This window comes from Kitasatospora sp. NPDC001540, assembly GCF_042894345.1.
Taxonomy (GTDB): Bacteria; Actinomycetota; Actinomycetes; order Streptomycetales; family Streptomycetaceae; genus Kitasatospora; species Kitasatospora phosalacinea_C.
On sequence record NZ_JBIAVO010000020.1, the window covers coordinates 1 to 47,520 of the forward strand.

47 protein-coding genes and 4 tRNA genes are annotated in these 47,520 nt (G+C 73.3%); 25 read left to right on the forward strand and 26 right to left on the reverse strand.

What is annotated here, in order from left to right:
- Positions 1-289 precede the first annotated feature (289 nt).
- A complete protein-coding gene (locus tag ACFY00_RS22680) occupies positions 290-814 on the reverse strand; it encodes a hypothetical protein (protein ID WP_388033277.1) in 525 nt (174 codons plus the stop codon).
- A 28-nt stretch (positions 815-842) separates the two neighbouring features.
- A protein-coding gene (locus ACFY00_RS22685; protein ID WP_388033278.1) for an IS5 family transposase occupies positions 843-1,651 on the reverse strand; the annotation gives its coding sequence in 2 pieces (ribosomal slippage) (positions 843-1,331 and positions 1,334-1,651; 807 coding nt in all).
- 228 nt (positions 1,652-1,879) lie between these two features.
- On the opposite strand from ACFY00_RS22685, the gene ACFY00_RS22690 reads away from it, so the two are divergent.
- Together ACFY00_RS22690 and ACFY00_RS22695 are read left to right on the forward strand one after the other, a co-directional pair.
- The gene (locus ACFY00_RS22690; RefSeq protein ID WP_388033280.1) at positions 1,880-2,617 is read left to right on the forward strand and encodes a hypothetical protein; all 738 of its coding nucleotides are present in this window, start codon (positions 1,880-1,882) and stop codon (positions 2,615-2,617) included.
- 19 nt (positions 2,618-2,636) lie between these two features.
- On the forward strand, positions 2,637-4,232 hold the full coding sequence (locus ACFY00_RS22695; protein WP_388033281.1) for a hypothetical protein: 1,596 nt from the start codon (positions 2,637-2,639) through the stop codon (positions 4,230-4,232).
- Between the two features lie 493 nt (positions 4,233-4,725).
- Here the strand turns inward: ACFY00_RS22695 and ACFY00_RS22700 are convergent, their stop codons facing one another.
- The 3 genes from ACFY00_RS22700 to ACFY00_RS22710 all read right to left on the reverse strand — a co-directional run bounded on the left by ACFY00_RS22700 (position 4,726) and on the right by ACFY00_RS22710 (position 6,163).
- The gene (locus ACFY00_RS22700) at positions 4,726-5,322 is read right to left on the reverse strand and encodes an NUDIX hydrolase (protein WP_388033283.1); all 597 of its coding nucleotides are present in this window, start codon (positions 5,320-5,322) and stop codon (positions 4,726-4,728) included.
- A gap of 5 nt (positions 5,323-5,327) precedes the next feature.
- Complete coding sequence (locus ACFY00_RS22705) at positions 5,328-5,864, reverse strand: hypothetical protein (RefSeq protein ID WP_388033285.1); 537 nt, start codon at positions 5,862-5,864, stop codon at positions 5,328-5,330.
- A gap of 77 nt (positions 5,865-5,941) precedes the next feature.
- On the reverse strand, positions 5,942-6,163 hold the full coding sequence (locus ACFY00_RS22710) for a hypothetical protein (RefSeq protein WP_388033286.1): 222 nt from the start codon (positions 6,161-6,163) through the stop codon (positions 5,942-5,944).
- Positions 6,164-6,268: 105 nt separating this feature from the next.
- On the opposite strand from ACFY00_RS22710, the gene ACFY00_RS22715 reads away from it, so the two are divergent.
- Positions 6,269-7,633, forward strand: coding sequence for an FAD-binding oxidoreductase (locus ACFY00_RS22715; protein ID WP_388033461.1), 1,365 nt, complete (start codon positions 6,269-6,271; stop codon positions 7,631-7,633).
- A 486-nt stretch (positions 7,634-8,119) separates the two neighbouring features.
- Positions 8,120-8,452 (forward strand): hypothetical protein, encoded by a 333-nt coding sequence (locus ACFY00_RS22720; protein ID WP_388033287.1) that lies wholly within the window; start codon positions 8,120-8,122, stop codon positions 8,450-8,452.
- Between the two features lie 281 nt (positions 8,453-8,733).
- Here ACFY00_RS22720 and ACFY00_RS22725 read toward each other — a convergent pair whose 3' ends face one another.
- Positions 8,734-9,582 carry a DMT family transporter gene (locus ACFY00_RS22725; protein ID WP_388033289.1) on the reverse strand — a complete coding sequence of 283 codons (849 nt, stop codon included), beginning with the start codon at positions 9,580-9,582 and terminating at the stop codon, positions 8,734-8,736.
- 248 nt (positions 9,583-9,830) lie between these two features.
- Here ACFY00_RS22725 and ACFY00_RS22730 point away from each other — a divergent pair, with 248 nt between their 5' ends.
- From ACFY00_RS22730 to ACFY00_RS22740, 3 genes are all read left to right on the forward strand, one after another.
- The gene (locus ACFY00_RS22730) at positions 9,831-10,859 is read left to right on the forward strand and encodes a DUF1906 domain-containing protein (RefSeq protein ID WP_388033290.1); all 1,029 of its coding nucleotides are present in this window, start codon (positions 9,831-9,833) and stop codon (positions 10,857-10,859) included.
- Between the two features lie 232 nt (positions 10,860-11,091).
- The gene (locus ACFY00_RS22735; RefSeq protein WP_388033292.1) at positions 11,092-12,765 is read left to right on the forward strand and encodes a long-chain fatty acid--CoA ligase; all 1,674 of its coding nucleotides are present in this window, start codon (positions 11,092-11,094) and stop codon (positions 12,763-12,765) included.
- Positions 12,766-12,886: 121 nt separating this feature from the next.
- Positions 12,887-13,462 (forward strand): DUF4396 domain-containing protein, encoded by a 576-nt coding sequence (locus ACFY00_RS22740; protein ID WP_388033293.1) that lies wholly within the window; start codon positions 12,887-12,889, stop codon positions 13,460-13,462.
- A 26-nt stretch (positions 13,463-13,488) separates the two neighbouring features.
- Here the strand turns inward: ACFY00_RS22740 and ACFY00_RS22745 are convergent, their stop codons facing one another.
- On the reverse strand, positions 13,489-14,187 hold the full coding sequence (locus ACFY00_RS22745) for a PepSY domain-containing protein (RefSeq protein WP_388033294.1): 699 nt from the start codon (positions 14,185-14,187) through the stop codon (positions 13,489-13,491).
- 135 nt (positions 14,188-14,322) lie between these two features.
- Between ACFY00_RS22745 and ACFY00_RS22750 the strand changes: the two genes are divergently transcribed.
- Positions 14,323-15,000, forward strand: a complete 678-nt coding sequence (locus ACFY00_RS22750) for a response regulator transcription factor (protein ID WP_388033295.1) — start codon at positions 14,323-14,325, stop codon at positions 14,998-15,000.
- Positions 14,993-16,444: an ATP-binding protein gene (locus ACFY00_RS22755; protein ID WP_388033296.1), complete on the forward strand. Its 1,452-nt coding sequence runs from the start codon at positions 14,993-14,995 to the stop codon at positions 16,442-16,444. Before ACFY00_RS22750 ends, ACFY00_RS22755 begins: the two co-directional genes overlap by 8 nt.
- A gap of 7 nt (positions 16,445-16,451) precedes the next feature.
- Here the strand turns inward: ACFY00_RS22755 and ACFY00_RS22760 are convergent, their stop codons facing one another.
- The gene (locus tag ACFY00_RS22760; RefSeq protein ID WP_388033298.1) at positions 16,452-19,796 is read right to left on the reverse strand and encodes a PAS domain-containing protein; all 3,345 of its coding nucleotides are present in this window, start codon (positions 19,794-19,796) and stop codon (positions 16,452-16,454) included.
- 201 nt (positions 19,797-19,997) lie between these two features.
- Between ACFY00_RS22760 and ACFY00_RS22765 the strand changes: the two genes are divergently transcribed.
- From ACFY00_RS22765 to ACFY00_RS22775, 3 genes are all read left to right on the forward strand, one after another.
- A tRNA-Ser gene (locus ACFY00_RS22765) sits at positions 19,998-20,088 on the forward strand.
- Between the two features lie 166 nt (positions 20,089-20,254).
- Positions 20,255-20,330, forward strand: a tRNA-Arg gene (locus ACFY00_RS22770).
- A 34-nt stretch (positions 20,331-20,364) separates the two neighbouring features.
- Positions 20,365-20,440, forward strand: a tRNA-Arg gene (locus ACFY00_RS22775).
- Positions 20,441-20,548: 108 nt separating this feature from the next.
- On the opposite strand, the gene ACFY00_RS22780 is transcribed toward ACFY00_RS22775, so the two are convergent.
- A complete protein-coding gene (locus tag ACFY00_RS22780; protein WP_388033299.1) occupies positions 20,549-21,748 on the reverse strand; it encodes a globin domain-containing protein in 1,200 nt (399 codons plus the stop codon).
- A gap of 10 nt (positions 21,749-21,758) precedes the next feature.
- Complete coding sequence (locus tag ACFY00_RS22785) at positions 21,759-22,235, reverse strand: globin domain-containing protein (RefSeq protein ID WP_388033301.1); 477 nt, start codon at positions 22,233-22,235, stop codon at positions 21,759-21,761.
- 239 nt (positions 22,236-22,474) lie between these two features.
- Here ACFY00_RS22785 and ACFY00_RS22790 point away from each other — a divergent pair, with 239 nt between their 5' ends.
- The 3 genes from ACFY00_RS22790 to ACFY00_RS22800 all read left to right on the forward strand — a co-directional run bounded on the left by ACFY00_RS22790 (position 22,475) and on the right by ACFY00_RS22800 (position 28,313).
- Positions 22,475-25,738 (forward strand): Ig-like domain-containing protein, encoded by a 3,264-nt coding sequence (locus tag ACFY00_RS22790; RefSeq protein WP_388033302.1) that lies wholly within the window; start codon positions 22,475-22,477, stop codon positions 25,736-25,738.
- Positions 25,739-25,950: 212 nt separating this feature from the next.
- Entirely contained in the window at positions 25,951-27,354 is a 1,404-nt protein-coding gene (locus ACFY00_RS22795) for an SPFH domain-containing protein (protein WP_388033303.1), read from the forward strand.
- Positions 27,351-28,313, forward strand: a complete 963-nt coding sequence (locus ACFY00_RS22800; RefSeq protein ID WP_388033305.1) for a C40 family peptidase — start codon at positions 27,351-27,353, stop codon at positions 28,311-28,313. Before ACFY00_RS22795 ends, ACFY00_RS22800 begins: the two co-directional genes overlap by 4 nt.
- 71 nt (positions 28,314-28,384) lie before the next feature.
- Here the strand turns inward: ACFY00_RS22800 and ACFY00_RS22805 are convergent, their stop codons facing one another.
- A complete protein-coding gene (locus tag ACFY00_RS22805) occupies positions 28,385-29,341 on the reverse strand; it encodes an aldo/keto reductase (RefSeq protein ID WP_388033306.1) in 957 nt (318 codons plus the stop codon).
- Positions 29,342-29,491: 150 nt separating this feature from the next.
- On the opposite strand from ACFY00_RS22805, the gene ACFY00_RS22810 reads away from it, so the two are divergent.
- Complete coding sequence (locus tag ACFY00_RS22810; RefSeq protein WP_285734197.1) at positions 29,492-29,695, forward strand: hypothetical protein; 204 nt, start codon at positions 29,492-29,494, stop codon at positions 29,693-29,695.
- A 104-nt stretch (positions 29,696-29,799) separates the two neighbouring features.
- The gene (locus ACFY00_RS22815; protein ID WP_388033308.1) at positions 29,800-30,648 is read left to right on the forward strand and encodes a tyrosine-protein phosphatase; all 849 of its coding nucleotides are present in this window, start codon (positions 29,800-29,802) and stop codon (positions 30,646-30,648) included.
- Between the two features lie 29 nt (positions 30,649-30,677).
- On the opposite strand, the gene ACFY00_RS22820 is transcribed toward ACFY00_RS22815, so the two are convergent.
- From ACFY00_RS22820 to ACFY00_RS22855, 8 genes are all read right to left on the reverse strand, one after another.
- Positions 30,678-31,517, reverse strand: coding sequence for an RNA polymerase sigma factor SigF (locus tag ACFY00_RS22820; RefSeq protein WP_388033463.1), 840 nt, complete (start codon positions 31,515-31,517; stop codon positions 30,678-30,680).
- A 183-nt stretch (positions 31,518-31,700) separates the two neighbouring features.
- Positions 31,701-32,618, reverse strand: a complete 918-nt coding sequence (locus ACFY00_RS22825) for an RNA polymerase sigma factor SigF (protein WP_388033309.1) — start codon at positions 32,616-32,618, stop codon at positions 31,701-31,703.
- A gap of 203 nt (positions 32,619-32,821) precedes the next feature.
- Positions 32,822-33,115, reverse strand: a complete 294-nt coding sequence (locus tag ACFY00_RS22830) for a Dabb family protein (protein WP_285734206.1) — start codon at positions 33,113-33,115, stop codon at positions 32,822-32,824.
- A gap of 76 nt (positions 33,116-33,191) precedes the next feature.
- On the reverse strand, positions 33,192-33,356 hold the full coding sequence (locus tag ACFY00_RS22835) for a hypothetical protein (protein WP_388033311.1): 165 nt from the start codon (positions 33,354-33,356) through the stop codon (positions 33,192-33,194).
- A gap of 530 nt (positions 33,357-33,886) precedes the next feature.
- Positions 33,887-33,976: transfer RNA gene (locus ACFY00_RS22840), tRNA-Ser, on the reverse strand.
- Positions 33,977-34,040: 64 nt separating this feature from the next.
- A complete protein-coding gene (tadA, locus tag ACFY00_RS22845; RefSeq protein ID WP_388033312.1) occupies positions 34,041-34,580 on the reverse strand; it encodes a tRNA adenosine(34) deaminase TadA in 540 nt (179 codons plus the stop codon).
- Positions 34,581-34,609: 29 nt separating this feature from the next.
- Positions 34,610-35,173, reverse strand: a complete 564-nt coding sequence (locus tag ACFY00_RS22850; RefSeq protein WP_388033313.1) for a hypothetical protein — start codon at positions 35,171-35,173, stop codon at positions 34,610-34,612.
- A gap of 297 nt (positions 35,174-35,470) precedes the next feature.
- Entirely contained in the window at positions 35,471-35,707 is a 237-nt protein-coding gene (locus ACFY00_RS22855) for a hypothetical protein (protein WP_388033315.1), read from the reverse strand.
- 156 nt (positions 35,708-35,863) lie between these two features.
- Here ACFY00_RS22855 and upp point away from each other — a divergent pair, with 156 nt between their 5' ends.
- A complete protein-coding gene (gene upp, locus ACFY00_RS22860) occupies positions 35,864-36,499 on the forward strand; it encodes a uracil phosphoribosyltransferase (protein ID WP_285734213.1) in 636 nt (211 codons plus the stop codon).
- A 101-nt stretch (positions 36,500-36,600) separates the two neighbouring features.
- Here the strand turns inward: upp and ACFY00_RS22865 are convergent, their stop codons facing one another.
- The 3 genes from ACFY00_RS22865 to ACFY00_RS22875 form a co-directional block, all read right to left on the reverse strand.
- Positions 36,601-37,293, reverse strand: coding sequence for a LytR C-terminal domain-containing protein (locus ACFY00_RS22865; protein ID WP_388033316.1), 693 nt, complete (start codon positions 37,291-37,293; stop codon positions 36,601-36,603).
- Positions 37,294-37,497: 204 nt separating this feature from the next.
- Positions 37,498-37,794, reverse strand: a complete 297-nt coding sequence (locus ACFY00_RS22870; protein ID WP_030273186.1) for a type II toxin-antitoxin system VapB family antitoxin — start codon at positions 37,792-37,794, stop codon at positions 37,498-37,500.
- 169 nt (positions 37,795-37,963) lie between these two features.
- Complete coding sequence (locus tag ACFY00_RS22875) at positions 37,964-39,127, reverse strand: hypothetical protein (RefSeq protein WP_388033317.1); 1,164 nt, start codon at positions 39,125-39,127, stop codon at positions 37,964-37,966.
- Positions 39,128-39,221: 94 nt separating this feature from the next.
- On the opposite strand from ACFY00_RS22875, the gene ACFY00_RS22880 reads away from it, so the two are divergent.
- Together ACFY00_RS22880 and ACFY00_RS22885 are read left to right on the forward strand one after the other, a co-directional pair.
- A complete protein-coding gene (locus tag ACFY00_RS22880) occupies positions 39,222-40,070 on the forward strand; it encodes an alpha/beta hydrolase (RefSeq protein ID WP_388033318.1) in 849 nt (282 codons plus the stop codon).
- Between the two features lie 170 nt (positions 40,071-40,240).
- Positions 40,241-40,762, forward strand: coding sequence for a YbhB/YbcL family Raf kinase inhibitor-like protein (locus ACFY00_RS22885; protein WP_388033320.1), 522 nt, complete (start codon positions 40,241-40,243; stop codon positions 40,760-40,762).
- Positions 40,763-40,766: 4 nt separating this feature from the next.
- Here the strand turns inward: ACFY00_RS22885 and ACFY00_RS22890 are convergent, their stop codons facing one another.
- Entirely contained in the window at positions 40,767-41,261 is a 495-nt protein-coding gene (locus ACFY00_RS22890; protein WP_388033321.1) for an FBP domain-containing protein, read from the reverse strand.
- A gap of 113 nt (positions 41,262-41,374) precedes the next feature.
- Here ACFY00_RS22890 and ACFY00_RS22895 point away from each other — a divergent pair, with 113 nt between their 5' ends.
- Both ACFY00_RS22895 and ACFY00_RS22900 read left to right on the forward strand, forming a co-directional pair.
- Positions 41,375-41,884: a SixA phosphatase family protein gene (locus tag ACFY00_RS22895; protein ID WP_388033322.1), complete on the forward strand. Its 510-nt coding sequence runs from the start codon at positions 41,375-41,377 to the stop codon at positions 41,882-41,884.
- A 27-nt stretch (positions 41,885-41,911) separates the two neighbouring features.
- Positions 41,912-42,505 carry a hypothetical protein gene (locus tag ACFY00_RS22900; RefSeq protein ID WP_388033324.1) on the forward strand — a complete coding sequence of 198 codons (594 nt, stop codon included), beginning with the start codon at positions 41,912-41,914 and terminating at the stop codon, positions 42,503-42,505.
- 83 nt (positions 42,506-42,588) lie between these two features.
- Here the strand turns inward: ACFY00_RS22900 and ACFY00_RS22905 are convergent, their stop codons facing one another.
- A complete protein-coding gene (locus ACFY00_RS22905; protein ID WP_388033325.1) occupies positions 42,589-43,680 on the reverse strand; it encodes a hypothetical protein in 1,092 nt (363 codons plus the stop codon).
- 281 nt (positions 43,681-43,961) lie between these two features.
- Between ACFY00_RS22905 and ACFY00_RS22910 the strand changes: the two genes are divergently transcribed.
- Both ACFY00_RS22910 and ACFY00_RS22915 read left to right on the forward strand, forming a co-directional pair.
- On the forward strand, positions 43,962-44,759 hold the full coding sequence (locus ACFY00_RS22910; RefSeq protein WP_388033327.1) for a VOC family protein: 798 nt from the start codon (positions 43,962-43,964) through the stop codon (positions 44,757-44,759).
- Between the two features lie 3 nt (positions 44,760-44,762).
- Positions 44,763-45,296, forward strand: coding sequence for a DinB family protein (locus tag ACFY00_RS22915; RefSeq protein ID WP_388033329.1), 534 nt, complete (start codon positions 44,763-44,765; stop codon positions 45,294-45,296).
- Positions 45,297-45,319: 23 nt separating this feature from the next.
- Here ACFY00_RS22915 and ACFY00_RS22920 read toward each other — a convergent pair whose 3' ends face one another.
- The gene (locus ACFY00_RS22920; RefSeq protein WP_388033331.1) at positions 45,320-45,712 is read right to left on the reverse strand and encodes a MerR family transcriptional regulator; all 393 of its coding nucleotides are present in this window, start codon (positions 45,710-45,712) and stop codon (positions 45,320-45,322) included.
- A complete protein-coding gene (locus ACFY00_RS22925) occupies positions 45,709-46,695 on the reverse strand; it encodes a helix-turn-helix transcriptional regulator (RefSeq protein ID WP_388033333.1) in 987 nt (328 codons plus the stop codon). Before ACFY00_RS22925 ends, ACFY00_RS22920 begins: the two co-directional genes overlap by 4 nt.
- A 106-nt stretch (positions 46,696-46,801) precedes the next feature.
- Here ACFY00_RS22925 and ACFY00_RS22930 point away from each other — a divergent pair, with 106 nt between their 5' ends.
- Positions 46,802-47,398: a DinB family protein gene (locus ACFY00_RS22930; RefSeq protein WP_388033335.1), complete on the forward strand. Its 597-nt coding sequence runs from the start codon at positions 46,802-46,804 to the stop codon at positions 47,396-47,398.
- Positions 47,399-47,520: the final 122 nt, after the last annotated feature.

Here is a 47,520-nt window from a genome sequence, read left to right on the forward strand (position 1 = left end):
CCTGCCACCAGGGCCCCAAGTGCCACCGAATGCCAGCAGTCCAGTTGGCCCCAAAATCGGGATCAATCCACCAAATTACGGGTGAAACGCCCAATCAGAGCTCGTAACAAGATCTTGCGCGCCAGCAGGCTGCGGCGAGTGCGACGATTCGTTGCTGTTGAGGGCGTTCGGGTGGGGTTGGAGGTATGCAGACATTCACGTCAGATGGAAGTCACTACCCCGAGGGGCAGTCCAGGACGCCGCGGCGGCCCTGTGGCTGGTGCGGCGCCCACCCGAAGGCGACGTGCGGTTACGCCGTCCAGCCGACTTCACTCGGGTCGAAGGACACCGCCCAATGGAAGAGCTGCCGCAGGCCGGAGTAGAAGCAGAGGTCCCCGTGCGAGAGCCAGAAGATCCGGCCCCGCCCGTCACCGGGTGGGATCATGAAGACTCCCGACGTCCGGTCCTCCTCCATGGAGGTCGGGATGACCTCCGTTCCGTCGGGGATCCCGACGTCGAGCCGGAGGATGTCTTTCTGGGCCTGGAGGAACTCTTCGGACTCCTCCTGGGTTCGGCCGCTCAGCCAGTCACGACTTCCGTAGAGGGGTCTTCCCAGCGCGAAGTTCTCCATCCCGTCCGAGTGCCGCAGGAACTCGACGTAGTGCTCCTCCAACGGCTGGGAGAACCTCGCCCGCAGTCGCGTGATGTCCTCTTCCGTCGCCCCGGCCCGCAGGATCGGAGGGCCGAAGATCCCCTCGTCGTCTGGGCTCTCGACGAACTCCCTCCTCCTGGCCTCGAAGACATCGCCGATCCAGCCGGGGAGACCCATGAACATGCCCTTTCAGTGCGAACTCGCAACAGCGTCACGGTATCTGTCGGTTGAGGCGTCGCCAGCAGATGAGTCCACAGGCCAGTGAGACGGAGGCGTTGTGGAGGTCGAGGCGTCTCTCCCATCGGACGGCGAGGCGCTTGAACTGGTGGAGCTGGGCGAAGGTCTGCTCGACGACGTGTCGGAGCTTGCCGAGGCCGACGATGTCGGGCTCGCCGCGGCGGGAGATGACCGGCAGGATCCGGCGTCTGCGCAGTTCCCGGCGGTTGGGGTTGCTGTCGTAGCCCTTGTCGCCGAGCAGGGCGTCCGGGCGTCTGCGGGGGCGGCCGACACGGCCGGCGACCGATGGGATGCCGTCGACCAGATCGAGGGTTCGGATGACGTCGTTGACGTTGGCGGCGGTGGTGATCAGGTGGAACGGGATGCCGCCACCGTCGCTGATCAGGTGGTGCTTGCTGCCGGTCTTACGGCGGTCGACCGGCGACGGGCCGGTGGCCTCACCCCCTTTTTCGCGCGCACGTGGGAGGCGTCCACGCACGCGTGGGTCCAGTCGATCAGTCCGGCCGTGTTCAACTCGGCCAGGAGCATGCGGTGCAGGGCCTCGAACACCCCGGCCTGCTGCCAGCGGCCGAGCCGCCGCCAGCAGGTCTGCCCGGAGCCGAAGCCCAACTCGGGCGGCAACTGCTGCCAGGCGATCCCGGTGTACAGCACGAACAGGACATCCTGCAGGCACAACCGGTCGTCCACCGGACGCGGGCCCGGCGCCCGCTCCGGCCATAGCGGCAGCAGCGGTTCGATCCGGGCCCACAGCTCGTCGCCCACGATCCACGGCTTGTTGCTCACGCCATCACGAACGGGCGAATCGTCACATCGGTCACGCCCTGCCAGTGACGATCAGCAAGATCGTGTTACGAGTTCTTACGGTCCCCCGATCATGCTCGGCCCCAGACCAGGCAGGACACCGGCCAAAACCGCTCCACCGCCCACCAAAGAAGGCAAACCGCCTGCGGTAGTGAGAGCGCCCGGCGTAGCGTATGACTCATCAGCGCTACCACATCGCAGGAGCATCGCGTGACAGCTGCCGATTACAAGGCCGGAAGCATAGAAGAGCAATTGCGCGGCCTTCACGGCGAAGCCGAAAAGGCGATCGAGGAAACAATGAAGTCTAACCCTGCCGCCTTTGGGCGGCTGATGAGACTTGACCTCGATATTCAGGTTTTCGAGCAGATGATTTCTGGCAGGCCTGAAAGTGCCCAACTTGCGCAGGCCCGTAAAGAATTTGGATATGCGACCTACGCCGCGTCATGCGGTCTCTATCGCCTAGCCTTCGGTAGCATCCGACTGTTCCTTGAGCTTGGATTCGCATCGGTATTCTTTTCCGCAAATGAATACCTGCGAAGGAAATGGCTATCCGATCGTCATGACTTCTCTTGGTCAAAGGCCTTGGATGAGAATGAAGGAGTTCTATCCAAGTCTTTCGTTAGAGAATTTAGAGACGATGTGATCGACTTTGCCCCACACCATGCAACTAGTGCCGCCGAGTGCTACCGTCACTGCTCCCAGTTCATCCACGGTAAGGCTTCTGAAACGAGTAAGCTGCCAGAAGTGATTGGATACTCCAAAGATGTGCTGGAGAACTGGATTGCCACGGCTGAAAAATCAGCAAAAGCCGTCCTGTTTCTCCTTTACTGTCGTTACTCCACCGAACTCCTTGAGGACGATGACGGCGGGAAGCTCCACGATGCCATCGCACACTCATTCGGCCATATCGCATCCGTCCGTACCGCGCTCGGGCTTCCCGTTAGCTAAATAGAGGGGTTTCTAGATCATGGCAGGCGACCTTTTCTTTCGAACCGAGGACATTCGACAGGAAGAAGTCCTCTCCTACTTGGTCGAATCGCAAAGCGACCGGGACCTCATTCGGGCGCTTAAGGGGCGCTCGCCGGTGATTCTGAAGGGGAGCAGAGGGGTCGGGAAGTCCTTTCTGATGCGGGCCGCCGAATCTGAGCTGAAGGACTCATTCGCGGAGTCCAAGATCCTTCCAGTCTATGTGACATTTGCCAAGGCTGGACTAATTCGAGCCAATACGCCCGACCGATTCATGCTGTGGATGATGTCGAAAATCTGCAACAGCATCGTCCGAACAGCTACGACTTACGGCCTGACGCTACCTGCAGGGTCAGCTATTGCCGAAATCCAAGGCAAGAAGTCCGACGACGGGACTTCCCAGATGGAGCAGGTCGAAGCAACCCTGGAGGAGTCCTGGAAAAATAGCAGCTCTGCAGATCCTTCCATGGATATTCCTGACTCCGACATTCTCCGCGACGCAATTGAAGATCTTTGCAGGTATGTCGATCTGAAGCGCATCTGCCTCTTTGTCGATGAAGCCGCACATGTGTTCATCCCCGAGCAGCAGCGGCAGTTCTTCACTCTCATGCGTGACCTTAGGAGTCCATTTATTTCCGTAAAGGCGGCGGTTTATCCTGGCGCTACCTCTTATGGTGACTCCTTCCAGCCGATGCACGACGCCTCAGTGCATACCGTAGACCGCCTCATCACCGAGGTAGAGTATGCGTCAAATATGAGGCAAGTGGTGTACAAGCAGGATAACTCACTAAAGGCAACGATTGAGCGCAATGGCGAGGTGTTTGACGCTCTCGCCTATGCCGCCACTGGAAATCCCCGGACCCTCCTAAAGACTCTTGATCGACTGCCTCAATTCAACCGAAGGAACGTGCAGGAGGTCATCAAGGAGTACTACCGTGAAGACATTTGGGCGGAACACTCAGCTCTTCGCGAAAGGTACCCAGGGCATGGCACGCTAATCGACTGGGGTAGAATGTTCATGGAGGGTAGCGTAATCCCGGCCCTTTACGACCGCAATCGAGCTTCAAAGACGGATACAACCTCTTTCCTTTGGATTCATCGCGATGCCCCGCATGCAGTACGAGAGGCGCTTCGACTGCTCTCTTACAGCGGCATCCTGCAGGAGGGTGTCTCCGGAATAAAAGGGACTCGGAGTCAAATCGGAACGCGCTACCTGGTGAATCTCGGATGCCTAGGCTCTTTGGATGCGGAGCCGATTAATTTTATCCAAAAGGTTCGATCTTCCCTATCCATAAAGCGATGGGTTGAGTATGGATCGAACCACGTCGAGTTCCGCGCGCTCGCGAAATTCTCCCTCGCTGACATAGAGTCGGAAGGGAATGAGGCCTTGGAGGCCCAGCTGCAGCGGTCGATCGACAAGCTAGACCTAAGTGATTTCCAGCGCAGCAGCCTTCACAGCTTGGGCATTAACACGATTGGTGGAGTGCTGGCTGCCGATGAAAAAGACTTCATGAAGGCACATTACGTCGGCCCCAAGAGGTCCAGAAAGATGCGCAATTCTGCCGTAGCTGCCGTCCTTGAGTATCTGTCAGGATGATTCATTCGGCGTTGTTGTCTTCACCTAGCTAGGGTCAACAGCTCGAAGCCGGCAAGGGCTTTCTGATCACACGGCGAAGATGGCGCAGGCGGAACGGTATCAGAGCGCGTGTCTAACTGCGCTACAGCGGCCTCGCACGTCAGCGGACCACTATGGACGATTGGGGACTGTGTGCGCAGGTCAGCGAGAGCCTGACCCAAGGTCGGGTGGGTGCCAAGTTGCTTCGGGACGAAGAGGAGGCAGACGCCGGCTGGATAGTTGTGCCTTAGCGAACCAGATTCGGGGCGCTGGAATATGCGTGGAACCTGCGGCGACTTCCTCGCACCCCAGCGACGCTCTTGCGCTGTTCAGAAGGGTGCGGCGCAACCCTGTCCGGACGTTCTTGAAAACTGTTGTGGCCTCGCGCCACCGTGGGTTCAAATCCCACATCCTCCGCGCCGGAACGGCCCCCGACCAGCAGTGATGCGGTCGGGGGCCGTCGTCGTCCCCGGGATCAGTGCGGGAGGAGGCCGTGGGCGCGGGCGAGGGTGAGGGCGGCGAGGGTCATGGCGTCGTCGAGGTGGCCGGTGGTGATCCAGCGGGGGAGGTCGGGGAGGGGGAGCCAGTGGGACTCGATGACCTCCTCGGGGGTGAGCGGGGCGCCGGGGGCGGTGGTGACGCGGGCGTGGACGACGGCGACGGGGTCGGCGAGCAGGCCGGAGTCGGGGGTCATGGTGCCGAGGAAGGTGAACTCGGCTTCGGGGACGCCGAGTTCCTCGTGGAGTTCGGTGCGGGCGGTGACCAGCGGGTCGCGGTCGTGCGAGAAGCCGCGGGGCAGGCCCCACTGGAGGCGGCCGAGGGGGTAGCGGTAGGTGCGCACCAGCCCGACGGCCCCGTCGCGGACGGGTAGCACCACCACGCCGAGGCCCTCGCCGCGGTGGCGGATCCGCAGGTAGCGCCCGTCGGTGCCGTCCGGGAAGGCGACCTCGTCGTCGTAGACGTCGACGAAGCGGTTGCGGTAGGCGAGCACCTCGCGGGTGCGCCGGATGGCGTCCCTCGCCCCGGCACCCGCACCGCCGTCCCCACCGCCGTCGCCACCGCCGTCTGTCATGGCGGTCAGCCTCTCACGTCGACGACGCGCCCCAGCGCGCACGCGGTCCGCCGGGTGCGTCGGCGTCCGGCGACGGCCTGCTTGGTCCGGCCGTAGACCGGGCTGCCGACCGCGCTCGCGGCGGACGCCGAGTGGCTGAGCGGGCCGGGCAGGTGCCAGGCCTCGGTGGCGGGGGCGGGCCCGGCGGCGCCCGCGGCGGTGAGCACCATCTCGATCAGGGAGCCGCTGCGCGCGGAGACCCCGACCCGGCCGCCGATGGTGCCGGCCACGCGGTTCAGGTGGGCGTCGAGCGCCGCGCGGGCGGCCCGCTGGTCCTCGGCGGTGCGCAGGAACGCGTACGAGTCGAAGGCGTACGACTGCGGGACGACGACGGTGCGGCCGAGCGCCAGCGTCAGCAGCACCTCGGTGAACACCTGCAGGTGCGCCTCCTCGGCGTACTTCCCGGCGTACTTCCCGGCGGGCTCTCCGGGCCGGGGCCGCAGGACGCGGCAGGAGTCGAGCGACTCCAGGTGCTGGTACTGGGCGGTGCCGGTGCGGGCCATGAGCGTCCCCCTGGATGCCGGCCTTCGGGACGGGGCGCTGCCCGGGCCGCAGGTGGTGGCCAGCCCCGGGCAAGGGGTCAGAACAGGGTGGGCGGGACGTCCGGGCCGGGGAGGCCGGGGAGGGTCTCCTGCCACAGGGTGGCGTCGGAGAGCGGGAGTTGGCGCATGCTGCCGGGGCAGAGGCTGAGCGAGCGGCGGTCGCGCTTGTGGTCGTGGATGACGCCGTAGCCGGTGCGGCGGGTGGGCATGAGGGCGACCGGTCGGTCGCAGTCGGGGCACTGGATCCGGGGTGCGCGCATGGGACCAGGGTGCCGCAGCGGGCCGACAGCGGGGAGGGGGCGTCGGGCGGTTGCCGGGGCGGCGGTGGGGGAGGAGAGTGCGCATTGGTCGAAGTGGAGGTTGCGGTGGGCGAGTTGGTCGAACGGTTGCGGGCGGGGCTGCCGGAGGGGGCGGTCGCGGTCGACCCGGACGTGACGGCCGCGTACGCGCGGGACATGGCCGGGTTCTGCACGGCGGGCGATCCGGCGGTGCTGGTCTTCCCGGAGACGGTCGAGCAGGTGCAGTTCGTGCTGCGGACGGCGTCCGAGCTGCGGGTGCCGGTGGTGCCGCAGGGCGCCCGGACGGGCCTGTCGGGCGGGGCGAACGCGGTGGACGGCTGCGTCCTGCTGTCGCTGACCCGGATGGACCGGATCCTGCGCATCGACCCGGTCGACCGGATCGCCGTGGTGCAGCCGGGCGTAGTCAACGCCGAGCTCTCGCGCGCCGCCGAGGCCCTGGGCCTGGCCTACCCGCCGGACCCGTCGAGCTGGGAGTCCTGCACCATCGGCGGCAACATCGGCACCGGCGCGGGCGGCCTGTGCTGCGTGAAGTACGGCGTGACCAGCGAGTACGTGCTCGGGCTGGACGTGGTGCTGGCCGACGGGCAACTGCTGCGGACGGGGCGGCGCACCGCGAAGGGCGTCGCCGGGTACGACCTGACCCGGCTGCTGGTCGGTTCGGAGGGCACGCTGGGGGTGGTGGTCGAGGCGGTGCTCGCACTGCGGCCCGCGCCGGAGCCGCAGCTGGTGCTGGCGGCGGAGTTCGACTCGGTGGACGCCGCGGGGAAGGCGGTGTGCGAGGTGATGGCGGCCGGGCACACGCCCTCGCTGATGGAGCTGATGGACGCCACCACCGTCCGGGCGGTGAACGAGATGGCCCGGATGGGGCTGCCGGAGTCGACCAGGGCGCTGCTGCTGGTGGCCTTCGACGGCCCGGACCGGCGGGAGCGGCTGGCTGCGGTCGGGGAGCTGTGCACCGCCGCCGGGGCCACCGCCGTGGTGCCGGCCGAGGACCGGGCGGAGTCCGAGCTGCTGCTGCAGGCCCGGCGCCTGTCGCTGCCCGCGCTGGAGCGGCTGGGCACCACGATGATCGACGACGTGGCGGTGCCGCGCAGCGCGCTGGCCGCGATGCTGAACGGCGTCGCGGAGATCGCCAACCGGCACCGGCTGACCATCGGCGTGGTCTCGCACGCGGGCGACGGCAACACCCACCCGGTGGTGATCTTCGACGCCGAGGACGAGGACGAGACGGCCCGGGCCCGCGACTCCTTCGACGAGATCATGGCGCTGGGCCTGGAACTGGGCGGGACGGTGACCGGGGAGCACGGCATCGGCCTGCTGAAGCGCGAGTGGCTGGCCCGGGAACTCGGCCCGGCCGGGCTGGAGCTGCAGCGCCGGATCAAGGCGGCGTTCGACCCGCTGGGCATCCTCAACCCCGGCAAGGTGCTGTGACCGGGGGGATATTCCGACCATCACAAGATGATGGTCGGGATATCCGCGCGCCATTTACCTGACCATCATCTTCCGAAATCCGGATGGTATGAGGATTTCGATGGACGGCGAAATGGCGAAATATCGACTTCGCGAGGTTGCCATGCCCGAACGGGGCGTGAACGGACGGTTCGTGCACCCCGGGGCTCGTACGACTCGCCGGAAACCCCTGTTCGCGCGCCCGCCCGGACGGGGTCCTAGCTGCCGCCGTCCGGGCGAAGCGGCAGTTGGCAGGCGGTGTGTCTGCCGATGAACCGATCGGCCCCGGATTATGCGCCACTGCCGCCGCGTCACGCTAATGGGGGAAAAGACTCAGCGGTGCTGGTGCTTTGTCGATTTGTTGCGGAAGTCTGTCCCTCGGCGTCGCAGCCCCGGAGCCTCGTCTGGCCGCGAACTCCGGAACACCTTTCACCCGCAACACCCGGCAAGAACCACGGAGGAAATCCCATGGCGCGCTTCCGCACCACACGCCTGGCCGCGCTGGTCGCGTCCGTCCCGCTCGCAGCCGGTCTGCTGCTGGCCGGGGCGGGTGCCGCGGCGGCCGACAACGGTGCGGCTGCCGGCCACGGCTCGAACAGCAGCGTGGTCTCGAACTTCGGCAGCGGCAACATCTTCGGATCGGTCGACGGCAACGACAACTCCACCCAGCAGACGGCGACCGGCGCCGGAGCGTCGAACCAGAACAACACCCTCGGGGTGAAGGGCAACTCGGGCGTCGTCTACGCCGACCAGTCCAACAAGAACTTCAACTTCGTCTTCGCGCCGGTCTACGCGTACTGACCCGTCGGCGGGACGTGCGGACGGACCGGCGGGGGCGCCGGACCGGACGGAGCACGGACCGCCGGGGCACCCGGGAGTGGAAAGGGTCACCGCCTCGGGGCACACCACGGACGACGAACAGCACCCCTCGGGGGCGCGGTGCCGCAACAACGGCCGCCGCGCCCCCGAGGCGTTCCCGGGGGCGTTCCCCCGACGGGCCGGTCAGCGGAGGGCCGGCCGACAGGGCGGTCGGCAGGTCGGCAGGTCGGCAGGGCGGCCGGTCGGTCGTGCGGAGGGCCGGCTCAGCGGCGCGCGGTGAGCGTCGCCCCCACGCTGGCGGCGACCACGCAGCAGATGCCCAGCACCTGCGGCAGTCCCAGCACCTGGCCCAGCACCAGCAGTCCGACCAGGGCGCTGACCGCCGGGTCGAGGCTGACGACCACGCTGAACACCCGCTGCGACATCCGGCGCAGCGCGGTCATCTCCAGCGCGTACGGCAGCACCGGGAAGAGCAGGGCGACGCCCGCGACGGCGAGCAGCAGCAGGACGGGGGAGCCGGATCCGGACAGGCCGTGCACCGCCTCGGCGGCACCGAACGGGGCGAGCACCACCGTCCCGATGGTGAACGAGACCGCCAGGCCCTCGAAGCCCTGGAAGGCCGCGCCGACCCTGTGGGTGAACAGGATGTACCCGGCGTAGCAGGCGGCCGCACCGAACGCGCAGGCCAGGCCGACCGGGTCGAGGCCGCCGGAACCGCCCCCGCCGCCGAGCAGGGTGAGCAGGGCGACGCCCGCCGCGGCCAGCACCGCCCACAGCACGTGCCCGGCGCGGCGGGCGAAGACCAGGGCGACGGCCAGCGGGCCGAGGAACTCGATGGTGGCGGCGGTGCCCATCGGCAGCCGGTCGACGGCGCCCGCGAACAGCAGGGTCATCCCGGCGGAGGCGACGCCGAGCAGTCCGGCCATCGCCAGGTCGCGGGGGCTGCGGCCGCGCAGCCGGGGCCGGGTGACGGCGAGCAGCACCACGGCCGCGAAGGAGATCCGCAGGAAGGTCGCACCCGCCACGCCCAGCGCCCCGAACAGCGGCTTGGACGCCGCCACGCCGAGCTGCACCGCCAGCATCGACACCAGGCACAGCACCGGCGCCGGCACGCTCCCGAGCCGAGGTCGTGCCCGGGCGGCGCCGGAATTGACCTTCGAAACGGAGGCGATGTTCGGGAGTTCGCTCGTGCTTTCAACGGTGAGGGAGGTGCCTGACATGCGATCGAGTTTGGCGTAAGGAGTGGAAATGGTCAAAGACGGTTACCAGTGGACCGCGCCACAGGGCCGCCCGGGTGACCCGATGGCGCCGACGGCGTGTCCCACCAGCCGCACTGGCTGCCCGTCAGTAGTTCTGGAAGATGCGCTACCTCGGCCCGGCGGCCCTGACGGCCGCGTCGCTCGTCCTGCTGCTCGCCACCGACCGGGACGCCGTCGGAATGCTGGCGGCCGGAACGCCCGCCGCCTCCCGCCCCGCGGCCCAGCCGCAATCCCAGCTCCAGCTCCAGCCGCTCGCCCCCGAGCTCGCCGCCCAGGGCCTGCCCGCCGTGGCGCACCAGGCCGCCCCGCTGACGGCCGTCGGTGCGGTCGCCGGGGCCGCCGCCGAGCCGCCGCCCGTCCGGTTGACCCGCACGGCGCTGTCCGACCCGCTGCGCTCGCGCCGGACCCCGCTGCCCGCCGAGGTGTTCACCGGCGCCGGGTTCGACGCCTGCGCCGCGCCCCCGCTGGAGACCATGCGCGCCTGGTGGGGCGCCTCCCCGTACGGCGCGGTCGGGATCTACACCAGCGGGCGGCAGCGGGCCTGCGCGCAGCCCCGGCTGACCGCGGCCTGGGTGCGCGAGGTCCGGGCGCTGGGCTGGCAGGTGATCCCGACCCACGTCGGGCGGCAGGCGCCGTGCATGAAGGCGAGCGGCAAGGCGCAGCGGATCGACCCGGCGAAGGCGGTGCAGCAGGGCAAGGAGGAGGCGGCCGAGGCGGTGCGCGCGGTGAAGAACCTCGGCCTGCGCACCGGCACCCCCGTCTACCTGGACATCGAGGCGTACCCGCGCGGCGACTCGGCCTGCAGCCAGGCGGTCATGGACTTCACCGTCGGCTGGACGCAGGCCCTGCACCGGGCGGGCTTCCGCTCCGGCTTCTACTCCTCCACCGACGCGGGCGTCGCCGACCTGGCCGCCGCCGCCCGGGCCGGGAGCGGGCCGCTGCCGGACGCGGTCTGGTACGCCCGCTGGGACGACCGGACCACCACCACCGACGGCGCGGGCCGGCTCGGCGACGACCTGTGGGCCGACCACGCCCGGATCCACCAGTACCACGGCAACGTCCAGGAGACGTACGGCGGCGCCGCGCTGACCGTCGACCGCGACCAGGTGGACGGTCCGGTCGCCCGCTGAGCGGGTACGACGGAGGGAGGCGCCCGTCCGCACCCACCCGGCCCGCCCGGCCCCGTCACGGCAGGCCCCCGCCGCGCCCCGGATCCGGGCGGGCGCGCGCCGCGAGCTGCGGGGACGGCTCGGTCTCATCTCGGTTGCGACTGCTGACAGCGGGGCCGCACCGGGGAAACAATCGGAGGAACCGCTTGCTACCTGCGGGTAGCAACGTGCCGGCCGGTCAAGGAGGACCCGCGTGTACAGCACGATGCAGGACGTTCCGCTCACTGTCGCCCGAATTCTGCAGCACGGGTCCACCATCCACGGCCGGTCGACCGTCACCACCTGGACCGAGAGCGGCCCCGTGGTGCGCACCTTCGCCGAGATCGGGGCCCGCGCCGCCCAGCTCGCGCACGCGCTGCACGAGCGGCTCGGGGTGGTCGACGGCGAGCCGGTCGGCACCCTGATGTGGAACAACACCGAGCACCAGGAGGCGTACCTGGCGATACCGTCGATGGGCGCCGTGCTGCACACCCTGAACCTGCGGCTGCCCGCCCACCAGCTGGTCTACATCGTCAAGCACGCCGCGGACCGGGTGGTGATCGTCAACGGCTCGGTGCTGCCGCTGCTGGCCGCGGTGCTGCCGCAACTGGCCGGGACGGTCGAGCACGTCGTGGTGGCCGGGGCGTACGACCCGGCGCTGCTGGCCGGGTTCGGCGGCACGGTGCACGACTACGAGGAGCTGCTCGCGGGCCGGCCGACCGACTACCCGTGGCAGACCGACATCGACGAGAAGCAGGCCGCCGCGCTCTGCTACACCTCCGGCACCACCGGCGACCCCAAGGGCGTGGTCTACAGCCACCGCTCGATCTACCTGCACTCGATGCAGATCATCGCCGCCTCCAGCTTCGGCCTGACCGCCCGCGACACCGTGCTGCCGGTCGTCCCGATGTTCCACGTCAACGCCTGGGGCATCCCGCACGCCGCGTTCATGACCGGCGCGAGCCTGCTGATGCCGGACCGCTTCCTGCAGCCCAAGCCGCTCGCCGAGATGATCGACCGGGTCAAGCCGACCTTCGGCGCCGCCGTCCCGACCATCTGGACCGGCCTGCTGGACGAGCTGGACGCGGGCGACTACGACACCTCCACCCTGGAGACCGTCGTCATCGGCGGCTCGGCCTGCCCGCCCGCCCTGATGAAGGCCTTCGAGGAGCGGCACGGCATCCGGGTCATCCACGCCTGGGGCATGACCGAGACCTCCCCGCTCGGCACCGTCGCCCACCCGCCGGCGGGCGTCACCGGCGAGGACGAGTGGGCGTACCGGGTCACCCAGGGCGTCTTCCCGTCCTCGGTGCAGGCCCGGCTGATCGGCCCCGGCGGCGAGACGATGCCGCACGACGGCGTCGCCGAGGGCGAGCTGGAGGTGCGCGGGCCGTGGATCGCCGGGGCGTACTTCGGCGGCGCGGGCCACGAGGCCGAGGCCCCCGAGGACAAGTTCAGCCCCGACGGCTGGCTGCGCACCGGCGACGTCGGCACCATCACCGCCGACGGCTACCTGACCCTCACCGACCGGGCCAAGGACGTGATCAAGTCCGGCGGCGAGTGGATCAGCTCGGTCGCGCTGGAGAACCACCTGATGGCCCACCCCGAGGTCGCCGAGGCCGCCGTGGTGGCCGTCCCGGACGAGAAGTGGGGCGAGCGCCCGCTGGCCACCGTGGTGCTGCGCCCCGGCGCCACCGCCGGGCTCCCCGAGCTGCGGGCCTTCCTGGCCGAGCGGGTCGCCTCCTGGCAGTTGCCGGAGCGCTGGTCGCTGATCGAGTCGGTGCCGAAGACCTCGGTCGGCAAGTTCGACAAGAAGGTGATCCGCGCGGACTACGCGGCCGACCGCCTCGACGTGACGGTGCTCGGCAAGGGGGCGGAGCGGGGCTGACGACGGGCCGCCGCCCGGCGGCCCTCCCGGGAAGATCCGGAAAACCGGCGTGGAATACCCCTGGGGGGTATAACGTTCCTCGTGGCCGGGGAACCCACCCGACCGGACGAGGAGGGCCGTCATGGAGCACAGCGCGCACACCGGGCACGAACACCACGAGCACCATGAGCACCACGCGGGTCACGGCCACCACGCGGGCCACGACGGCCACGCGGGCCACGCGCACCACGACGACCACGCGCACCACGGCGGCGGTGGCGGCAGCAGTTGGCGCACCGCCGCGCAGGCGACGCTGCACTGCCTCACCGGCTGCGCCATCGGCGAGGTGCTCGGCCAGGTGATCGGCGTCGGCCTCGGCCTCCACAACGGCGCGACCGTGGTGCTGTCGATCGCGCTCGCCTTCGTGTTCGGCTACGCGCTGACCATGCGCGGCGTGCTGAAGGCCGGTCTGCCCTTCCGGGACGCGCTGAAGGTCGCGCTGGCCGCCGACACCGTGTCGATCGTCGTCATGGAGCTGATCGACAACGGCGTCATGGTGGCCGTCCCCGGGGCGATGGACGCGGGCCTCGGCCAACTGCTGTTCTGGGTGTCGCTGGCCGGTTCGCTGGTGCTGGCCTTCGTGGTCACCGTCCCGGTCAACCGCTGGCTGATCGGTCGCGGCCGGGGCCACGCGGTGGTCCACGCCTACCACCACTGACCCCGGCCCGACCCGGAGCGGGGCCCTCAGCGCCCGCCCGCGACGGTGTTGCCGGTGACCGACCCGTCGGTGCCGTCCACCGTCACCAGGTGCCGGACGCCGTCCGGGGCGAGCACCTCCACCGACCAGGAACTGCCGCCGCCCTCGCGGCCGACCACCGCCAGCCCGGCGGCCCGGCCGTTCGGGACGGCCGCGACGGCCTTGGCCAGCGCCTGGTCGGCGGGGACGGTCGGCAGCGCGGCGGGGGCGAGCTTCCCCTCCGCCTTGCCGCCGCCCGCCTTGATGTCGTCCGCCTTGACGTCCTCCTCGGAGCGGAACACGCCCCCGGGCGCCTTGCCGACGACGACGGACCGGACGGAGCCGTCCTCCCCGCGGATCACCAGCTTCCCGGGCCCTCCCGGCAGCTCGGCACCGCCCGGGAGGCCCGGCAAGCCCGGCGGGACCTTCCCGGCGCGGACCCGGTCGAACCCGGGCGCCCCGTGATCGCTGTGCCGCTCCCAGGCGGCCCCCGCCCCGACGGCCACCACGCCCAGCACGACCGCCGCGGCGGCGCCTGCCGCCCAGCGCGCCCCGCGCCCCCGCGGCAGCCGCAGCGAACGGCGCCGCGCGGCCCCGGCGGACTCGGGCTCCGGCAGCGGGGGCTTGGTCAACCCGGTCGGCTCGGAGGCTGACTCGGGCGCGGACTCGGGCCGGGGCTCGAACTCCGGCGACTGCGGTTCGGACATGTGGGTGCGACCCCTTCGTGGGACTGCGGCCGGGGACCGATCCCGTCCGGCCGGGCGCCCAGCATCCCGCCCGCCGCCTGAAGCCAGGCTGAAGCCGCCCTGTCCGCCCCGACGAGTGCCTGCGACGCTGTCCCCATGCGCGTACTGGTGGTGGAGGACGAACGGCGGCTCGCCGCCGCGCTGCAGCGCGGGCTGCGGGCCGAGGGCTTCGCCGTCGACCTCGCCCACGACGGCGAGGAGGGGCTGTGGGCGGCGACCGAGCACGACTACGACGCGATCGTGCTCGACATCATGCTGCCGCGGCTCAACGGCTACCGGGTCTGCGCCCGGCTGCGGGCGGCCGGTGACGACACCCCGATCCTGATGCTCACGGCGAAGGACGGCGAACTCGACGAGGCCGAGGCCCTGGACACGGGAGCCGACGACTTCCTCTCCAAGCCGTTCTCGTACGTGGTGCTGGTGGCCCGGCTGCGCGCCCTGGTCCGGCGCACCGGGCGCCGACTGCCGCAGACCCTGGAGTTCGGTGACCTGGCGATCGACCCGGCCCGCCGGACGTGCACCCGGTCGGGCACCGAAGTCCGGCTCACCACACGGGAGTTCGCGGTGCTGGAGTGCCTGGCCCGGGCGTCCGGCGGGGTGGTGTCGAAGCGGGAGATCCTGGAGAGCGTCTGGGACTCCGCGTTCGACGGCGACCCCAACCTCGTCGAGGTGCACATCAGCGCCCTGCGCCGGAAGATCGACGCCCCGTTCGGCCGCAGCGCGGTCGGCACGGTGCGCGGGGCGGGCTACCGGCTGGCGGTGGACGGTGGCTGACCGGACGGTGGCCCTGCGCCGCGCCCTGCGCCGCCTGGTGCCGCGCTCGGTGCGGGCCCGGGCGACCTTCGCCGCCACCGCCGTGGTGGCCCTCGCGCTGGGCGGCACGGCGGTGGCGCTGCTCGGCGTGCTGCAGGCCAACCTGACCCGGGACGTCCGGGAGAGCGCCGTCCGGCAGGTCGACGAGGTGGCCGCGGTGGCGGTGCGCGAGCACCTGCCGCCGGTCATCTCGAACCCCGGCGGCGGCTCGGTCCGGGTGTTCGACGCCGAGGGGAAGCTGATCTCGGCCACCCTGGACGTGGCGCCCCGGATCATCCCCCCGCCCCCCGGCCTGCCGTCCGGCCCCGGCGAGGGGGCCGGAGTGCCGTTCAAGCGCCAACTCCCGCACCGGCTCGACGAGAAGGCGGTCGTCAAGCTGGTCGACGGCAGCGGGCAGCGGGTGGTCTCGACGTCCGTCTCCGGCCCGGACGGGCCGGTCACCATCTACGCCGCGGTCTCGCTGGGCCCGGTGGACGCGGCCGGCCGGACCGCCGCCGCCGCGCTCGCCGTCGGACTGCCGCTGCTGGTGGCGCTGGTGGCGCTGGTGACCTGGCGGGTGACCGGCCGGGCCCTGCGCCCGGTGGAGGCGATCCGCTCCGAGGTCGCCGAGATCACCGGCCACGACCTGCACCGCCGGGTACCGGTGCCGCCCACCGGGGACGAGGTCTCCCGGCTGGCCGTCACCGTCAACTCCACCCTGGACCGGCTGGAGGACGCCGGTCAGCGCCAGCGCCGCTTCATCGCCGACGCCTCGCACGAACTGCGCAGCCCCATCGCGGTGCTGCGCACCCAGTTGGAGGTCGCCCTGGCCCACCCCGACCCGGAGCTGTGGCCGGAACTGCTCGCCGACGCCCTGCAGGACACCGTCCGCCTGCAGGACCTCGCCGCGGACCTGCTGCTGCTGGCCCGACTGGACGCCGCCGACCCGGTCGCCACCGAACTCCTCGACCTGGACGTGCTGTTCGCCGACGTGCTGGACGCCCGCCCCGCCGACCGGGTCGCCGTCCGGGTCGAACTCGCGTCCGGGGCAAGGGTGCTGGGCAACCGCACCTGGCTGACCAGGCTGCTCACCAACCTGGTGGACAACGCCCAGCGCTACGCGGACGGCCTGGTGGAGGTCCAACTCGCGGTGCGGGAGGGCGAGGTGGTGCTGGAGGTGCGCGACGACGGCCCGGGCATCCCGGAGCCGGACCGGGAGCGGGTGTTCGAGCGGTTCACCCGGCTCGACGACGCCCGCAGCCGCGAACTCGGCGGCGCCGGACTGGGGTTGGCCATCGCCCGGGACCTCGCCGAGCACCACGGCGGCACCCTGGTCGACGCCTGCCCGGACGCCGCGGAACACCCGTGCGGCGCCCGCCTGGTGGCCCGACTCCCCCTGGCCGAGCCGCCCCGGCAAGTCAGTTGACGAACCGTCAGTGCGAAGCGCCGCTGCCCGCCGTCACGGCCTGGCCCAACGCGCCGATACGGGCCAGCAGTTCGACGATCCGGCCCTGCACGTCCTCGGTGGTGGAGCGCTCGGCGAGGAACAGCACGTTCTCGCCGGTGCGCAGCCCGGCCCGGGCCTGCGGGTCCAGGTCGGCCGAGGTGTAGACGACCAGCGGGGTGCGGTGCAGGCGGTCGTTGGCGCGCAGCCAGTCGAGCAGCCCGAGGTGTCGGCGCTCGATCCGCTGCAGGTCCAGCACCACCAGGTTCGGCTGGATGCTGCTGGCCCGGGCCACCGCCTCGCTCTCGTCGGCGGCGTGCTCGACGTGCATGCCGCGCCGCTCCAGGCTGGCCACCAGCGCGGCCGCGACCTCCGGGTCGGACTCCACCAGCAGCACCCGGGCCGCGTGGTTCTCGCCGTCCCGCGGCGCCAGCGCCCGCAGCAGCACCGCCGGGTCGGCCCCGTACGCGGCGTCCCGGGTGGCCTGGCCGAGCCCGGCGGCCAGCAGCACCGGCACCCGCCCGGCCAGCGCGGCGGTGCGCAGCGACTGCAGCGCGGTGCGGGTGATCGGACCGGTCAGCGGATCGACGAAGAGCGCGGCGGGGGCCTGCGGCACCTGGGCGTCCACCTCCTCGCGGGAGGCGACGACGACCGGGCGGAAACCGCGGACCTCCAGCGCGCCCCGGGTGGACGGATCGGGCTCGGGCCACACCAGCAGCGGGCGCGGGCCGTCCGGCGCCTGCTCACGGGCGGGGTCGAGCTCGGCGACCGGCCGGGGCGGGGTGCGCCCCTCGACCGCGCCGCCGCCGGACAGCGCCAGGGCCGCCCCCGGCCCGCCACCCTCGCCGGAGCCGTCCTGCGAGGCCTGCCCGTTCAGCCGCTGCCCGTTCAGCGCCGTGGGACCGACCGCGGCCGGGGCGCTCCCGGCGGTGGACAGCGCGTTCGCAGCGGGCGCCTGGCCCGGCACCGGAGGGTTGGGGAACGCGGCCGGGAAGGCGGCCTGGAAGCCGCCCATCGGCCGCGGCGGCAGCAACTCGCCGAGCCCGCTGCCGACCGGCTGCGGCCGCTCCTCCCCGGCGGGGCCGTCCGCGGCGGGCAGCGCCGCGGCGGCGGGCCTGGCGACCTCCAGCGCGGCGCCCCCCGGTGCGGCACCCTCCGGCGCGCCGGAGGGCGGCATGGGCGGCACGGGCGGCTGCGGCGGCACGGCGGGCGCCTCGGGGGCCGCCGGTGCGGAGGCCGCGGGGTCGGCGGCGGGGACGGGCGGCAGGACCGCCGTGACCTCCTCGGCGCTCTCCGCGGGGTCGGCGGGCAGCGCGAGCCGCCGCCGACGCCCGGTGGGCTGGGCGGTCGGAGTGACCGGCTCCGGCGGGGAGGCGGCCAGCGCGCTCTCCAGGCCGGGGTAGACGGGCGTCCCGGGGTCGGGCACGCCGGGGATGCGCAGCGCCCCCGAGCTGTCCCCGGCCGCCGCCTGCGCGGCGGCCCGGCGGGCCCGCCGCCCGGAGCGGCCGCCGCCCTCGGCACCCTCCGCGGGGGCGCCGCCGGCGGTGTCGTCCGCGGACGGCCCCGCGCCGAGCGCGATCGGCCCGCGCGGGGCCTGCGCCGCGTCCGCGGCGTCCCCGCCGCGGGCCCGACGCCGTCCGGAGCCCTGGGTGTCGTCGGCCCGCGCCTCGGCCCCGGCCTCCCCGTCCGCTGACGGCCCGTCACCGGCCGGTCGCAGCTCGGGCGGGACGCCCTGACCCGGCAGGTCCGGGATCATCGCGGTGTCGGAGTCCTTGGGGACGTGCTGCTGCTTGTCCGGCGTGCCGGACGCGTCGCCGTCCGGGTCCAGCGGCAGTTCCACCACGTAGGTGGCCCCGGCCCCGGCGGGCAGGTCGTGGCGCTGCAGCACGCCGCCGTGCCGCTGGACGGCGGCCCGGGCGATCGGCAGGTGGACGGCGCTGGAGCTGCGGGCGGGGCCGCGGACCTCGACCCGGGCGACGTCGCCGCGCCGGGCGGCGGCCAGCACCACCACGGGCGGCTGCTCGCCGGCCGGTGCGGGCCCGGCGAACGGCACCCCGGCGGGGGCGGTCTCGCCCTCGGCCCCGGCGGGCCCGGGGACGGGCGTGACGCCGCTGACGTCGGCGACCAGGTGGGCGAGCGCCTGGGCGAGCCGCTCGCGGTCGGCCAGCACCTTCACGGCGGCGGCGTGCACCGAGTAGCGCACCCGGCCGGCCCCGACCAGCTCCCCGGCCCGGTCGACGGCGAGCTGCACGACCTCGTCCAGGCCGACCCGCTCGCGCTCCAGGGCGGCCTTGCCGCGGTCGGCGGCGGCCTCGAAGCGCTGGTGCTCCAGGACGCCGTCGATCAGCTTCCCGAACCGGCGGCACTCGTCGGCGAGCCGGCGCAGCGTCCAGTTGGCCTCGGGCCACAGCTGCCCGGCGGGGTCGGCGGCGAGCGCGTCGATCCGGCCGTGCAGCGCGGTGAGGGCGCCGCCGAGCTCGGTCTCCAGGACGGCGGTGAGGTGCTCGTTGCGGGCGGCGAGGGCCAGCTCGTGGGTGCGGTCGGTGAAGGTCATCACGGCGCCGACCAGCTGCTCGCCGTCCCGGACCGGGGCGGTGGTGAGGTCGACGGTGACCGGACGGCCGTCCTTGCGCCACAGCACGGTGTTGCGGATCCGGTGCTTGCGGCCCGAGTGCAGGGTGTCCATCAGCGCGGAGCTCTCGGCGGCCAGCGGGCTGCCGTCGGGCTGCGAGTGCTGGATCAGCGGGTGCAGCTCGCGGCCGCCGAGCTCGCTGGCCCGGAAGTCCAGGATGTGCGCGGCGGCCGGGTTGACCAGCACCACGCGGCCCTCCAGGTCGACGCCGAGGACGCCCTCGGCGGCGGCCCGCAGGATCATCTCGGTCTGCTTGTGCTGGCGCCGCAGCTCGGTCTCCACGCCGAGCCGGTCCGACATGTCGCGGACCAGGAGCAGCAGCAGCCCCTTGTCGTTGGTGTTGAAGGACAGGAAGCCGTGTGCCTCCCCGCCGCCCTCGTCGGTGAAGTCGTTGCCGGACACCTCGACGGTGAAGGCGGTGCCGTCGGTGCGGCGGGCGGTCATTCGGACCGGGCGGTCCAGGCTCTCGGTCTCGCTCGCGGGGGGCCGCATGGAACCCGGGATCCGACTGGGGTCGAACTCCGGCAGCAGGTCCAGCACGCCCATTCCGACCAGCGAGGTGCCGGGTGCCTGCAGGCTCTCCACGGCGGCCTTGTTGACGTCGACCACGGTGCCGTTGCTGTTCACCAGCAGCAGCGGGTCGGGCAGTGCATCGAGTATCGCGGCGAGGCGAGCAGCGCCTCGGGTCGGCCTGCTGCTCACGTCGACAGGTCTCCTCACGGCTTCGGGCCGCCGCTGCCACGGGCGGCTCTGGCTCTCCTCGGAGACGGAAGTATCTCATTCTTCTTTGCGCCGTGGACGACCCGGCCAGTATCGTTGTGGTGGTTGGTGCCGGGGCCGTCGGCTATGGCATCATCGCAGTCGCACGGAACGCGCCGGAGTACCGGTCGCGGTCCGGGTGTTGGAGGCGTCGCCTAGTCCGGTCTATGGCGCCGCACTGCTAATGCGGTTTGGGCTTTACCGTCCATCGAGGGTTCAAATCCCTCCGCCTCCGCTCTCCGGGAGCCCCGTCGGTCACTGACCGGCGGGGCTTCCGCGTTCCCCGGCCCGCCGCTCCGGGCCGCCGCTCCGGCGGGGCCCGGGGCAATCGATTTCGCCCCAGGTCGGCGGTCATGTAATGTTGTCCCCGCACCGCCCGGGAGGCCAGTCCGCCGGGGCGAGCGCTCATAGCTCAACGGATAGAGCACTTGACTACGGATCAAGAGGTTGCAGGTTCGAATCCTGCTGAGCGCACCAATCTCCGCTCGCGGTTCCGCAAGGGGCCGTCCGAGCGCTCATAGCTCAACGGATAGAGCACTTGACTACGGATCAAGAGGTTGCAGGTTCGAATCCTGCTGAGCGCACCAGCCGAAGGCCCCGGGTTCCCGCCCGGGGCCTTCGTCGTTCCCGTCCCCGGTGCGGTCGTCGGCCCTGCCGCCCCCCGTTGTGGTGGTCGGGGGGCGGCGGGGTCGGCGTCAGCCGAGTTCGGTCCGGTTGATCCAGGGCACGTCGCGCTCTTCGAGGAACCACTCCGCGGGGGTGAGCGGACGGTTGCGGTTGAAGGTGGGCGTGACCGGGTCGTGCCGGATGAGCTCGGATTCGGCGCCCTGCTCCAGGAGTTGGGCGCCGACGGCGGGGACGAGGTCGGGCGGGCCGGACAGGTGGATGTCGTGGCCGGAGCAGTCCCCGTACTCGCGCAGCCCCTCGCGCAGCAGCCGGGCGGCCTCGCTGCGGGAGGCGCCCCGTTCGGGGGCGGCGAGCACGGCGTGCAGCCAGGCGTGTTCCCTGACCATGGCGTGCACGGTGTCCAGGTCGTACTGGTCGTCGTCCCCGCGGGCGGCGACGAAGACCGTGGCGGGCCGTCCGCCGTCCTGGGCGAGCTGCTCCAGCAGGGCCTTGACCGGGGCCCAGCCCGTCCCGGCGGCGACCATCAGCAGCGGCCGGTCGGAGCCGGGGGCGAGCACGGCCTCGCCGAGCGGCGGGCCGAGCCGGACGCTCTCGCCGAGCCGGACGTCGTTGACCAGCGCGGTGGACACCAGCCCGTCGGGGACCCGGCGGACGTGCAGTTCCAGGGTGTTGTCGGGACGGGGGGCGCAGGCCAGCGAGTAGGGCCGCCAGACCTGCGGGCGACGGTCGGAGCAGACCGTCAGGTACTGGCCCGCGGTGTACGGGTACGGCCGGTCGGGCCGCAGGGTGAGCACCGCGAGGTCGGGGGTGGCCCGACGGCGGTCGACGACCTCGGCGTTCCACCAGCGGGGGACGGAGTCGGGGACGGCCGCGGCGGCGTCGATCATGGCCTGCGAGATCACGGTGAAGGCCTCGATCCAGGCCTTCTCGATCTCGGGGGTCCAGTAGTGGCCGGAGAAGTGCTTGAGCGCGGCGATCAGGCTGGCGCCGACGGCGGGGTAGTGCTCGGGCGCGGCCTGGAACTTCCGGTGGTCGCGCCCGAGTGCCGCCAGGTAGCCGGTGAGTTTCTCCGGCTCCTCCAGCCGCACCACGAGTTGGGTGAGTGCGGCGAAGAGGCGGTCGCGCTGTTCGGCGAGCCTGGCCGGAAAGAGCTCTTCGACACCTGGGTTGTTGGTGAACAGGTGGGCGTAGAAGAACTTGGTCAGCTGATCGGCGCGGCGCTCGACGACGGCGAAGCTGGCGCGGATGACCGCGGGGTCGAAGGGCACCGGGGGGCTCTCAGCCCGCGGCTTCTTCGGTGAGCGCCGCGCTCATGACATCCGTGATCACGCCGTAGAGCGCCGTCCACGCGGCCTCGATCTCCGGCGTCCAGGCGTCGCCCGCGAAGTGCGCGAGCGAGGCGAGCAGGCTGGCGCCGACGGCGGGGAAGTGCTCGGGGAGGGCGCCGTACCCGGCGTGCCGACGGCCCAGGCCCTGGAGCACGTTGACCACGGTGTCGGTGTCCTCGAGCTTGTTGACCAGGGTGCCGATGGCGGCCCAGAGGCGGTCCTGCTGCTCGTTCATGTGCTCGGCGAAGAGCTTGCGCACGCCCGGGTTGTGCTCGAACAGGTGTGCGTAGAAGTAGGCGGTGACCTCGCTGCCGTGGGGCTCGACGACGGCGAAGCTGGACTTGATGAGAGCGGGATCAATCGTCACGCCCGCCGACTCTACTGATAAACACACCAACTCGAACAGGCCGGTGTGACAGTAGGTCAACAACTGGGCGGTAGCGCCCGATTGATGACTGTTCATGGGAGTTGACGGTGAGTCGGGCGGGTATCCCGATGCTGCTGACCGAGTGGCCACCATTCGGGTGGTATCGGTGGAGATGACCAGGTGTCGCGGTATGACCGAAACCAGATCGTGATTCCCTTTTGTCCGATCGTCATGAACATTCGGGTGCATGGCGGACGGGCCGCGATTCCGGCGGACGACGACACCGAGAGGAGAGCCGGATGTGCCGACAGTTCCCCCACCGGGCCCCGGCCCCCGACGCCCGCCCGGCCGACCGTGACCGGCCACGTCCCAGGATCGGCCGCCGCGCCGCCGCCCTGATCGCCACCGGCCTGCTCACCGGCGCGCTCACCCCGCCCAGCGCCGCCCAGCAGACCCCCGACGCCTGGTCCGCCGAGCGGCGCGCCGTGCTGCCCTCCGGCCTCGCCGTCCAGTTCGACTTCGCGGCCGTCCCCGGGGTGAGCGTCGACGCCGCCCCCGGCCGGCTCGCCGACCGCCCTGGCGGCAGCGGCAGTCCCTACACCGACGGCATCCACCCCGGCGACCCCGCCGAGACCTTCCTCGCCGCCGAGCGGCGCCCCCGCGCCGACGGCTCCTGGCGCACCCTCGGCACCCTCCAGCTCTCCTTCTCCCGCCCCGTCCGCAACCCCCGACTGCACGTCAGCGGCCTCGCCGGGACGGCCACTTCGAAGGACGGCAGCACCACCACCGACACCCGGCTGACCGTCACCGGCGGCAGCCCCGCCGCCCCCGCCCTGGTCGGCCGCACCGGCTGGCGCGGCTGGACGGTCGGCTCCGGCGAGCTGGCCCCCGACCCCGGCGCGGACGCCGCCCCCGACGGCTCCGGCACCCTCGAACTCGCGGGCACCGTCTCCACCGTCTCGCTCCGCGTCGAGCAGCGCTCCACCGCCGAGAACGGCTCCACCACCCCGCCCGCCCCGCTCCGCCAGGCGTACACCGTCACCCTCGACGAGGCCCTCGGCAGCGCCCCGCAGGCGTACGGGAACGTCTCCCACCTGGTCTCCGACCTGTTCCTCGGGCAGGACGCCACGACCTCGGCGACCCGGGCCCGCCCCGGCCTCGCCCAGTCCGTCGAGGACCCGCTGCAGCCCGGCCCGCCCGCGGCCCCGCCCCCGCCCGCCCCCGACGCGGGCCCGGTCGCCCCCGGCGTGGAGCTCGACGGCGGGGAGGGCCGCCGCAGCCCCTGGGCCAGCCCGCCCCCGCCGATGCTGCAACCCGGCCGTGCCGAGTACCAGGGCGCCGACCCGACGCTGCACTTCCCCGCCGAGACCGCCGTCGGCCGCTACTACGACCTGGACGTGCCGGTGAACCCGGGCGGCGGCCCCGCCGTGCTGGCGGGCTGGATCGACTTCGACCACAACGGCCGCTTCGACCCGCTGGAACGGGTCCAGGCCGACGTCCCCGCCGGGGCGGACCACGCCGCCCTGGAGTGGCAGGTCCCGGCCGGGGCCGTCAGCGGCGACACCTGGGTCCGGCTGCGGCTGGCCCGCAACGGCTCGCAGCTCGTCGCCCCCGGCGGCTTCGCCGACTCCGGGCAGGTCGTCGACCAGAAGGCCGGCATCTCGATCGGCGCCGCCAAGCCCCAGGTCGGCCTCCCCGTCCCCGGCACCACCACCCGGGAGACCCGCCCCGAGTTCCGCGGCGACGGCGCGCTCGCCGGGGCGGGCGTCGCCGTCCAGGAGAACGGCGCCACCCTGTGCACCGCCCGGGCCGCCAACGACGGCTCGTGGAGCTGCCGCCCCGACCGCCCCCTCGACGAGGGCACCCACACCCTCGTTCCGGTCGAGACCACCCGCAGCGGCATGGTGCTGCGCGGCGACGAGTTCCGGCTGACCGTCAGGACCACGCCGCCCACCGCCCCCGTCCTCACCCTGCCCGCCTACACCAACGACCCCGGCCTGCTGCTCACCGGCCTCGGCGAGCCCGGGTCCACCGTCACCGTCACCGCGGACGGCCGCGGGCGCGACGGCGGCGAACTCTGCTCCACCGCGGTCGCCGCCGACGGAACCTGGTCCTGCCTGCCGGTCGAGAACCTCGACGACGGCCGCTACCAGCTCACCCCGCACGCCGTCGACGGCGCCGGGAACCGCTCGGACGGCAAGGCGGTCGCCCTCACCGTCGACACCACCACCCCCGACCGCCCCCGCCTCACCTCCCCCGGCAGCGGCGAACTCCTGCACACCGCCCGCCCCCGGCTCACCGGCCGCGCCGAACCCGGCACCACCGTCACCGTCACCGCCGCCACCGGCCACGGCGACGAACGCACCACCGCCTGCAGCGCCGTCACCGCCCCCGACGGCACCTGGTCCTGCACCCCCACCCACGACCTCGCCCCCGGCGACCTCACCCTCCTCCCCACCGCCACCGACCCCGCGGGCAACGGCACCCCGGGCGACCCGGTGCAGGTCCGCGTCGCGGCGACGGCGAGCCCGAGCCCGAGCCCGAGCCCGAGTGCCGAGGCGAGTGCGAGTTCGAGCCCGAGCGTCAGTGCGGTGCCGAGTGCCGAGGTGAGCCTGAGTCCTAGCGCGAGCGCGAGCGTGAGCGTGAGTGCGAGTGCGAGTGCGTCGCCGACGGGGGGTACGCCGAGTGTGTCGGCCGTGCCGTCGGGGTCCGCTTCGGCGGAGCCGGACGTGACGGTGCCGGTGCTGCCGATCGTGGTGCCGCCGCTGGGCGACCCGACCGCTGCGAGCCCGAGCCCGAGCTTGTCTGTCTCTGCCTCTGCGCCCGCTTCGGCGGTTGGTGTGCCGTCGGCTCCGGTGCCGCCGGACGTGATGGTGCCGGTGCCGCCGGAGGTGTTGCCGATCGTGGTGCCGGCGCCGGGTGATCCGGTCGGTGCGACCACCGGCCCGGCGCCCGAGCCCTCCGCGTCCGTCTCGGCGAGCGCATCGCCGAGCCCCGGCCCGTCCGTGTCCGCGTCCGCGTCCTCTGTGCCGTCGGAGGGTTCGGCAGGGCCCGCGCTGACGTTGCCGATGCCGGTGCTGCCGTCCGCGTCGGCCGCGCCGGGCAGGGCGACGCCTCCGGCGGGTACGCCGTCACCGGTGGTGCCGACCTCGGCCCGGCGGGCTTCGGCCGCCGCGACGGTCCTGTCCGCCTCGCCGTCGCCGTCGCAGTCCTCGCCCTCGTCCTCGCCCTCGCCCTCGTTGTCGTCGGTGCCGTCCCCCACCGCTTCGCCGTCGGCTTCGGCGCCCGTGCTCCCGTCCGCTTCGGTCGGGGCTCCCGATCCGGCGGCGGAGACGGACGACGAGTCCGCCGCGGAGGCCGCGGACGCCGCGGATGCTCCGGCCGTTGCGGGCGCGTCCCCGCGGAAGGCGGCCGGGCCGCCGCCGGACGCGGTGGCGGCGGCGCACCGGGCGGCGGCCACCGGGTGGCGCGGGCTGGCCTGCGGGGCGCTGCTGATCGCGGCGGCCGTGGGGCTGCTGGTCCGGCGGGTGTTCGGCCGGGGGAGTGGTACCCGGCGCCGCTGACGGGGCGTCCGTCCCGGCCTCCGTTCCCGGTCGGCCCGCTCGTTCCCGCAGTTCAGGGCGGGCGGGCCGACTCGTACCCGCATAGCGGACAGATCGACACACTGCCTGGTAAATGTCGCATTTGATGACTTATCAACCTAGCCTGAGTCTGGCACTGCCCGTCAGATCCGGGCCGCCCGTTGCGCGACACTCTGAACCCCTAGGACACGTGCATGGACGTCACCCGCGACTCGTCGCCGCGATCCAACCCCCGGCCCCCCGCCGCACCCGAGCCCCCGGTCGGTGCGACCCAACTCACCAAGGCGGTCGCCGAGGCGGTGACCAAGCCGCTGATCACGACCGCCCCGCCCGCAGAGGACGCCCTCGACCGGGGTCCGGACACCCAGCCGCTCCCGGTGGTGGGCGCGGCCGTCGACCCGGCCTCACTGGTGCCGGTCGGCGCGGACGACCCCGCCGCGTTCCCGCCCGGGCCCCGGGTCACCGCAGAGCCCGCCGCCGAGCCCGCAGAGCCCGCCGAGCCCACGGCCGCGGCGTCCGCCCCGGGGCCCGGGGTCGCTTCGGGCGGACTGCGCCGGTTGAGCGCGGCCACCGCGAAGCAGCCGACGGCGCACCCGACGGTCGCGGACGCCGCGACCCACCGCCGTCCGCCGCGCGCGGACCAGTCGCTGCGCGAGCGGCGGGCGTTCGTGCTGCCGGGCTGGCTGCCGCTGCTGGCGCTGCTGGCCGGTGCGGCCGGGGCGCTGCTGGTGCTGGCCCGGGCGGGGGCGCTGCCGGAGCTGCCGGGGGTGCCCGACCTGCGCGGTGCGGCGGCGAAGGCCAGCGGGGAGGCCGAGGTCGGCGACGGCACGCTCGCCGCGGTCAGCGCGATCGGGCTGGCGATGCTGGCCGCGCTCGGCGGCCTGCTGTCCAACCCGGGCGGCGAGACCCGGGTGCTGACCCGCTGGGGCCGCTACCGCGGCACCGTCCGCCGCACCGGCCTGCTGTGGGTGAACCCGCTGCTGCGCCGCCGCCGGGTGGACGTCCGGCTGCGGCACTGGCGCAGCGAGCCGGTGCACGTCACCGACCGGGCCGGGACGCCGTTGGTGGTGCGGCTGCTGATCGTGTGGCGGGTCAAGGACACCGCCCGGGTGACGCTGGGCATCGCCGATCACGAAACGTATCTGCGCGAGCAGGTGCAGGCCGTCCTCACCCGAACCGCCTCCCTGCTGCCGTGCGACTCCAACTCCGCGCCGGGGCCCGCGCTGCGCGACGGGCAGTGGTTCGCCGACGAGCTGACCCGGGCGCTGGCCGCCGAGACCGCCCCGGCCGGGGTCGAGGTGTACTCGGTGCAGCCGCTGGCCCTGGACTACGCGCCGGAGGTCGCCGAGTCGATGCGCCGCCGCCGACTCGCGGACCTGGACGCCGGGCTGCGGACCGTCCTGGTGGACGACGCGGTGGAGGCCGCGGCCCTCGCGGTGCGGCGCCTGGAGCGCGCCACCGCCCACGAGTTGGACGACAGCGCGCGCAGCGCCCTGATGGAGCAGCTGCTGGTCGCGTTCGTCGCCCCGGCCGGGGTCACCGCCTCGGTGCCCGCCCCGGCCGCCCGCCCGCACCGCAAGGAAGGGAAACCCGCGTGACCACCGCGCTCGCCTCGATATCCACCGACCCCGCAGACCTCCCGGACTTCTCCGGCGCCCCGCTGCTGGGCTTCGCCGAATCCGACGGTGCGTCAGCCTGCCGGTGCGCCTCGTGCGCCCGGCCGGCGGCCCGCACCGGCGGGTCCGCCGCGGCCGAGCGGCCGGGTCGAATACACCGCGCGGTGCGCTCGACCTGCCTGGTCACCTCGGTGCTGGCGGGCGCGGGAGCGGTCGGGCTCGGCCTCGGCGCGACCACGGCGCAGGCGATGCCCGCGCCGTCCGGCCCGGGCTGGGACGGCAAGGTGTACTGGTTCAAGAACGCGGCCGGGGAGTGGCGCTACACCAAGTGGTACGACGTCTACCTCGACCGCACCGGCGGCGCGGGGAGCGCGAAGCCGCAGGCCCGGCCGTCGAAGCAGGCCCCCGCGCAGTCCTCCGGCGGGATCCGGCAGGGTTGGGACGGCAAGGTCTACTGGTTCAGGAACGCGGCCGGGGAGTGGCGCTACACCAGCCACTACGACGTCTACGTCGCCCGGACGGGCGACCGCGACGCCCGGCAATCGGGCCAGTCCGGCCAGTCCGTACAGCCCGCCGAGGGCGGCGTGGAGACGGCGGTGTCCTACGCGCTGGCGCAGGTCGGCAAGCCGTACGTGTGGGGAGGCAACGGGCCGGACGGGTTCGACTGCTCGGGCCTGGTCCAGCAGGCGTTCCGCCGGGCCGGGGTCGCCACCCCGCGGGTCGCCGACGACCAGTACCGGGCCGCCACCCCGATCTCCTCGGGGCAGTTGCGGCGCGGCGACCTGGTGTTCTGGTCCAGCAACGGCCGGGTCTCCGGCATCCACCACGTGGCCATCTACCTCGGGGACGGGACGTACGTGGAAGCCCCCCGCCCGGGCAAGGACGTCCGGGTCTCCCGCCTCAACAGCGGCTACTACCCGGACTTCTTCGGTCGTCCCTGAGGCCGGGAAGCACGGCGGCCGCCCCTCCTCCAGCGTGGGGGAGGGGCGGCCGCCGCCCGTGTGCGGGGCGGTCAGTCGGAGGCCGCGGTGAGCAGCTTCAGCTCGGCCTCGGTCAGCCGCAGCGAGGCGGCGGCCAGCAGCGGGGGCAGCTGCTCGACGGTGCGGGCGCTGGCCAGCGGCGCGGCGACGGTCGGCCGGGCGGCCAGCCAGGCCAGCGCGACGGTGGCGGGCCGCACGTCGTGCGCGGCGGCGACCTCGTCCAGGGCGGCGAGCACCCGGAGGCCGCGCGGGTCGTCCAGGTAGCGGCCGGCGCCCTGGGCCCGGGCGGAGTCGACGGTCGTGCCCGGGCGGTACTTGCCGGTCAGGAAGCCCGAGGCGAGCGCGTAGTACGGGACGGCGGACAGGCCGTGCGCGGCGACCACGTCCGCCAGCGGGCCCTCGTAGGTGTCGCGGGAGACCAGGTTGTAGTGCGGCTGCACCGCGACGTACTTGGCCAGGCCCTCCCGCTCGGCGAACTCCAGCGAGGCGGCCAGCCGCTCCGGGCCGATGTTGGAGGCGGCGACCTCGCGCACCTTGCCCTCGCGGACCAGCTCGTCCAGGGCCGTGACGATCTCCTCGACCGGGGTGTCCGGGTCGTCCCGGTGGGTGTAGAACAGGTCGATCCGCTCCACGCCGAGCCGGCGCAGCGAGGCCTCGGCGCCGCGCTTGATCGTCTCGGGCCGCAGGTTGTCCAGCCCGGTCAGCATGCCGACCTTGGTGGCGACCACGATCTGCTCGCGGTTGCCCCGGCTGCGCAGCCAGTCGCCGATGACGGTCTCCGACTCGCCGCCGGAGTTGCCCGGCGCCCAGGCCGAGTACACGTCCGCGGTGTCGAGGAAGTTGCCGCCCGCGGCGGCGTACGCGTCGAGGACGGCGAAGGACTGCGCGGCGTCCGCCGTCCAGCCGAACACGTTGCCGCCGAGGGCCAGCGGGGAGACGGCGAGGTCGGAGGGGCCGAGGTTCACCCGGGGGGCGTCACTGTTGGTCATGACGGGACACAACCCGTTCGGGTCCGGCTTGATTCCGCCGGGTCGTGCGTCCACGCCCGGGTCGGCCCTGGTGAGGGGTCCGTGCAGACCGGGCGGCGGACGGGGACCGGGGTGTCGGCGGGCCGCCCGGGGCGGCTAGAGTCCCGTGCCATGGCTGACAACGACTACGACCCCGCCGGGTCCACCCAGATGTTCCGGGCGTTCGTCGACGAGGCCCCGGCCCCGCAGGCCCCGGGCACCGTCACCACCTACGGCAGCAGCAGCTCCTCGTCGAGCCGCACCCCGCTGATCGTCATCGGGGCCGTGGTGGCCCTGGCGGTCGTCGTCGGCGTGATCTGGCTGGCCGTCAAGTAGCACCCGCGCCCGTCCGCACGGGGCCGGCCGGACGCACCGGGCGGCCCCGACGACGGGCCTGCCTACACTGGCCGGGTCCGCCGCACCGCCGCCAGGAGGCACCCGTGACCGCGCCGTCCACCGTGACCGCCAGGAGCCTCGGCCTGGCCGCCGCCGTCAACGCCCGCGACCTGGGCGGCTACCGCACCGCGGACGGCCGCACCGTGCGCGCGGGCGCGCTGCTGCGGGCCGAGGCGCTCAGCCGCCTCGGCGAGGACGACCGGGCGCTGCTGGGCGCGCTCGGGCTGCGCCACGTGGTGGACCTGCGCAGCCTGGACGAGGTCCGCCACCTGGGCGCCGACCTGGTGCCCGGGCTGCCCGCGGCCGTGCTGCCGCCGGACGCGGCGGCGACGCTCAGCGTCCCGGCCCTCGACGGCCTCGGACCGACCCTGCACCACCTGCCGGTGTTCTCCGCGGACTTCGACCTGTACGTGGAGCTGCGGCGGGCGCTGGGCAGCGGCGACCCGACGGCGGTGCACGCCGCCCTCGGGGACGGGCGGGGCGCCGCGCTGATGACCGCGATGTACCGCTGGTTCGTCACCGACCCGGTGGCCCGCTCGCGCTTCGGCGCCGTGCTGCGGCTGATCGCCGAGGCGGACGGCGCGCCGGTGCTCTTCCACTGCACGGCGGGCAAGGACCGCACCGGCTGGACGGCGGCCCTGCTGCTCACCGCGCTCGGCGTCGACCGGGAGGGCGTCCGCGCGGACTACCTGCTCACCAACGAGCGCGCCGCGGCGCTGATCGCCCGCGTCGACCCGCTGATGCAGCCGCTGGCCCGCGCCGAGGAGGCCTACCTCGACGCGGCCTTCGAGGAGGTCGCCCTGGGCTGGACGGGCTTCGAGCACTTCTGGCAGGACGGCCTCGGGCTGACCGGGGAGCACCTGGTGCGGCTGCGGCGGGCCTGCACCGTCTGAGCCCGTTCCGGCCCGCCGCGCGGCGGGTCTCACTCGGCGGTGAGGCCCTCCCGGAGGTGGGCGAGGGTCTTGGTGAGCAGGCGGGAGACGTGCATCTGGGAGATGCCGATCTCCTCGCCGATCTGGGACTGCGTCAGGTTGCCGAAGAAGCGCAGCATGATGATCCGGCGCTCGCGGGGCGGGAGCTTGGCCAGCAGCGGCTTGAGCGACTCGCGGTACTCGACGCCCTCCAGGGCGAGGTCCTCGTAGCCGAGGCGGTCGGCGAGCGGGCCGTCGCCGCCGTCGTCCTCGGCGGGGCTGGAGTCGAGGGAGCTGGCGGTGTAGGCGTTGCCGACGGCGAGGCCCTCCACCACGTCGTCCTCGGAGACGCCGAGGTAGGCGGCGAGCTCGGGGACGGTGGGGGAGCGGTCCAGGCGCTGGGAGAGCTCGTCACCGGCCTTGGTGAGGGCCAGCCGCAGCTCCTGCAGGCGGCGCGGGACGCGCACCGACCAGCTGGTGTCGCGGAAGAAGCGCTTGATCTCGCCGACCACGGTGGGCATGGCGAAGGTCGGGAACTCGACGCCGCGGTCCGGGTCGAAGCGGTCGATGGCCTTGATCAGGCCGATGGTGCCGACCTGGACGATGTCCTCCATCGGCTCGTTGCGGCTGCGGAAGCGCGCGGACGCGTACCGGACCAGCGGCAGGTTGAGCTCGATCAGGGTGTCCCGGACGTAGGTGTGCTCCGCGCTGCCGCTCTCCAGCCCGGCCAGGCGGCGGAAGAGCGCGCGGGAGAGCGTACGGGTGTCGAGGGCCCGGTCGGGCACCTCGGCGGGACCGGCCTGGGCCGGGATCGTTACGGCGACGGCTTCGGCCTCGGCCTGGACCTCGATGACCGCACTGCCCGGTTCTGTGAACACGGCGCCCACCCCCTCGTGACTGTCTGTCGAACGGTCGCCACCCCACAGTGGTTCCCGGCTGACGGGTCTGACTCCTCCATACCGGCGCACCGGCCCCGGCAAACCCGATCGTCGCGACTCGTCACCCGCCGGTGACACGGGGCAACAGGAGGTGACTCACTCCTCCCAGGAGTTCCCGGTGCGCAGCCGGGACAGGATCCGCGACAGCAACCGGGAGACGTGCATCTGGGACATGCCGAGCTCGGTGGAGATCTGCGACTGGGTGAGGTTGGCGAAGAACCGCAGCATGATGATCCGCCGCTCCCGCTCGGGGAGCTGGACCAGCAGGTGGCGGACCATGTCGCGGTGCTCGACGTCGGTGAGGGCGGAGTCCTCGTAGCCGAGCCGGTCGAGCAGGGCGAGGCCGCCCTCGTGCTCCTGGGCGGCCTCCAGGGAGGCGGCGTTGTAGGCGCGGCCGGCGTCCAGGCAGGCCCGGACGTCCTCCTCGGGGATGCGCAGGTTGGCGGCGATCTCGGGGACCTTGGGGGCCCGGCCGTGGGTGACGGTCAGCTCCTCCATGGCGCCGCTGACCTGCACCCACAGCTCCTGGAGGCGGCGCGGGACGTGCATGGTGCGGACGTTGTCGCGGAAGTAGCGCTTGATCTCGCCGAGGATGGTGGGCAGTGCGTAGGTGGGGAACTGGACGCCGCGCCCGGGGTCGAAGCGGTCGATGGCGTTGATCAGGCCGATGGTGCCGACCTGGACGATGTCCTCCATCGGTTCGTTGCGGCTGCGGAAGCGGGTGGCGGCGTAGCGGACCAGCGGGATGTTGATCTCGATCAGGGCGGCGCGGACCCGGGCGCGCTCGGGGGCGTCGGGCGGGAGTTCGGCGAGTCGTTCGAACAGCACCCGGGTGAGGGTGCGGACGTCCACGGCGCCGCGGTTGCCGGGGCGGCGGGCGGCGAGTTCGAGCGGGTCCGGCAGGTCCTCGGTCCGGTGCCCGGCCTGCGGTCGGCTCGGGCCCTCCCCCCGGTCCTCGTTCCGGTCCTCGACCTGGTCCTCGGGCGCACTGCCCTGCTGCGTCCGCACGGACACTTCACCCCTCCCTTGAGAACCACCTCGCCAATTTCCGGCAAAACCGGTCATAGCATCACAAGTCGCTCTGTGGCCGGGCAAGTACCCGACAGAGGCGTGTTGACGAACCGTCCAGCATTCGGCGGAGTGTGCTACGGCCCCCGCCCTCGGGCGGAGGACGGGGGCCGCCGGGTCGTGCGTGTACGAGGGAAGGCGGTGGGGGGTCAGACCTCCAGGTCGGCGATCACCCAGGTGGCGAACTCGCGCCACTGCGCGGCGGCGGCCTGATGGGCCGGGTGGCCGAGGTACGCGGCCAGTGCCTCGCGGTCCTCGACCAGGCTGTTGATCGCGAAGTCCTGGGCGATGTCCCGCTCGGCGAAGTTCCAGCCGCACTCCCACTCGCGCAGCTCGGGGATCAGCGCGCCGAGCTCCGCGAACGCCTTCGCGCCCGCGACGGCCCGCGGGTCCTCCTTGGTGACGCCTTCGTTGAGCTTGAACAGGACCAGGTGCCGGATCACGATGCCGCTCCTCGCGGGTGGTGGAGGGCGCGCCCGCCCGCGGGAGCGCCCCGGAAGGACGAACCCCGCAACGGTACTAGCGCACCAGTCCGGTCATGAACGAGCCGACCGCCTTGGCGGCGTCCGAGATGCCGATGAAGCCGGACTTCACCAGGTCCGCCGAGCGCTCCGGTGAGGTGATGATCGTGTAGATGACGAAGATGACCAGGATCCACATGGCCACCTTCTTCGCCTGAGCCATCGAACGGGCCTGCCTCCCTGAGTCGGGCCGCCGCCCTCTCCCCGTGCGGCCCTGCCACCCGGCAGCTTATCCACCGGACGGCGCAAGGAGTGAGGGGCGGGTTCACCCGCCGGGACGAAGGTCCCGCGCGGACGGGGCTTTCTCCGGATGTGCCCACCGGGGCGGGGCGGCAGGATGGTTGATGTACCGAGGATCTGGCAGGAATCCCCGGTACGGCGATCCGGAGGTCCCCGCTGTGGGACCGGGTGCCGCGGCTTCCCCCCGACGCGGCCCCGGTTGTGGGACCTCCGCCCGGGGCGGCAGCTCGTCCCCCCGGAGCTGCCGCCCCCACCGCGGACCGAGAGGTTCCGGCCCGGCTCCGCACTCCCCAGGGCACGGTGGTCAACCGCCCGGGAGTGCGGAGCCTTTCCGTCCGTCGGGGGCTCGACGGCGCCACCGCGCCAACCCGGCCCCCGGGCAAGGGCGTTCGGACGGCGGGCCGCTCCGGGAACGCCGAAGGGCCCGACCGGAAACCGGTCGGGCCCTTCGAGTGGCGGTAGCGGTGGGATTCGAACCCACGGTGGAGTTGCCCCCACACACGCTTTCGAGGCGTGCTCCTTTGGCCGCTCGGACACGCTACCGAGGGGAACTCTACCGGATCGGGGGGAAGGGGCGAAATCCGTTCCGGAGCGGGGCGGCGCCGGGTCAGCGCTGGGTGTCGAAGAAGGCCAGCAACTGGGCGGTGCACTCGTCGGCGAGGACGCCGCCGACCACCTCGGGGCGGTGGTTGAGGCGGTTGTCGCGGACGACGTCGAAGAGCGAACCGGCCGCGCCCGCCTTCGGGTCGTAGGCGCCGAAGACCACCCGGGCCAGCCGGGAGAGCACGATCGCGCCCGCGCACATGGTGCAGGGCTCCAGGGTGACGACCAGGGTGCAGCCGCTCAGCCGCCACGCCCCGACGGCGGTCGCGGCCTGGCGGATCGCCACCACCTCGGCGTGGCCGGTCGGGTCGCCCACCGCCTCGCGGACGTTGTGGCCGCGGCCGAGCACCGTGCCGTCCGGGCCCAGGACGAACGCCCCGACCGGTACGTCACCGGTGGCGGTGGCCAGGGCGGCCTCCTCGATCGCGAGGCGCATCCGGGCCCGCCACCGGTCGCGGACCGGATCGGGGCGTTCGGGGGCGGGCAGCGGGGCGATCCGCGGCCGTTCGCCCAGGGTGTCGGAGGGAAGGGGGGCGGGCTGCATGGACCCAGTGTCGGGCACCGGGCCCGCCGCTACCGAACGGCCTCCAGGACTTCGCCGCAGCCGAGCGCCTCGGCGATCTCGCCGAGCGCGTCGCCGGGCGCGGCGCCCTCCCCGGCCAGCTCCAGCAGGTCGGCGGCGGTCATCCCGAACTCGGTCAGCAGCTCGGAGTCGCCGATCGGTCCGAGGGGGCTCGCGCCCCGCCCGGCCACCGGCTCCTCGTCCTCGTCGTCGGCGGCCTCGGCGACCGCGTCCTCGTCCTCGTCGTCGAGCCCGGCCACGAGCCCGTCGAGGTCGTCGAAGTCGGCCTCCCCGTCCTGTTCGATCAGCTCGTCGGTGAGCACGGCGCCGTACGAGCTGCGCGCCGCCGCGGCCGCGTCGGAGACGAAGATCCGCGGGTCGTCCTCACCGTCGATGCGCAGGACGGCGAACCACGCGTCCTCCTGCTCGATGAAGACCAGCACGGTGTCCTCGTCCTCGGCCGCCTCGCGGGCCAGGTCGGTCAGGTCGGCCAGGGTCTCTACGTCGTCGAGTTCCGTCTCGCTCACATCCCACCCGGCACCGGTGCGAGCAAGCACTGCAGCGAAGTACGCCACCAGGGACACTCCCAAGATTGGTCTCGGCTGTCGGCGATCTCGGGCGGGTGCGGTCCGGCCGCCCCCGCGCCAGAAGGCGGTCCGCCGTTCGGACCGTCCCACCGCATCGTGACAGAAAGGCCGCCGCTGCGGGGGGTGTTCGGCAGCGCGTCTTCGCAGGTCGTGTCGGAATGGTCGGCTTCCGGCCGCTCCGGGCGCGGATCTTGACCGTCGGACGTCTTGCGACGGGGGCGCCCGGGCGTTCCGCGGGGCGCAACTGCGGTGCGGGACGGCGCCGTCGGACGGCGTCGGACGCCGTCAGATCCGGAAGGTCCGCATCCGCATGGCCTCGCGCATCCGGCGTTCCTTCGTCCGCCTCGGTCGCACCCGGGCCCGCAGCTCCCGGGCCTCGGCCAGCTCTCGGAGGAACACGGCCCGGCGCTTGCGCCGCTCCGCGTCGGTCTCCCCCTCGGTCTCCGGTGTCGGACGGGACTCGTCTGTCGAGCCGGACCCGCCCGCGCCGGCGGTGGTCGCCCGCGTCGGGTTGCTCTTCATAGGTTCCGACTTTCCCAGATCGGCCCCGGGGATACCACAGGAGCGGCCCGACTTCCGTGATTCCGGGCGCACTCCCGGGCGGCGCGGCGGGTCGCCCCGGTCGTCCCGGTTCGTACGGAGTCGTACACACGTGCCGATGGCCGTTACCGTTGGTCCATGCGTCTCCACGTCGTCGACCACCCGCTGGTCGCCCACAAGCTGTCCACCCTGCGCGACGAGCGCACGGACTCGCCGACCTTCCGGCGGCTCACCGACGAGCTGGTCACCCTGCTCGCGTACGAGGCGACCCGGGACGTCCGCACCGACACGGTCGAGATCACCACGCCGGTCGCCGTCACCGAGGGCACCCGGCTCTCCTACCCGCGCCCGCTGGTCGTCCCGATCCTCCGGGCCGGTCTCGGCATGCTCGACGGCATGACCCGGCTGCTGCCGACCGCGGAGGTCGGCTTCCTCGGCATGGTCCGCAACGAGGAGACGCTGGAGGCGTCGACCTACGCGACCCGGATGCCGGACGACCTCTCCGGGCGGCAGATCTACGTCCTCGACCCGATGCTGGCCACCGGCGGCACCCTGGTCGCGGCGATCCGGATGCTGCTGGAGCGCGGCGCGACCGACGTCACCGCGGTGGTGCTGCTGGCCGCGCCCGAGGGCGTCGCGGTGATGGAGCGCGAGCTGGCGGGCCGGCCGGTCACGGTGGTCACCGCGGCGGTCGACCAGCGGCTCAACGAGCACGGCTACATCGTGCCGGGGCTGGGCGACGCGGGGGACCGGCTGTACGGGACGGCGGGCTAGCCCGGAAAGAACGGATCCGGCCGAGGACGGGGTGCCGTCCTCGGCCGGATCCGTTGCGTTCGCGGGGGCGTGCGGTGCGGTTCCCCGCGCCCCCGGCGGGCTCAGCAGTGGCCGGGCTCCGGGGAGGGGGAGGGCTTGGTGAGCTCGGCGAGGGCGGCGGCGGCCTGGGCGGGGTCGGCGAGGGCGCTGAAGGTGTCGCCGATGACGAAGTCGACGGTGGCGTCGGTGCGGGTGTCCTCGGTGGCGGTCGCGGAGGCGACCTGGGAGAGCAGCAGGGTGGCCGCGCCGAGGCCGCCGGGGCCGCTGAGGATCTGCGCCGTGCCGGGCACCTTCTTGTCGAGCGCGGCGGGCGCGTTGCCGACCTTGTCGACCACGAAGCCGCGCTTGCGCAGCTCGTCGGCGGTGCGGGCGGCCAGGCCGGACTTGTCGGTGGCGTTGTAGACGTTCACCGTGACGGCGGCGGGCTGCGGGACGGCGGTGTTGCTGGGGACGGGCGCCGGGGCGCCGGAGGCCGCTGCGGAGGCGGGGGCCCCGGCCGAGGGGGAGTTCTCCGGGGCGGCGAGCGGCTTGCCGGAGGCGGGGGCGCAGGCCTGGGCGGTGGGGTCCTTGTGCTTGCCGGTGAAGACGTCGTACAGCTGCACGCCGCCGACCGTCACCAGGGTCAGGGTGAGGACGCCGCCCAGCCCGAGGGCGATCTTCCGGCCGCGGCGCGGGGGGCGGCCGAGGCGGGGGTAGGCGTTTCCGGTGACGCGGTACTGCTTCCCCTTCAAGCCCCGGGGAGTCAACATGCTCATGGTCTGTCTCCCCGTGGGTGCCAGGGTGGGGTGTCGGTGACCGCGGGGTGGCCGTGGGGGACGGGCCGCCTGACCGCTGTAGTCAGCAGACTAATCCGACAACGGGTGCGGAGGTACTGGATGATCATCGTCCGGGGGACGACGGCACTCGAAAGGACGTACCGGTACCGACCCCGGTTGCACCCGGCCGCGGGTGACCCGGGGTCAGTCCATCTCCAGCACGCGGGCGTGCAGGACCTGCCGCTGCTGGAGGGCGGCCCGGACGGCGCGGTGCAGCCCGTCCTCCAGGTAGAGGTCGCCGTGCCACTTCACCACGTGGGCGAACAGGTCCCCGTAGAACGTGGAGTCCTCCGCGAGGAGGGTCTCCAGGTCCAACTGACCCTTGGTGGTCACCAACTGGTCCAGCCGCACCGGACGCGGCGCGACGTCCGCCCACTGGCGGGTGCTGGTCCGGCCGTGATCCGGGTACGGCCGTCCGTTGCCGATGCGCTTGAAGATCACACGGAAAGCCTACCGTTCGGGACGCACCGGGCGCAGCAGGCGGGGCGAACGGTGCGTTGCCCGGGGGCGGGGACGGAGCGGTCGATACGGGGGCGAATGGTGCCGTTCCGGGCGCCGGGCGGGTGGTCGGGCGGTGGTCCGGCGGGTGGTCGGGCGGGTGGTCGGGCGGTCACCGGAGGGCTTGGCCGATCCGGTCCAGCGAGGAGAGCCGCATCAGGCCGTAGTGGTAGAACTCGACCTCCGGGACGCCCAGTTCGCGCAGGGTGGTGATCTTGGCGGTGAGGTTGGCGGGGCCGTCGCAGTCGGAGGCCATCGGACGCAGGATCACCGCCATGTCCCGCGGGCGGACGCCGTGCAGGGCGAAGGCGGCGACCTTCTCGCGGACGGCCTCCGGGGTCCTCGCGTAGCCGAGGGTCTCGATCTGGTGGGCGGCGCCCGCGAGCGCGGGCAGGTCGATGCCGGACAGCCAGCCGGTGCCGGGGCCGCCGCCGTCCATGAAGGTCAGCCGCATGCCCCGCTCGGCCGCGGTGGCGGCCAGTTCGGCGGCCAGCGAGGTCACGGTGCGGGCCGAGGCGTCGACGTACGCGGCGAAGGCGCCGCCCGCCAGCTCGTCCAGCGCGGCCGGGGCGAGGGCGCGCGACTCGTCGGCGAGGCGGGCGCGCAGCTCGGCGCGGACGGTGTCGCGGACGTGCTCGGCGGGGACGCCCGCGGCGGTCGCGGCGGCCAGGCAGTGCGGGCAGAAGCAGACCGACAGCAGGGCCTCGGTGACCGGGCCGAGCTCCTCGAAGTAGCGCTCGTGGTGGTAGCCGTGCGCCAGGCCGTGGAAGTGCAGCGACTCGGCGCGGACCGCGTCCACGCCGTAGCGGCCCAGCTCCTCGACCAGGGTGCGGCAGTAGTCGCGGACCTCCGGGTTGGCCGGGCACAGCTCGGTCAGGTGGCGGTCGCCGAAGGCGTTGGCGGGCGCGCAGTCCGGGTGGGCGAAGCCGAGCCGGTCGTTGTGGCAGAAGACCGTCCAGGCGTGCAGCTTCAGGCCGCGGCGGCGGGTCTCCTCGGCGGCCTCGGCGAACGGGTCGCGCTCCCCGATCGCGGTGGAGGGCAGCGGGGCCAGCCGCCGCCCGGCCCAGCGCGCCGGGTCGGGGCGGAAGTACGCGGCGCCCGGCTCCAGGTAGCGCAGCGCCCGGCGCGGGTTGTGCGGGAAGACGTCCCGGGCCTCGTGGTAGACCGAGGCGAGCGTGACGCCGCCGACCCCGGCCCGATCGGTAAGGTTGCCGAAGAAGGTGTCGGCCCCTTCGTCGAGCAGGTCGGTGGCGAAGGCGAGGACGGACGTCTCCACGGGGCAACTCCGGAGAAGGAAGTACGGGGAGTGACCACGCTAACCGTGCGCTCCCGTATTGGTCTATACCTGGCTGGGTGAGGAGAGCGGCTTCATGACGGTCTACCGGGGCTTCGACCAGCAGGAACTCGACCGGGAGTACTCGCCCAGCACCAGGGCCGCCGACTTCGACGCCGAACTCGCGGCGTACGCGGCCGAGAGCCGCCGGGCCCTGCGCGAACTCCCCGGGCACCGCGAACTGCGCTACGGGCCGGACGCGCCCGAGCTGCTCGACTACTTCCCCGCCGCCCGGCCCGGCGCGCCGCTGCACGTCTTCGTGCACGGCGGCTTCTGGCAGGAGCTCGGCAAGGAGGACTCCGCCTTCCCCGCGCTCGACCTCGTCCCGCACGGCACCGCGTTCGCCGCCGTCGGCTACGGGCTCGCCCCGCGGTGGACGGTCGAGCGGATCGTCGAACAGACCACCTCGGCCGTGCGGTGGCTGGTCGACCACGCGGCGGAGCTCGGCGCCGACCCGGAGCGGATCGTGCTCAGCGGCAGCTCCGCCGGGGCGCACCTGGCCGCGTCCGCGCTGCTCGACGAGCGGCTGCGCGGGCGGATCCGCGGGGCGGCGCTGCTCAGCGGCGTCTACGACCTGGAACCCGTCGCCCTCAGCTACGTCAACCAGCCGCTCGGCCTCGACCCGGCCCGGGCCGCCGCGCTCAGCCCGCTGCGCGCGGGGCGGGCCGCGCTGGCTGCGCTGCCGCCGGTGGTGCTGGCGCTGGGCGAGCACGAGACGGACGAGTTCGGGCGGCAGCAGGCGGAGTTCGCGGAGGCGCTGCGGGAGGCGGGGGTGCCGGTGCACGAACTGCTGGTGGGCGGGCGCAACCACTTCGACCTGGTCTTCGACCTGGGGAAGGTGGGGACGGTGCTGGGGGCGGCGGTGGAGGCGCTCTGGCGGAGCTGAGGCGGGCCGGGGCGGCTGCGGGGTGCTGTTACGAGGGCCCGAAGCGGCACGGACCTCCGGTGGGCTCCGGCCGCCAGCAGCTCGGACCCGCCGTTCCCCGGGCCCCTGATGTGGGGGTTCGTGGATAGGCTGGGCGGTATACCCAGGGCCTTCGACGAGGACGGTGACCGATGACCGGGCGCATTCCGCTTCCGTACGACTTCCTGCCGCCGGTGCCGGCGTTCCGGCTGCGCAGCGCGGATCTGGTGGACGGGGGGACGATGCCGGACGCGCAGGTGCACGCGGCCGGGAACACGTCGCCGCAGTTGTCGTGGTCGGGGTTCCCGGCGGGGACGCGGTCGTTCGCGGTGACCTGCTACGACCCGGACGCGCCGACGGCGGCGGGGTGGTGGCACTGGCTGGTGGTGAACCTGCCCGCGGAGGTCACCGAGCTGGCGGCCGGGGCGGGGGCGAGCGACGGGGAGCTGCCCGGTGGGGCGTTCCACGTGCGCAACGACTTCCCGGGGCACCGGTACGACGGGGCGGCGCCGCCGCCCGGACCGGCCCACCGGTACGTGTTCGCGGTGCACGCGCTGGACGTGCCGGCCCTGGAGGTCGGGCCGGAGACCCCGGCGGCGCAGGTCGGGTTCCAGCTGACCGCGCACGCGCTGGGGCGGGCCCTGCTGACGGTGGAGTACCAGTCGGCGCCGTGACGGCTCAGGCCAGCACCTGGCGGAGGAACGCCTCCAGGTTGGTGACCGTCCGGGCGATCTGCTCCTCCAGCGGGAGCGACTCGTCCGGGCGGCTGACCGTGGCGGGGCGGCGCAGGCCGCGGACGTACAGCGAGCAGGCCAGGTCGGCGCAGAGGTAGGTGCCGACCGAGTTGCCCTCGCGGCCCGCCGCGCCCGCGCGGGGGGCGGTGAGCAGCGAGACGCCGCTGCCGGCGTGCGAGGTGATGCAGACCGAGCAGACGTTGGTGCGGGTCAGGCTGCGCCTCACGTTCGGCGAGCGGAGGGTGATGCCGACCGGGGCGCCGTCGAGGACGGCGACCAGGTAGGCCCGGTCGGGGGCGCCGAGGTCGCGCCAGCCGAGGAAGTCCAGGTCCGCCCAGCGGCGCTCGGCCAGGTCGCGCGGGACGGGCAGCCGCTTGGCCTCGCCCTTGGAGCAGTTGACGAAGGACGCCCGGATCTCGGGCTCGGTCAGGGCACGCATGCCCCGACGCTAACCGAACGGGCGCGGTCGTGTCGTCCGGTTTTCCACCGGTATCGCCCCTCGGTCCGCGCGTTGGGTGGAGCGCGGTTCGCGGGGCGGGCCACACTGGGGGGATGACCCAACAGCGGCGGTTGATCGTGCTGCGGCACGCCAAGGCGGACTGGCCGGACGTCCCGGACGAGCTGCGGCCGCTGGCCGAGCGCGGCCGGGCCGACGCGGTGGCGGCCGGACGGTGGCTGGCGGAGCACGAGTTGGTGCCGGACCGGGTGCTGTGCTCCACCGCGGTGCGCACCCGGCAGACCTGGGAGCTGGCCGAGCCGGAGCTCGGCGGCGCGCCCGAACTCGTCCTGGAGCCGCGGGCGTACCGCGCGGAGCCGGACGAACTCGTGGAGCTGCTGCGGGAGTTGCCGTCGGTGGTGCGCACCGTGCTGCTGGTCGGGCACCGGCCCGAGGTGCAGGGGCTGGTGCTGGGGCTGGCCCGGGAGGACGGGAGCGAGGCGCTGGAGCGGCTGCGGGAGAAGTTCGCCACGGCCGGGGTGGCGGTGCTGGAAGTATCGGGCGAATGGGGGCAACTCGCTCCCAGAAGCGCCGAGTTGACCGACTACGCGGTGCCGCGCGGGTGAGCGCGGGGGGCGTGATAGGCATGGGGCATGCGCTTCGATGCCGTTCCCGAGCCGCCCGCCGTGGCGGCCCGCCCGCGTGACGAGCGGGGCTACCCGGTGCCCGCGATCACCCCGTGGGAGGACGGGCGCCCGCAGTTCGCGCTGACCGACCACGAGCGGTCCGCGGCCTGCGCCCGGGAGCGGCTGTGCTCGGTGTGCAACACGCTGATGCCGCTGGGGCCGGTGTGGCGGGTGGTCGGCGGGGCGGAGGCGGCGGCGATCGGCGAGGCGCTGGCGGCGGGCCGCCCGTACCGGAACATGGCGCCGACCACGGAGGGGCCCGGCCACCGGGCCTGCATGCTGTACGCCGCGATGGTCTGTCCGTACCTGGCCCGCTCCAACGCCCGCCGCCGGGTGTCGGCGCAGGGCGACGCCCCGGACGGGCTCACCGCGCACGTGGTGCGCGGGGCCGCCCGGGGTGACATGGGGGCGGTGGTCGGCTTCGCCGAGTACGAGTTCGCGATCACCCCGACCAGGGTGCTGTTCCGCTTCCTGGACCCGGTCGAGTGGCTCCCGCACGACAACGCCGACCAGCAACTGCCGAACCTGCAGGAGGAGTTGGCCCGGCTCGACCGGCAGTAGGCGGGCGGGGCCGGCGGCGGGGGAAGTCCCGGTTCGCGGACCCTGAATTCGCGAACCGGGACTGGTCGGTGACGGCGTGCCGGTCAGCCGCGGTAGGCGGGCAGGCCGACGGTGTCGGAGACCTTGGTCGGGGTGCCGCCCTTGGCGGGGACGGTGTAGATGCCGTCCGGGGCGCGGAAGGCGATGGTCTTCCCGTCGGGGGAGAAGGCCGGCTCGGTGTAGTCGACGGTGGCCTGCGGGGTCAGGTCGCGCTCCGGCGCGCGGTAGTCGCTGCCCTTGGTGAACAGGTGGCTGTGGCCCGCGACGGAGCGGACGAACACGATGTCCCCCTCTTCGTCGCGGTCGGGCTGCGAGCCCTTGGCGACGGCCATGCCCTCCTGCCGCAGGTACTCGTCACGGATGTAGACCTGGCCGTCGTCCTTGTTCGCGTAGACCGAGGAGCCGATCCGGTTGCCGACGTTGGGCCACAGGTTGCCGGTCTGCGGGATCGGCGTCGGGGTGTCGTCCGAGGGGCCGTTCAGGTGGATCGGGGCCGGGGTGCCGCCCTGTGCGGGCACGGACAGGATCCGCAGGGTGCCGTGGTCGTCCGCGGTGAACTGCAGGTTGTTCTTCGGCTTGAGGTAGGTGCTGTTTTCTTCGGCGTTGGGGGTGAAGACCTGCCAGGTCGGGTGGGACCAGGTGACGCCGGACGGGGCCTCGGCGACGACGGTCTGGTGGCTGCCGTCCGGGTCGGAGGTCTCCAGGTTGCCGTTGCCGTCGACGAAGGCGGCGCGCTTGCCGTCCGGGGACCAGGCCAGGTCGCGGACCACGGTGCCGAAGTCGACGGCCCCGCCGTCCATCAGCACGGTGTTGGTGCCGGTGCTGATGGTCAGCCCGGTGCCCCTGGTCAGGTTGAGGGCGGCCTTGACCGGCTGGGTGGGCGGCTGGGCCGGGGCGGACGGGGTGGCCGTGCCGGGGGCGGACGTGGCGGCGCCGGTCGTGGTGGCGGCGGACGGGGACGCGGACGCGGTCGGAGCGGCGGTGCGGGAGGGAGTGGTGGCCGGTGCGGCGGCCTTGGCGTCGGCCTTGGCGTCGGCCGACGGGTCGCAGGCGGCCAGCAGCAGGACGGAGCCGGCGGTGATCGCGGAGACGAGGGCGACGGCGGAGGAGCGGCGGAGGCGGGCGCGCGCGGACATGGATGGTTCCCCCTGGAACGGAGTCGGTGGTGTGGGTGCCCCGTCGGTTCTCTCGTTCCGTCTTCCGGGGTGATGACCAGAGCCTCGCAGCCGGATGACCCTGCGGCGTGCGCGAATCGTCACTGCGAGGCAACAGGCGTCCGGACGCCGCCGAGCGCGCCGCCGCGCGGTCGTCCGGGGCACTGGCTAGCGTGGCAGGGGCATGTGCTTTCCCCCGGGGCCGGCGGGCCCCGGGCCCCGCCCCCGACCGCGGGGGGCTCGACAGCGGAGGGAGAGGCACCGTGACGGCACCACCCGAGGGCACCCCGGTCTGGGCGGACGCGATGTTCGCCGACCCGGAGGGCGCCAAGGCGTTCTACGGACAGGTGCTGGGCTGGACGTTCGGCGAGGCGGCGTCCGAGTTCGGCAGCTACACGCAGGCCCTGAAGGACGGCAAGGCGGTCGCCGCGATCGTCCCGCCGCCGCCCGGGCAGGAGGGGCACTCCGCGTGGGTGCTCTACCTGTCCACCGACGACGTGGCGGACGCCGCGCAGCGGATCCGGGCGGCCGGTGGCGGCGTGCTGATGGAGCCGATGCAGGTCGGCAGCTTCGGTTCGATGGCGATCGCCCAGGATCCGGCGGGCGTCGTGTTCGGCCTCTGGCAGAGCGGCGACCACCGGGGCTTCGAACTGCGCGACGCACCCGGCAGCTACGGCTGGGCCGAGGTGTTCACCCGGGACACCGCCGCCGCCAACTCCTTCTTCCCGCAGGTGTTCCCGTACCGGGTGCGGAAGATCGTCGACGACAAGGTGGACTACAGCGTCTACCACCTCGGCGACGCGCCCGTGCTCGGCGCGATGGGCATGGGGCCGGACGTGCCCGCCCAGGTGCCGCCGTTCATCAGCGTCTACTTCCTGGTGGACGACTGCGACGCCGCCGCCGGACGGGTCGCCCAGGCCGGCGGGCAGCTCGTCTTCGGGCCGATGACCAGCCCGTTCGGGCGCTTCGCCTCCTTCGTCGACCCGCAGGGCGCGGCGTTCTCGCTGATCGACCCCGGGGCCGCCGAGGGCGCGCGGCCGAACACGGTGGAGGTGGCCTGAGGCATGGTCACCCCGCTCCCCGAGCCGCTCCCCGAGCTCACCGGCGAACGCGCCGACCTGCTGGCCGCCCTGGACAAGCAGCGCGGCTTCCTGCGCTACACCGCGCGCGGACTCACCGACGAACAGGCCCAACGGCGCACCACCGTCAGCGAACTGACCCTCGGCGGGCTGATCAAGCACGTCGCCGGGGTCGAGGAGCGCTGGCTGCGGTTCGCCGTCGGCGGCGCCGAGGCGATGCGCGCCGAGGGCGCGCCCGATGACGCCGACAGCTGGGCCGCGCAGTTCCGGATGACCGACGGCGAGACCCTGGACGTCCTGCTGGAGCGCTACCGGGCCGTCGCCGAGCACACCGACACCCTGGTCGCCACCCTCGACCTGGACAGCGAGCAGGCGCTGCCCGAGGCGCCCTGGTTCGAACCCGGCGCGGCGTGGAGCGTGCGGCGGGTGCTGCTGCACGTCATCGCGGAGACCTCGCAGCACGCCGGGCACGCCGACATCCTGCGCGAGGCGCTGGACGGGCAGCGGACCATGGGCTGAGGGCTGCCGGGAGCGGGCCGGGCTCAGTCGGCGGTGCGGTCGGCGGGCAGGACGCTGCGGTAGTAGTCGATCTTGTCGCGGAGGTGGGCGCGCTGGCGTTCCAGCAGGGCGATCCGGTCGTTGACGGCGCTGTCGTGGCGTTCCAGCAGCTCGATCCGGCCGAGCAGGCTCTCCGGGCCCTCGGTGCGGGCGAGTTCGGCGTAGCGGCGCATGTCGGCGATCGGCATGCCGGTGTCGCGCAGGCAGCGCAGGATGCCCAGCCAGCCGATGTCGTCCGGGCTGAACCGGCGGTGGCCGCTGGTGGCGCGGGTGATGGAGGTGAGCAGGCCGATCCGCTCGTAGTAGCGCAGGGTGTCCAGGCTGAACCCCGAGCGTTCGGCGGCCTCGGCGGGAGTGAGCAGCTGCGGTGTCGTCACCCTGCCGATTCTGCCCGGCCGTTGGCGCGCGTGCAGCGGGTGAAGCGTTCGCCCCAGGCGGCCAGCAGGGCGGACAGCTCCGGCGGGGAGGCGATCTCGAAGTCCACCCCCAGCGAACCGAGCGCCATCGCGGGCCACTCCAGGGCGTCCGCCTGCATCAGCACCCGGCTGCGCCCCGGCCCGGCCTCCCGCACCTCGGCCCAGGCGCCGAGCCGTTCCCGGACGGTCGCCGTGGGTGCCTCCACCAGCGCCTCGACCCGGTGCGGGCGGGGCTGGCCCTGCAGGCCGGCCCGGACGAACTCGGCGGCGTCGGCGGCCGGGAGGGTGCGCGGCAGGAAGCGGGCCCCGGTCGGCTCGGGCCCGGCCAGGCGGTCCAGGCGGAAGGTGCGCCAGTCCTGGCGGGTCAGGTCGTAGGCGACCAGGTACCAGCGGCGGCCCAGCCGGACCAGGCCGTGCGGCTCCGCGTGCCGCTCGGAGGCCGCGCCCCCCGCCGCCTCGTACCGGAAGCGCAGCCGCTCGGTGTCCCGGCAGGCCAGGGCGACGGCGGTGAGGACGTCCGGGGCGATCCGGGCGGCGGTGTCCACCCGCCAGTCCGCCGGGACGGTGACCGTCCGCAGCGCCTCGACCCGGCGGCGCAGCCGGGCCGGCATCACCTGCACCACCTTCGCCAGCACCCGCACGGACGCCTCCGCGAGGCCCTCCACCGCGTTGTCCGCCGCCACCTGCAGCCCGACGGCCAGCGCCACCGCCTCCTCGTCGTCGATCACCAGCGGCGGCAGCGCCGCCCCCGCCGCCAGCTGGTAGCCGCCGTCCACGCCGCGCCGGGCCTCCACCGGGTAGCCGAGCTCGCGCAGCCGGTCCACGTCGCGGCGCAGCGTGCGCGGGGAGACGCCGAGCCGGGTGGAGAGCTCCTCGCCCGGCCAGAAGCGGTGGGACTGCAGCAGGGTGAGCAGGCGCAGGGTGCGGGCGCTGGTGTCGGCCATGGATCCCATCCTCCGGCAATTGCGGACGGGAAGTGACCGCAATGGTCCGTAGCGTGGAACACGAAGGAAGCGAGCAGGACCGCCGTGGCGATGGGAGAGCGACAGCATGAGCACCGAGACCGTTGAGAACGTCGAGAACACCGGGGTCGTCGAGACGGCGGAGGGCCAGTACCCCGACGCGACCGCCGAGGGCCCGACCCCCGAGCACGCCGACCTGATCGCGGAGCTCCGCGCCGTCCGGCACTTCCTGCGGTTCACCGCCCGCGGCCTCACCGACGAGCAGGCCGCCCGCCGCACCACCGTCAGCGAGCTCACCATCGGCGGCCTGATCAAGCACGTCACCTCGGTGGAGCGGACCTGGGCGGCGTTCATCGCCGTCGGCACCTCCGCGATGCCCGACTTCCACGCGATGGCCGAGGCCGACTTCCAGGCCCGGGTCGACGAGTTCCGGCTGCTGCCCGGGGAGACCCTGCTCGGCGTCCTCACCGCGTACGAGGCGGTGGCCCGCGGCACCGACGAGCTGCTGGCGGGCCTGGCCGACCTGGGCGTCTCGCACCCGCTGCCCGCCGCGCCCTGGTTCACCCCCGGGGCGAGCTGGTCGGCCCGGCGCACCGTGATGCACATCATCGCCGAGACCGCCCAGCACGCCGGGCACGCCGACATCATCCGGGAGTCCCTGGACGGGCAGAAGAGCATGGGCTGACCTCCAGCAGGTGCAGGGGGTGGGGGGGGGGGGGCGGGGGGGCGGCCCCCCCCCCGCCGGGGTTTTGATCCACCCCCTGAAAAACCCACGGCGTCGCACCCACCACTGGGGGGGCCGAGCCA

Bases quoted from the DNA above. Each gene is read 5' to 3' on its own strand.
- ACFY00_RS22905 (WP_388033325.1), bottom strand. From the start codon at position 43,680: ATGTCCGCGCGCGCCCGCCTCCGCCGCTCCTCCGCCGTCGCCCTCGTC.
- ACFY00_RS22915 (WP_388033329.1), top strand. From the start codon at position 44,763: ATGGTCACCCCGCTCCCCGAGCCGCTCCCCGAGCTCACCGGCGAACGC.
- ACFY00_RS22890 (WP_388033321.1), bottom strand. From the start codon at position 41,261: ATGCGTGCCCTGACCGAGCCCGAGATCCGGGCGTCCTTCGTCAACTGC.
- ACFY00_RS22805 (WP_388033306.1), bottom strand. From the start codon at position 29,341: ATGACCAACAGTGACGCCCCCCGGGTGAACCTCGGCCCCTCCGACCTC.
- ACFY00_RS22740 (WP_388033293.1), top strand. From the start codon at position 12,887: ATGGAGCACAGCGCGCACACCGGGCACGAACACCACGAGCACCATGAG.
- ACFY00_RS22720 (WP_388033287.1), top strand. From the start codon at position 8,120: ATGGCGCGCTTCCGCACCACACGCCTGGCCGCGCTGGTCGCGTCCGTC.
- tadA (WP_388033312.1), bottom strand. From the start codon at position 34,580: ATGCAGCCCGCCCCCCTTCCCTCCGACACCCTGGGCGAACGGCCGCGG.
- ACFY00_RS22895 (WP_388033322.1), top strand. From the start codon at position 41,375: ATGACCCAACAGCGGCGGTTGATCGTGCTGCGGCACGCCAAGGCGGAC.
- ACFY00_RS22750 (WP_388033295.1), top strand. From the start codon at position 14,323: ATGCGCGTACTGGTGGTGGAGGACGAACGGCGGCTCGCCGCCGCGCTG.
- ACFY00_RS22790 (WP_388033302.1), top strand. From the start codon at position 22,475: ATGTGCCGACAGTTCCCCCACCGGGCCCCGGCCCCCGACGCCCGCCCG.
- ACFY00_RS22885 (WP_388033320.1), top strand. From the start codon at position 40,241: ATGACCGGGCGCATTCCGCTTCCGTACGACTTCCTGCCGCCGGTGCCG.
- ACFY00_RS22745 (WP_388033294.1), bottom strand. From the start codon at position 14,187: ATGTCCGAACCGCAGTCGCCGGAGTTCGAGCCCCGGCCCGAGTCCGCG.
- ACFY00_RS22680 (WP_388033277.1), bottom strand. From the start codon at position 814: ATGTTCATGGGTCTCCCCGGCTGGATCGGCGATGTCTTCGAGGCCAGG.
- upp (WP_285734213.1), top strand. From the start codon at position 35,864: ATGCGTCTCCACGTCGTCGACCACCCGCTGGTCGCCCACAAGCTGTCC.
- ACFY00_RS22865 (WP_388033316.1), bottom strand. From the start codon at position 37,293: ATGAGCATGTTGACTCCCCGGGGCTTGAAGGGGAAGCAGTACCGCGTC.
- ACFY00_RS22900 (WP_388033324.1), top strand. From the start codon at position 41,912: ATGCGCTTCGATGCCGTTCCCGAGCCGCCCGCCGTGGCGGCCCGCCCG.
- ACFY00_RS22730 (WP_388033290.1), top strand. From the start codon at position 9,831: ATGCGCTACCTCGGCCCGGCGGCCCTGACGGCCGCGTCGCTCGTCCTG.
- ACFY00_RS22700 (WP_388033283.1), bottom strand. From the start codon at position 5,322: ATGACAGACGGCGGTGGCGACGGCGGTGGGGACGGCGGTGCGGGTGCC.
- ACFY00_RS22795 (WP_388033303.1), top strand. From the start codon at position 25,951: ATGGACGTCACCCGCGACTCGTCGCCGCGATCCAACCCCCGGCCCCCC.
- ACFY00_RS22705 (WP_388033285.1), bottom strand. From the start codon at position 5,864: ATGGCCCGCACCGGCACCGCCCAGTACCAGCACCTGGAGTCGCTCGAC.
- ACFY00_RS22695 (WP_388033281.1), top strand. From the start codon at position 2,637: ATGGCAGGCGACCTTTTCTTTCGAACCGAGGACATTCGACAGGAAGAA.
- ACFY00_RS22835 (WP_388033311.1), bottom strand. From the start codon at position 33,356: ATGGCTCAGGCGAAGAAGGTGGCCATGTGGATCCTGGTCATCTTCGTC.
- ACFY00_RS22855 (WP_388033315.1), bottom strand. From the start codon at position 35,707: ATGAAGAGCAACCCGACGCGGGCGACCACCGCCGGCGCGGGCGGGTCC.
- ACFY00_RS22810 (WP_285734197.1), top strand. From the start codon at position 29,492: ATGGCTGACAACGACTACGACCCCGCCGGGTCCACCCAGATGTTCCGG.
- ACFY00_RS22930 (WP_388033335.1), top strand. From the start codon at position 46,802: ATGAGCACCGAGACCGTTGAGAACGTCGAGAACACCGGGGTCGTCGAG.
- ACFY00_RS22880 (WP_388033318.1), top strand. From the start codon at position 39,222: ATGACGGTCTACCGGGGCTTCGACCAGCAGGAACTCGACCGGGAGTAC.
- ACFY00_RS22925 (WP_388033333.1), bottom strand. From the start codon at position 46,695: ATGGCCGACACCAGCGCCCGCACCCTGCGCCTGCTCACCCTGCTGCAG.
- ACFY00_RS22710 (WP_388033286.1), bottom strand. From the start codon at position 6,163: ATGCGCGCACCCCGGATCCAGTGCCCCGACTGCGACCGACCGGTCGCC.